This is a genomic window from Pseudomonas quebecensis, from assembly GCF_026410085.1.
Classification (GTDB): domain Bacteria; phylum Pseudomonadota; class Gammaproteobacteria; order Pseudomonadales; family Pseudomonadaceae; genus Aquipseudomonas; species Aquipseudomonas quebecensis.
The window spans coordinates 3,180,006-3,236,694 of sequence record NZ_CP112866.1; the positions used below are offsets into that span (position 1 = coordinate 3,180,006).

The following is a 56,689-nucleotide window of genomic DNA, read 5'->3' on the forward strand; positions in this document are numbered from 1 at the left end:
GGCAGCCCGTTGAAGCTGCCGCAGAATGCCGTGCTGCTCGGCGCTCAAGGCGGCCTGTTCAAGATTGGCGACTACTGCTTCCACGATGGCGACCCGGACGCGAATCGGCGTCTGGTGCCGGGCACGCTCAAGCCGGTGAGCTGGGAATCGCAGCCCCTGGGCCAGATGCTGATCACCTCCGACGGCACCGAAGCCCCTATCGAATTCGAACCCCGCGAAGTGCTGGCCAAGGTGCTGCAGCGCCTGCACCACAAGGGCATCCATCCGGTGGTGGCGTTCGAACTGGAGTTTTATCTGTTCGACAAAACCCTCGATCATGGCCTGCCGCAATTTGCCCGTGACCCGCTGAGCGACGACGCCGACGACCAGCCCACCCTGCACATTGATCGACTGTCGCGCTTCTCAGGCGTCCTGGACGACATGGCGCAGACGGCCAAGGACCAGGGCATCGACATCACGGTGATTACCGCCGAGCTCGGCCCCGGCCAGTTCGAAATCAATTTCGGCCACCTCGACGACGGCTTGCGCGCCGCCGACTGGGCCGCGCTGTTCTGCCGCAGCACGCGCGGCGTGGCCCTCAAGCACGGTTACCGCGCCAGTTTCATGGCCAAGCCGTACTTGCAATACCCTGGCAGCGGCATGCACGTGCACGTCAGCCTGTATGACGGCGCGGGCAACAACCTGCTGGCGGCGCATCAGCAGCAACCGCTGCGCCACGCGGTGGCCGGGTGCCTGGAATTGCTGCCCCATTGCATGCCGATCTTCTCGCCCAACCACAATGCCTTCCGCCGCCTGGGCGGCACCGTCAACGCCGCCACCCGCGCCTGCTGGGGTTTCGAGGACCGCGATGCGTGCGTTCGCATCCCCGACTCCGACCCGCGCAACCTGCGGATCGAACACCGTCTGGCCAGCGCCGATGCGAACCCGTATCTGGTGCTGGCGGCGATCCTCGCCGGCCTGGAACATGGCCTCGACGCCCAGCGCGAGCCCATCGCCCCGCTGAACGAAGACCGCAACAGCGGCGCCGACTTCCCACTGGACATGCTCGACGCCGTACGCACCATGCAGCAGCAAGCCAGCGTGCGCGATAAGTTGGGCGCCGAATTTGTCGACGTGTATTGCGAGAACAAGCGCCAGGATCATCTGGCCTTTCAACAAGAAATCAACGCGCGGGAATACCGCTGGTTTCTTTAACCTCGGCTCACCACAGGGGGAACGGCGCACACAGTGGTTGTGGTGAGGGGGCTTGTCGAATCGTCGCACCGCCCGCGCTGGGCCGCGAAGCGGCCCCAATACAGGCGCTGAGATTTTGTGTTGGGTCAGCGTTCAGTTTCAGGGCCGCTTCGCGGTCCGGCGCTCAATTGGACTCACCGAGCAACAGCTTTTGCTCCCGCGCGCACAGCTCCACCACGTAATCCCACAACACCCGCAGCCGCACCGACTTGTGCAACTCGCGACGCGAGCTGATCCAGTAGCTGCGCTGAATCCGCTCCCCCGGCAGCAACGGCACCAATTGCGGGTCGGACGCCGCCATAAAGCACGGCAACACTGCAATCCCCAGCCCCGAGCGCGCGGCGTGGTGTTGGGCAATGACACTGGTGCTGTGGAACACCACTTTGGGGTTGCGGCAAAAGCTGCTGAGCAGTTTGAGTTCCTGGCTGAACAGCAGGTCATCGACGTAATCGATCCAGGCATGGGTGGCGAGGTCTTCGCGTTTTTCGATGGGCGGGTGGCGGTCCAGATAGGCGCGACTGGCGTAGAGGGCCAGGCGGTAGTCGGTGAGTTTGCGGGTAACGAGTTGGTCGACGCTGGGGCGTTCGAGGTGGATGCTGATCTCCGCTTCGCGGTTGAGGATGCTGACGAAGCGCGGCACAGCCACCAGTTCCACTTCCAGCCCCGGATAACGTTCGAACAGGCCGCCCATGCGTCCGGCGAGGAACATCACACCCAGGCCTTCAGCCACACCGAGGCGGATCTTGCCCAGGGGCGCGGCGGTGTGGGTGAGTTCGTCTTCGGCCAGCAGCGCGACGTTTTCCATGGCTTCGGCGTGCTTGAGCAGGGCTTCGCCGGAAGGGGTCAACTCGTAACCGTGGGCGTGCTGCACGAACAGTGCGGTGCCCAGGCTCTTCTCGATGGCCTCGATATGCCGCGCCACCGTGGCGTGGGTGGTCTTCAGGCGCTGGGCGGCGGTGAGCAGACGACCGCTGCGTTGCAATTCGAGAAAAAACCGCAAGTCATTCCAGTCGAACATGTCGCCTCCTGTGCGTGGGCCGTCGCAGCGCTGTTTATAAACGCACAGCAGCTGGGTAAAAACTAACATTTTTAAGACGAAAACTAACAACTAGGATGGGGGCAATAAGAAAAACAAGCGAGACTTCAGATGCCCACTGCAGCTGCTGAATATGATTACGTCGTAGTAGGCGCCGGCCCCGCCGGTTGCCTGCTGGCCAATCGACTGTCCGCCAACCCCGCCCACCGCGTACTGCTGTTGGAAGCCGGCGGCCGCGACAACTATCCCTGGATCCACATCCCCGTCGGCTATCTGTTCTGCATCGGAAACCCGCGCACCGACTGGTGCTTCAAAACCGAAGCCCAGCCGGGCCTGCAGGGGCGCGCGTTGAGCTATCCGCGAGGCAAAGTGCTGGGCGGTTGCTCCTCCATCAACGGCATGATCTACATGCGCGGCCAGGCCCGTGACTACGATGGCTGGGCCGCCGAAGGCAACGCCGGCTGGGCGTGGGAGGACGTACTGCCGCTGTTCAAGCACAGCGAAAACCACTTTGCCGGTGGCTCGGAATTTCACAGTAATGGCGGCGAATGGCGCGTCGAACAGCAACGACTGTCGTGGCCGATCCTGGATGCTTTTCGCGAAGCGGCAGCGCAAAGCGGCATCGCTAATGTCAGCGATTTCAACCAGGGCGATAACGAAGGCTGCGGCTACTTCCAGGTCAATCAGAAGGCCGGGGTGCGCTGGAATGCGGCCAAGGCGTTCCTCAAACCCGTCCGCCAACGCCCCAATCTCACCGTGATCACCGAAGTGGAAGTCGACCGTGTGCTGCTGGAAAACGGGCGTGCCTCTCAAGTGGTCGGGCGCCGGCTCGGCCAGCCCGTGAGTTGGAAAGCCCGCCGGGAGATCATCCTGTGCGCCGGTTCGGTGGGCTCGCCGGGCATCCTGCAACGTTCAGGAATCGGGCCGTCCAAAGTGCTCAAACCCTTGGGCATCAATGTGCTGCACGAATTGCCCGGCGTGGGCGGCAACCTGCAGGATCACTTGCAGCTGCGGCTGATCTACAAACTGGAAAACGCGCGCACTCTCAACCAGATCGCCGGCACCGTGTGGGGCAAGATGGGCATGGGCCTGCGTTACCTGTACGACCGCAGCGGCCCGTTGTCGATGGCGCCCAGTCAGCTCGGCGCGTTTGCGCGCTCGGGGCCGGAGCAGGCCTCGGCCAACCTCGAATATCATGTGCAGCCGTTGTCCCTGGAGCGCTTCGGCGAACCGTTGCACGGCTTTCCCGCGTTCACCGCCTCGGTGTGCGATCTGCGCCCGCACAGCCGTGGCCGGGTCGATATCCGCTCGGCCAACCCGGCGGACGCGCCACTGATCCAGCCCAACTACCTCAGCCACCCCGAAGACCTGCGCGTGGCCGCCGATGCCATCCGCCTGACGCGGCGCATCGTCGCGGCGCCGGCCTTGAGCCAGTTCAAACCGGTGGAATACTTGCCGGGCGAGTCGCTGCAAACCCAAGAGCAACTGCACGAAGCCGCCGCGCGCATCGGCACGACGATTTTCCACCCGGTGGGCACTTGCCGCATGGGCAGCGATAAAGACGCGGTGGTCGACGCCCAATTGCGCGTGCATGGCATCCCCGGCCTGCGTGTCGCCGATGCCTCGATCATGCCGCGCATCACTTCCGGCAATACCTGCTCACCCACGCTGATGATCGCGGAAAAAGCCGCGCAGCTGATCCTTTCGCCGAACACAAGGAGCTTCGCACCGGAGAAAGAACCGGTTCACGCAATCTGAATAGCGGCGCCACACCCGGCGCCGACAGTGGAACAACAATAAATAATCACTGTGAGGGCTACCCGATGTCAGACCACGCTCAACCCCTGGGCTCGGCAATAAACGCGAGCACCGGCAACGATTCCAAAAAAGTCATCTTCGCCTCGTCCCTGGGGACGGTGTTCGAGTGGTATGACTTTTTCCTCTACGGCGCCCTCGCGGCGGTGATCAGCAAACAGTTCTTTGCCGGGGTCAACGACACCACGGCGTTTATCTTTGCCTTGATGGCCTTCGCGGCCGGCTTTGTGGTGAGGCCGTTCGGCGCACTGGTGTTCGGCCGCCTGGGCGACATGATCGGGCGCAAATACACGTTCCTGGTGACCATCATCCTGATGGGCGTGGCGACCTTCTGCGTCGGGCTGTTGCCCAACTACGCCAGCATCGGCATTGCCGCGCCGATCATCCTGATCGTGCTGCGCATGCTGCAGGGCCTGGCGCTGGGCGGTGAATACGGCGGTGCCGCCACGTATGTCGCCGAGCACGCACCGGTCGGCAAGCGCGGGTTCCACACCAGCTGGATCCAGTCCACCGCCACCATCGGCCTGCTGCTTTCACTGTTGGTGGTACTGGCATGCCGCTATTTCACCGGCGACCAGTTCGAAGTCTGGGGCTGGCGGATTCCGTTCCTGTTTTCCATCGTGCTGCTGGGCATCTCCACCTGGATCCGCATGAGCCTGCATGAGTCGCCGGCCTTTCTGAAAATGAAAGAGGAAGGCAAGGCCAGCAAGGCGCCGATCCGCGAGTCGTTCGGTAAATGGGAAAACCTCAAAGTGGTGCTGATCGCGCTGTTCAGCATCAACGGCGGGCAGGCCGTGACCTTCTACGCGGCGCAGTTCTACGTGCTGTTCTTCCTCACCCAGTTCCTGCGGATGGACCCGGCCCTGGCCAACATGCTGCTGATTATCAGCGTGGTAATTGGCGCGCCGTTCTTCATCCTGTTCGGCTGGCTGTCGGACAAAATCGGGCGCAAACCGGTGCTGATGCTCGGCCTGCTGCTTGCCACTGCGCTGTATTTCCCGATCTTCAAGGGCCTGGCGCACTACACCAACCCGGCGATGGACCAGGCCAGCCGCCAGGCGCCGATCATCGTGCTGGCCGACCCGGCCACCTGTACCTTCCAATTCGACCCGGTGGGAAAGGCGCGGTTTGATAGCCCATGCGACAAGGTCAAGACCTTTCTGGTCAAACAAGGCCTGCCTTACACCAGCGCCGCCGCGCCGGCCGGCAGCCCGGTACAGGTGAGCGTGGGCGATGTGCGCATCGACGGTTTTGACGAAGCGGCCCTGCGTGGCGCCGTGACCCTGGCCGGTTACCCGTCTTCGGCGGATGCGGCGCAGGTCAACAAAGTCATGGTGGTGGCGCTGATCGTGCTGCTGATCCTGATCGCGGCCATGTGCTACGGCCCGCTGGCGGCGTTGATGGTGGAGCTTTTCCCGACACGCATCCGCTACACCTCGATGTCCCTGCCCTACCACATCGGTAACGGTTGGTTCGGCGGGTTCCTGCCGACGGTATCGTTTGCGCTGGTGGTATACACCGGCGATATCTTCTACGGCCTGTGGTACCCGGTGGTGGTGACGGGGGTGAGCCTGATTATCGGGTTGTTCTGCCTTAAGGAAACGCGGCACGTGGATATCGATAGCAACTGAATAAGCGGCAAGCGGCAAGCTTCAAGCTGCAAGTAAAAGCCAATCGGCTCTTTCTTGCCGCTTGCAGCTTGCCGCTTGAAACTCCAAGCTGTACATCCATACAGATAATGGTTGCTCAAATCCATCCGACTGAGCATCCTGCAAAGCATCAACCCGATCTGATGTGATGACCATGCGACTGTACCTTTGTGAAAAACCCTCCCAGGCCAAGGACATTGCGGCGGTGCTCGGTGCCGGTCGTCGTGGCGATGGGTGTTGGCTGGGCAATGGGGTCACGGTCACCTGGTGCATTGGGCACCTGCTGGAAACCGCCCCGCCCGATGCCTACGACGCCAAGTACAAACGCTGGGTGCTGGCCGACCTGCCGATCGTGCCGGACAAATGGAAGATGCTGGTCAAACCCAAGACCGCCAGCCAGTTCAAGGCGGTCAAGCGCTTGCTGGGGGAAGCCCAGGAACTGGTGATCGCCACCGACGCCGACCGTGAGGGCGAGATGATCGCCCGCGAGTTGGTGGAGCATTGCCGCTATCGGGGGCCGATCCAGCGGCTGTGGTTGTCGGCGCTGGACGACGCTTCGATTCGCAAGGCGCTGGCCGCCCTCAAGCCCGGCGCCGACACCTTCAGTCTGTACCACTCGGCCCTGGGCCGCTCCCGCGCCGACTGGCTGATCGGCATGAACATGAGTCGTCTGTTCACGCTGCTGGGGCGTCAGTCCGGTTATCAAGGCGTGTTGCCGGTGGGCCGGGTGCAAACGCCCACCTTGCGCCTGGTGGTGGACCGCGACCGCAGCATCGCCGATTTCGTCCCGGTGGCTTACTGGGCCATCGATGTGGACCTGCGCCACGCACACATGACCTTCACGGCCCAATGGCGCGCCGCCGAGGATGCCTGCGACGACCAGGGCCGCTGTCTCAACTCGCAACTGGCGCAGGCCGCCGCCGATGCCATGGGCAACGCCACCAGCGCGCGCCTGGTAAAGCTGCGCACCGAACGCATGCGCGAGGTGGCGCCCTTGCCTTTCGACCTGGGCACTCTGCAGGAAATCTGCTCGAAGAAACTCGGCCTCGGCGCACAGGAAACGCTGGACATTGCCCAATCCCTCTACGAAACCCACAAGGTCATCACCTACCCGCGCAGCGATTGCGGCTACTTGCCGCTGAGCCAGCACGGCGAGGCACCGAAGATTCTCGCCGCGCTGGGACGTGCCGATCCGGCGGTCGGCGACCTGATGCCGCATATCGATCCCCAGCGACGCTCGCGGGCATGGAACGATGCCAAAGTCAGCGCCCACCACGGCATCATTCCCACCGGGGCCGGCAAGGATGTGGGCCAGCTCAGCAGCAAGCACCGCGCGGTGTACACCTTGATTCGCGCACGCTATCTGGCGCAGTTCCTGCCCAACCACGAATACGATCGCACTCAGGCGGATTTCGACTGCGCCGGTTTTGCCCTGCGCGCGGTGGGCAAAGTGGTGATCGAGCCAGGCTGGAAACGCGCCCTGCCCGAAGCACTCGCACCCACCAAGGGCCGCGAAGCGCCAGCGCCCCAGGCCCTACCGGCGCTGGTGCAGGGCCAGGATTACGCAGTAGCCAAGGTCACGCTCAAGGACCTGTGGACCCAGCCACCCAAACCCTTTACCGAAGGCGACCTGATCAAGGCGATGAAAAACGTGGCCAAACTGGTGGAGGACCCGCTGCTCAAGCAAAAGCTCAAGGACACCACCGGCATCGGCACCGAAGCCACTCGCGCCGGTATTATCCAGGGGCTGCTCGACCGCGGTTACCTGGTCAAGAACGGCAAGGCGCTGGCCGCCACGCCAGCGGCATTCAGCCTGATCGACGCGGTGCCCCGCGCCATCGCCGACCCCGGCACCACCGCCATCTGGGAACAAGCGTTGGACATGGTGCAAAGCGGTGAAATGAGTCTGGAGGAGTTCGTCGCCAAACAGGCGGCCTGGATGAGCAAGCAGGTGGCGCGTTGCAATGGCCTGCGCATGACCATCACCGGCCCGGCCAGCCCGGCAGGCCGAGGAGCGACGCCGTGGAAAAACAAACGCAAGGCAGCCGCTCGCAAGACATCGACCAGCCCAAAACGGGCAAAAAAACCGGTAAATAGCGGATAAACACCAAAAAAAGCGGGCCAGTGACGTTTTTCGACAGGTTTAACGCCGCATTGGTCCTTGCTAGCACGCAGGCCGTCTAGGATTCTGTAGGGGTTGCACTGAATTCCTGATAACAACAACACCGGAGTGGCCGCCATGAAAACCGTTGCACAGCTGCTGAAAGCCAAAGACCAGAAAAACCAGGACGTCCACACCATCCAATGGGATCACACTGTGTTTGAAGCCCTGATGCGGATGTCGGAAAAAAACGTGGGGGCATTACCGGTCGTCCGAGATAACGAAGTGGTGGGCATCATCAGCGAGCGTGACTACGCGCGCAAAATCATGCTTAAGGGCCTGTCGTCGCTGACCACCAAGGTGCACGAGGTGATGAGCGCGCCGGTGATCACGGTGGATACCCATAAACGCGTCGAAGAATGCATGAACATCATGACCGACAGTCACCTGCGTCACCTGCCCGTGGTCGAAGACGGCAAATTGCTGGGCCTGCTCTCTATCGGTGATCTGGTCAAGGAGGCCATCGCCGAGCAGGCTGACCTGATCAGGCAACTGGAGCAGTACATCCGCGGCGAATAGGAGAAACCATGCTCGAATCCCTGGCGCATCAGCAGGACCACCTCGACACCCTGTACCGGGCCATGGCCGATCGGCGCTTTCTGGTGTTGACCGGTGCAGGCATCAGCACGCCCTCAGGCATCCCGGACTACCGCGACCGCGAAGGCGTGCGCCGAGGCAAGGCGCCGATGATGTACCAGGAATTCCTGGCCACCCCGCAGGCGCGGCGGCGTTACTGGGCGCGCGCCATGCTGGGCTGGCCGCGCGTACGCGTCGCACAACCGAATGCAGCGCATCGGGCGCTGGCGACGCTACAACAACGCCGGCGCATCAGCGGGTTGATTACGCAAAATGTCGACGCCCTGCACGATCAGGCCGGCAGCCAGGAAGTGATCGAACTGCACGGCAGCCTGCACCGCGTGCTGTGCCTGGACTGCCAGCAGCGCAGCCAGCGCGATGCGATCCAGCATCTGATGGAAACCCAGAATCCCTACCTGGCGGGCGTCGATGCCGTACAGGCGCCCGATGGCGACACGCTGCTCGACCCGGCCTTCGAAGCGCGTTTTGAGGTGCCCCACTGCCCGCATTGCAACGGCGAACGGTTGAAACCGGACGTGGTGTTTTTCGGTGAGAACGTCGCCCCGCCTACTGCCGCCAAGGCAATGGCGGCGGTGGAACAGGCTGAAGGATTGCTGGTGGTGGGCTCCTCGCTGATGGCCTATTCGGCGTTTCGCTTATGCAAGGCCATGGTCGAGCTAGGCAAACCGGTCATCGCCATCAACCTGGGTAAGACCCGAGGCGATGAGTTGTTGCAGGTAAAGATCGAAGGCTCGTGCGAGCAGCTTCTCCCCTTGCTGGCGGACCGTTTGCAGTAGCTCCCCTTCTCCACCGCAGCGACCGACCAGCGCAAAAAATGACGCTTGAGTCACGCCCCTGCCGTATCTCCCCGTCCCCACGACGAATTATGTAGTGAGCAAAAATAATCACTACATAACCGTTGACGTAACCTTTTTGTCCTTGCATGATCAAGGCGTCTCCCGGATCGGGAGCGTTGGTAATAAGCGTTTTGAAAGAGCTCGTCTGACCGCCGAGCTGTTTTTTCCGGATGTGCACTGCCCACAAGGCAGATTGATGAAGCTGACCGACCTCGAAAGAGCACGGTACAAGAAGCTCGAATGCTCCTTGTCTTCGTTATGAAAGCATTGCGTAGCAGTTCATCAGCAAGACTACATGCATCAGGTTCAAGACCCTGCCCGTATTCGGCAGACAGTTACTGACGCCCGGTTATTGAAGCCGGAGACAACTAAGCAGTTTTAACGGAACCAACTGATAGATCGCCAACTGGTCAAGGGGCTTACACATGAATCTGAACAACCAACCAACTATCGATGAATTGGCTGAGATGTTCGCAGCGCAGAAAGACACACTCGACGACCATATCCTGTGGATTGGCAAATCGGGCGAAGTCAAGATCGACTGCCTGGCGCCCCACACCGAAGAAGCCGAGTTCGACCGTAACAACCGTGAACTGGCGGCGCGCTTGAAGATGTATCGCCGCGGCCAGGGTTATGTCGGCAAGAAGGCCGCTGCCGATCGCAACTTTATCGAACAAGTATTCGACACACTTAACAATGCCTGGGAGTCTTTCAAAGACAGCTCTCAAGTAAAAGTGATTGATCGCTACTACTAGAAACACCTCGTTCAATGTGGGAGCTGGTTTGCCTGCGATAGCCATTAACGTTCAACGACAGTGTTGAAGTTAAGGCGTTATAACAGGCAAGCCATCTCCCACACTTGTTTGCGCCGCGGGTCAAAACGTTGGAAATCGGCCCTTGCCCGCCTCATCGCGAAAAATATCGAACAACACTTGTGCCGCCGCCGACAATTCATGCCCTGGCTTGGTCAGCACACCAATCGGTCGTTCGATCACCGGATCACGCAAGGTAATGCAATGCGCGCCGGCCTCCTCCATCTGCCTGGCGCACAACGCCGGCACGGCACTGACGCCCAAGCCGCTGGCTACCATTTTGCCCACAGTCGCCAATTGATGGCTTTCCAGTGCGACCGGCAGTTTCATCCGTAGCGCACCCAAATGCTCCTCCAGCATCACCCGGACCGTGGACGGCCGTTGCAAGGTGATGAAGGGGTGTTCCAGCAAGGTTTCCCAACCGATCTCGTCGCACTGCGCCAGCGGCGAATCCCCCGGCACGACCGCAATGAAACGATCCAGATACAACGGAGTAAAAGCCAGCGACGATCCTTCAGACGGCTCGAACGCCACGCCCAGCTCAACCTGGCGATCGCGCACCATCTCCAATACCTGCTCGTTGATCAAGTCGTGCACCGTCACGTTCACCTGTGGGTAACGCGCGCGGAATATCTTCAGGATCGGTGGCAACAGGTTGCCAGCAAACGACGGCATCGCCGCCACTGTGACGCGCCCGCGCTGCAACGTGAAGCGTTGGCGCAACTCATCCTCGGCGTTATCCCAATCGGCCATCAGTCGGCGCGCCAGGGGCAGCAGCGATTCACCCTCCGGGGTCAACGCCACGTTGCGTGTATTGCGGCTGAACAATCGCCCGCCCAAACCCTCTTCCAGGCCTTTGATGGTCAGGCTCAGCGCCGACTGGGAGAGGTGCAGACGCTCGCAGGCGGCAGCGAAACTCAGGCTCTGTGCCACGGCGAGGAAGGCACGCAGCTGTTTCACGGTCATGACGGTTCTCCGAGCGACGCTTCGACTATGCTGTTTTCTAAATCAATCAACCTTAAAAAACAACTTAACAAATCAATTCATCAGCGCAACACTCGGGCCATTGGCTGGCCCACAAACAATAAAAGAGGTGCATATGGCAGGTTTCGATAAACGCGTGGCGTCCTATGAAGAGGCGCTGGCAGGCCTGGAAGATGGCATGACGGTACTCGCCGGCGGCTTCGGCTTGTGCGGCATCCCGGAAAATCTCATCGCCGAAATCAAGCGCAAAGGCACCCGTGAGCTGACCGTGGTCTCCAACAACTGCGGCGTCGACGGTTTTGGCCTGGGCGTGCTGCTGGAAGAAAAACAGATTCGCAAAGTGATCGCGTCCTACGTCGGTGAAAACGCGCTGTTCGAGAAGCAGTTGCTCAGCGGCGAAATCGAAGTGGTGTTGACGCCCCAAGGCACTCTCGCCGAAAAAATGCGCGCAGGCGGTGCCGGTATCCCGGCGTTCTTTACCGCCACCGGCGTCGGCACCCCAGTGGCCGAAGGCAAGGAAACCCGCGAGTTCAACGGTCGTCCTTACCTGATGGAAGAATCCATCACCGGCGACTTCGCCATCGTCAAAGGCTGGAAAGCCGACCACTTCGGTAACGTGATCTACCGCCACACCGCTCAGAACTTCAACCCGCTGGCCGCTACCGCCGGCAAGATCACCGTGGTCGAAGTCGAGGAAATCGTCGAACCGGGCGAGCTGGACCCGGCGCAGATCCATACTCCTGGCATCTACGTCGATCGGATCATCTGCGGCACCTTCGAGAAGCGCATCGAACAGCGCACCGTGCGCAAATAATCCGCCTCCAGCCCGAACAATAAGGACACACAAAATGGCTCTTACCCGCGAACAAATGGCCCAGCGCGTCGCCCGCGAGATGCAGGACGGCTTTTACGTCAACCTCGGTATCGGCATTCCGACCCTGGTAGCCAACTACATCCCAGACGGCATGGAAGTCATGCTGCAATCGGAAAACGGCCTGCTCGGCATGGGTCCGTTTCCGACCGAAGACACCATCGACGCCGACATGATCAACGCCGGCAAACAGACCGTCACCGCGCGCATCGGTGCGTCTATTTTCTCTTCCGCCGAATCCTTCGCGATGATTCGCGGCGGCCATGTCGACCTCACCGTGCTCGGCGCGTTTGAAGTGGACGTGCAGGGAAACATCGCGTCGTGGATGATCCCCGGCAAACTGGTCAAGGGCATGGGCGGCGCCATGGACCTGGTGGCCGGCGCGGAAAACATCATTGTGATCATGACCCACGCGTCCAAGGACGGTGAATCCAAGTTGCTCGATCGTTGCAGCCTGCCGCTGACCGGTGCCCACTGCATCAAGCGCGTGCTAACGGACCTGGCGTACCTGGAAATCGAAAATGGCGCTTTTGTCCTCAAGGAACGCGCACCTGGCGTCAGCGTTGAAGAGATTGTGAGCAAGACCGCCGGTAAACTGATCGTCCCGGACCACGTTCCAGAAATGCACTTCCAGTGAGGACAGATTCCATGCAAGACGTCGTGATTGTTGCTGCCACCCGCACCGCCGTGGGCAGCTTTCAAGGTTCGCTGGCCAGCATCCCGGCTCCGGAACTGGGCGCTGCCGTGATCCGTCGCCTGTTGGAGCAGACCGGCCTGGACCCGGCCGAGGTCGATGAAGTGATCCTCGGCCAAGTGCTCACCGCAGGTTCGGGCCAGAACCCGGCACGCCAGGCCTCGATACTCGCCGGCCTGCCCCACGCGGTGCCGAGCCTGACCTTGAACAAGGTCTGCGGCTCGGGCCTCAAGGCGCTGCATCTCGGTGCCCAGGCCATCCGCTGCGGCGACGCCGAGGTCATCATCGCCGGCGGCATGGAGAACATGAGCCTGGCCCCCTACGTACTGCCTGCCGCGCGCACGGGCTTGCGCATGGGCCACGCCAAGATGATCGACAGCATGATCACCGACGGCCTGTGGGACGCGTTCAACGATTATCACATGGGCATTACCGCCGAGAATCTGGTGGACAAATACGGTATCAGCCGCGAAGCCCAGGACGCCTTTGCCGCCGCCTCGCAGCAAAAGGCCACTGCCGCCATCGAGGCCGGGCGGTTTGTCGATGAGATCACTCCGATCCTGATCCCTCAGCGCAAGGGCGACCCGATTACCTTCGCCGTGGATGAGCAACCGCGCGCCGGCACCACGGCCGAGTCCCTGGCCAAGCTCAAGCCGGCCTTCAAGAAAGACGGCAGCGTTACGGCGGGCAACGCCTCCAGTCTCAACGACGGCGCCGCTGCGGTGCTGTTGATGAGTGCCGACAAAGCCAAGGCCCTGGGGTTGCCGGTATTGGCCCGAATCGCCAGCTACGCCAATGCGGGCGTGGACCCGGCGATCATGGGCATCGGCCCGGTCTCGGCCACCCGCCGTTGCCTGGACAAGGCCGGTTGGCAGCTCAGCGACCTGGATCTGATCGAAGCCAACGAAGCCTTCGCCGCGCAATCCCTGGCGGTGGGCAAGGAGCTGGAGTGGGATGCGGACAAGGTCAACGTCAACGGCGGCGCTATCGCCATCGGCCACCCGATTGGCGCCTCGGGTTGCCGTGTGCTGGTGACCCTGCTGCACGAAATGATCAAGCGCGATGCCAGGAAAGGCCTGGCGACCCTGTGCATCGGTGGCGGCCAAGGCGTAGCCCTGGCGCTCGAACGCAGCTGATAAAAGCGCAGCGCAGCTCACGTGTGGGAGGGGCTGCCCCTCCCACATTAGATCGTCATGGCTGGTCATGGGTGAGGCACTGCGAACTTCGTATTCCTAGCCATCACCGTCAGCCCTCTTACACAAGGCTTTGCGTTAATACGCCGGACCCGCTTTAATCGCCGCCAACGTCTCCGCCCCAAGGAACCGCAATGCGCCATCTGGACGGCAACCCTCGCCCGCTTCGCGTCCCGTTATTGATTCTGCTGGCTGGCCTGGTACTGGTCGGCTGCTCGCCCAAGGAGCATTCCCGCGCCGCCGCCATCAATGGCGAACAAGGCCGGGCCGGGGCACAACTGGCCTACGAACATGAATTGACCCTGGCCTTGCCCGGCGCCCTGCTCGCGCCGCGCATGCAGGCCACCCGTGAGGCTTGTGAATCGGCACGGTTCGGCGCCTGCAATATCCTCGGCATTACCGAAGACGGCAATGGCGGGGCAATCATCCTGCGGATCGCGCCGACCGGTGTGGAACCGATGGTCAGGCTGGCCGCCGAAGGTGGAACGCTCGGACAGCGCGTCACCACGGCCGAAGATCTGGCCGACGCGGTGGCTGATGTAGGTCGCCGCCGGGATCGCCTGCAAGCCCAGCAACAGCGCCTCGATGAACTGGCCAAGCGCAAGGACATCAGCGTCAGCGACCTGATCGCCTTGAGCAAGGAACAGGCGAGCATTGAAAATGAACTGCAGGCACTCGCCCAGGTTGCCGCCGGCCAGCAGCGCCGCCTGGACACCAACCGCGTCACTCTCAACTTCCGCTCTTACGACGGCGCGAACCAGTCGTCACGCTTGAGTCGAATGTTCAGCAACCTGGGCACTAACCTGGTGGACGGCACCGCAGACGCCCTGGAGCGCGCCAGCTATGTGCTGCCGTTCTTGATCCTGGCATTCCCGGTGGTGTGGCTGTGGGTGTGGCTGTGGCGCCGGGTTGTGGTGAAGCGCAAAAACACCTGACGGGATTGAAATGACCAGCCCTCAGCGCTTCATGCAGCGCTGATAACGCTCATCCACGCGCTTGGCAAACCACGCCGTGGTCAGGTTGCGAGTGATCTTCGGGCTTTTGAGCACAATCCCCGGCAGAATCGCGCGCGGCATGGGTTTGCCGGCGGCCTTGTCGGCAAGCGCAAACACACGTTGGTACAGGGTGGTTTCCTCGAAATCCAACTGTTCACCTTGCTCCAGTTGGCTGCGGATGCTGGGGTTGCGCATGTCCAGCTTCGCGCCCAACGAACGCACCGCCAGCTCAGTGGTGCCGGGCAGCAATGAGCCGTAGCGTATCAAATCCCCATCCAGTGCCAGTTCGAGCCCCGAAGCCCGACTGACCGCCGCCTGGAACGCCGCATTGCGGCTGGCGTACCACCCGGCGTTAAAGTCGGCGAAGCGGTACAGCGGCTGATCATAGTTCACCGGGTAGCCCAGCAAATGGGCAATGCCAAAGTACATGCCGCCGCGACGGGTGAACACTTCACGTCGGATCGAACCGTCCACGGTGTAGGGATAATTCCGCGCCTGTTTCTGCGCAAAGTCGATGCTCACCTGCATCGGTCCGGCCGTGTGAACCGGGTTGAAACCGCCGAACAGCGTCTTGCCCAACGGCACCATGCTGATGAAGTCATCGAAAATACCGCTCAGGTCTTTCTCCGTGCGCGCGGCGCTCAGGCGCTCGGCGTAGCTCTTGCCGGTGGGCGAATTCAGTTGCAATGCGCTGCGCACCACAAAGGCCGGCACATGCACCTTGCCGGCACGGCGCAAGATTTCATCCTGGGCGATTTTGCCCATATTGGGCACCGGCGGGTCGACCTGGAAGGTGGACTCCTGCTCGGTCACCGCCAGCACCGCGCAGATATTTTCGGTGCTCGGGTAAATTTTCTGGGTATCAAAGGCCGTGTAGATATCCTGGGCCCAGCCATTGCGGTCCGTAACCTTGGCCGGCAGCAACCGCACGATCTGCGCCTTGACCTCGGCTTCGCTGCGTTCCGGTTGCTGCGGACCTCGGGCGGTGGAGCAACCCGCCAGTACCAGCAAGGGCAAAAGGCAGAGGATCAGGCGGCTTGAATACATGAAGATTCCTTGAGTGACGGCGGGCCGTGAGTTGCACGTTTCGACAGGTAAGTCTAACCAGGGTTCGTGGGTTCGGTAGGCTCGTCCGTTACGACCGGATGTGACAGCTGCCGAAACATCCCACGCAAGCGCCGGATAAGCTCTACTCCCCTGCCCCATAAACCTCTGCAAAGTCCCTCGCCTGATCACACAGTGCGAAGGATTGCAGATGGTTTTTTTCGTTATGGCCCTGATTGATAGGGCCGCCTCATGATAGGCGCGACCAGCGAAGCCATTGGCTTTCTGGTACTCGCCGCCCTGGATGCAAAGACCCGCGACGTCGAGTCCGTGCTCAGGGATTTTCGCGGATGCCTCAATAGTTACGACGCCTGGGCCGAGAGTGTCCTCAGCTTTTCGGCGCTGAATATCGAGCAGGTGTTCAAGGCCGGAGATGAAGCGGAGCGGGTCGCGCCGATCAACCGCTCGCTGTTCCCCAGCAGCACCGTTGCAGCATGCCGGGCCGACGGCACCTTGACCTTGGTGCATCGGTTCCAGAGTTCACGGTTCGTACCCATCGGCAATACACCGGTAATCCTCCAGCGCGTCGATGCAGACGGCACGCTGCTGGGCGAGCCGATTCATAAAACCATCGGGGCCAGCGGCATTCTTGAAGTCAAGGAATGCGAGCGTAACCAGCGCTACCGCATCCACTTCTACCCGAATGTATCCGCCGCGCATTTCAAGGCGCTGTACGCCTCTTATCAGGCGGTCATCACGCCGCTGGAGGCGTGGCTGCGCAGCGAATGGTCCGCCACCTTCGAACCGCTGTGGCAGGGCTACTCCGAGGCGAACTTCCTTAAGCGCTACCTCTCGCTCCACGCCGCCTACGCGCGCGGATTTGGCGAAGCGCTGTACTCGCTGTGGGACAGCCTCAAGCAACTGTTCCAGTGGCTGTCGGACCCGGTGGCCCATGCCGAGCAATGGCTGCGGTATCTGTCCCAGGCCGAGTTTGACCAGTTGCTGGCGCTCGGTGCCGACGCTATTGCGACGGGCTTGCTGATGCTCAGCGATGAGCCGTTGTTGTTCATTTACCTGGCGGCGATGGTCAGTTGGATGCGCCTGCTGCCACCGCCGTATATGAACGAGCTGCTCGGTGAAATCACCGGCGAGGTGCTGATCAACCTGTTGCTGATCTGGACCACGGCGGGTATGGGCGTGGTGGTTCGCCTGGGCGCGCAGGTGCTGGGCGGGATCAAGTCGCGGCGCGCGCGCGAGTGGTTGGAACATTTGGCCGAGCAGTTTGGCAAGGTGCGCGTCGAGGGGCACGCCGAGGTGGCCAGGCCGGTGTTGCTCGGCAGTCAGGCCACAGCGATCAACACGCCACCGGTGGGGCCGCTGAAGGTTGGGGACCAATGGGTTTCCAACCCGGTGATAGCGGCGCGCGACAAGACGCAGAGGACGGTGTTGGTGCGGCAGGAGCCTGTAGACGACACGCCGCTCGTGGCGACCAATCCTAAGGGCGATGCGGCGGCTTCTGCGGGTAAAACCGTCACCAACGGCTGCCCGGTGTCGATGGTCACCGGGGAGGAACTGCTGACCCTGACCGATGGCACGTTGGACGGGATTTTGCCGTTTGAATGGACGCGGCTGTATCGCACCAGCGCGGTGGAAGTGGATGTCGGGTTGGGGGTTGGGTGGAGTCATTCGCTGGCGCAGCGGCTGGTGGTCGACGGCGACTCAGTGGTGTGGACGGATCATGAGAACCGGTCGATCACCCTGCCCTTGCCCACGGTTGCTCGACCTGCAATCACCAATAGCTTGGCCGAAGCGGCGATCTATTTAGGCTCATCACCGGATGAATTGGTGCTGGCGCAGGCGTCACGGTTTTATCACTTTCGCGATGGCGCATTGGTCTCGATCAGTGATGCGTACGACAACCGGCTGCGGATTGCCCGGGATTTTTCCGGGCGTATCGAGCGGGTGGATAACGGCGTCGGGCGTTCGCTGTTCCTGCGCTATGGGGCTGGGCGCATTGTCGCGGTGGACTACCAGGTCCAGCGCGCCAAGGAGCATGAGCCTTACGAATGGATCACCGAGCAGAACGTTGTTTCCTACGCCTATGACGACCTGGGACGGTTGGTTTCGGCGACCAATGCCGTCGGTGAAAGCGAGGTGTACCGCTACGACGATCAGCACGTCATTGTTGAGCGCGGCCTGGCCGGTGGGGCGAGTTTCTTCTGGGCGTGGGAACGGGCCGGCAAGGCGGCGAGATGCATCCGGCATTGGGCCAGCTTCTCGCAGATGGACACGCGGTATGTGTGGGGCGATGACGGCCAGGTCACGGTGCACAACGCCGATGGCAGCCAGGAAGTGTATGTCCACGATGACCGCGCACGCCTGGTGCAACGTATCGATCCCGATGGCGCGCAGCACTTCAAATCCTACGACGAAAAAGGCCGGCTGACAGTCGAGCAGGACCCGCTGGGGGCGGTGACGGCGTATCAGTACGACGAAGCCGGACGCTTGGTGGCGTTGTTTCCTGGGGATGATGAGCCAACAACCTACGAGCATGACAACGGTTTCGTACGCGTGGTGCGCCGGGGTGAGGCGGTTTGGAAGTACGAGCGCAATGACCAGGGCGATGTCGTTCGTAAGATCAATCCCGATGGGCATGTCACGGATTACAGCTACAACAAATACGGACAACTGACCGGGGTTTGGTACCCGGATCACAGCTGCCATCGGCTGGTGTGGAATGAACGCGCTCAGCTCATTGAGGAGCAACTGCCCAATGGCGGGATCAAGCGCTATCGCTATGACGACCTGGGCCGCGAGGTGGCGCGCGAGGATGAGTTCGGCGCGCTGACCCAATATCAGTGGGACGGTGTCGGTCGGTTAGTCCGCATCGTTTTACCGGGCGGTGCCACCCGCGAATACAGCTACAACCCCTACGGAAAAATCACCGCCGAACGCGACGAACTCGGCCACGTCACCCGCTACGACTACGCCGACGGCCTGCACCTGATCAGCCGTCGTCTGAATGCCGATGGCACTCAGGTCAACTACCGCTACGACAACGTGCGGTTATTGCTGACCGAGATCGAAAACGAAGTCGGCGAAACCTACCAACTCGACTACCACCCCAACGGCCTGATCCGGCAGGAAACCGGGTTCGACGGCCAACGCACCGCGTACACCTACGACCTCAACGGCAACCTGCAGGAAAAGACCGAACACGGCGACGACGGCAGTCAGCGCATTACCCGTTATGCGCGCGACCACGCCGGTCGCCTCGTACGAAAAACCCTGCCCGATGGCAGCGTCGTTGAATATGCCTACGACCGCCAGGGCAATCTCCTCAGCGTCAACGACGGTCACTGGGCGTTGGCCTACGAGTACGACCGCCAAAACCGCCTCACCGCCGAACACCAGGGCTGGGGCACCCTGCGCTACGGCTACGACGCTTGCGGCCAGCTCAAACATTTGCGCCTGCCGGACAACAACCGCGTGGCGTTCAACCACGACAAGGGCGGGCATCTCGCCACCGTCGAACTCAACGGCAAACCGCTGACCTCACACCTGTTCAGCAAAGGCCGCGAATATCAGCGCCAACAAGGCCAACTGCTCAGCCATTACCACTACGACGACCAGCAGCGCCTGCACGCCCACGCCGTCACCCACCAGACCCATCCGCTCTACCAGCGCCAATACGACTACGACCAAGCCGGCAACCTCACCCGCCTGCTCGACACCCGCAAAGGCGAACACCACTACCGCTACGACCCGCTCCAGCGCCTGACCCGCGCCGACCATTCCCACGACGTACAGGAACGTTTCGCCCACAACCCGGCCGGCAACCTGCTGATGCAAAACCGCCCCGGCCCCGACATCGTCGCCGGCAACCGCCTGATGATCCAGGGCGACCACCACTACACCTACGACGCCTTCGGCAACCTGATCCAGGAACGGCGTGGCAAGGGCCATCAACTCGTCACGGAATACCGCTACGACTGCCAGCATCGGCTGATCGGCATCACCCAACCCAACGGCCAAACCGCCAGCTACCGCTACGACCCGTTTGGGCGGCGCATCAGCAAAACCGTCGATGGCACCACCACCGAATTTTTCTGGCAAGGCGACACACTGATTGCCGAACACCAGGCCGACCGCCACCGCAGTTACCTCTACGAACCCGACAGCTTTCGGCCGTTGGCACTTTTAGAAGGCTTCGGCCCCAAAGAGACAAAACCCTACCACTACCAACTCGACCACCTCGGTACACCCCAGGAACTCACCACCCCCGAGGGCGATATCGTCTGGTCCGCCCACTACCGCGCCTACGGCGAAATCGCCCGCCTCGACGTAGGCAAACTCGACAACCCACTGCGCTTCCAGGGCCAATACTTCGACAAAGAAAGCGGTCTGCATTACAACCGCCATCGCTACTACAATCCGGATATTGGTCGCTACCTGACGCCGGACCCGGTGAAGTTAGCGGGTGGGATCAATGCGTATCGGTATGTGCCTAACCCTACCGGGTGGGTAGACCCCTTGGGGTTGAGTAGGTGTCCGGGCGCTGATGGATGCAAACCGAAAAGCCGCGCAGCAGATCCGGCGGAAAACGTCAGGATCAGTGAGAAAGATGCAGAGCCTCCCAAAGGTTCAGATACCAATCTGTCGAGAAACGGAGCTTTTAGAAGGGCAAAAGAGATAGGAGGCATACCTCGAAATACACAGCCGATAGATACATATCGGGAGCTCATCCGTGATCAGGATCGTCATATCATGGGGCGTGTGTATGTCTTCAGCTTGAAGAAAAACCACCTCACTAGAATCCATGAGCACTCTCTAGGACATACCGAAGGTAATCACGGACCACATTTCAATACCAAAAATACCGTGCACGATATAAAAGTACCGTTAAAAATCGGCGAAAATTCACACACTTACTTCAAGAGATAAAAATGACGACCGCATATATAAATGAGCACGGAGTAAGACCATGGGAAAGTGCACACCCAACAAATGACGCCAAATTCACCACTACGACACTATTAAGCCATAACTTCGACAGCGTCTGGAGATCATGGTGTTCGGTGATAGAGCAGCTGTCAGAAAACTGGTCAATTAAAAGAGAATGGCATTCAGCGCTTACGGCTGAATTTAATTCAAAAACAGAAGAGTATCTATTTAAAAAAGATGCTATCAAAAAACTTAAAAATCGAGATATTTTTAAAAAAAATGAAAATAGTAATATTTACTCAACCATCAAAAACCTCCCTAGCGACCCCGAAAAAATAGACAACCAAATATTTGAAGGCTCGCACAACGTCATTTTAATCATCCAAAAGACAGAAATTGCTATTGAAGACCTCTGGTCAAAAATGACAATATTTGAAAAGCATATTAATGCCGAAAAAATCAGCACATTCTTGGAATCTCAATCCGACGTACTGTTATGCAGGTTTTACGAAGCTGAAACACATGCCGCAGCTCAACTTATTTACCATACAAACATCGAAAATCAAAAAATTATAGAGGCCTCTAAAATGCGATTTAGAAAAATAGGCATTGAAGATGTCCACTTTTACATAAACAACGAATAAGACCATCACTTCGCTTTATACGCATGCCAATACGAATGTAACTGACATGCAAAAAAGCGCACCCGCTCAAGTTGACCTTATAAACCAACACCGCCCTTGCTGATAAGCCGCATTCACCGGTAGCGAGCTGCTCGCTACGCAGGGCAAGCCTGTTCCACAGCGCCTACGGCGAAATCGCCCGCCTCGACGTAGGAAAACTCGACACCCCACTGCGTTTCCAGGGCCAATACTTCGACGAAGAAAGCGGCCTGCACTACAACCGCCATCGCTACTACAATCCCGATATTGGTCGTTACCTCACACCGGACCCGGTGAAGTTGGCGGGTGGGATTAATGGGTATCGGTATGTGCCTAACCCTACCGGGTGGGTGGATCCGCTTGGGCTGAGCTGTAAAAAAACGAACTGCCCTGAGGGGCCGTATAGCGTAATAGTGCCAGGAGGAGGTTTAGCCGCACATGAGGCCGCAGGAGGACATCTGATGGAAAAGCATATTGGTAGAACTCACGAACAGTTGCTTGACCGTTTGAGGCAGGAACCAAACATCCCTGCGGCCTCTACTTTTCACGATAGGGCCACAGCGGAACTCGCCATATCAAATGTTATTAACGAGAATAAAAATAAAATTAAAAACTTTCTCAAAGAAAGCAACAACCAACTGCTCATCATTCAGAACTCCAAAGAACCGATAGGTACCAGTTTTAAAAAGAACACTACAACACCTGTTCCAGGAAAAGAGATTTACTTAATTATTCGAAGAGACGAAACCATGCCCAATGGCTACCGTATTCACACAGGCTATCCGAATCCATGAACCAAGACTATCCTGAGCTACAGCAATTTCTCGCTGGATACTTCAATCAAGATTGGGTTGATGATCACAAAAGCGCGGATGAAGTAATTAATTACTTTATCTCTGATTCTTCTGAAGAGACAAAAACGATAGTGCAACGAGAACTGGAAAGGCTGATTTCCACCGAGAAAACCGAGCAAGAACTTGAAGATTTTTTATTCTCAGAGATGGGTTGCTACTACTATTACCTCAACGAATGGAGCGATGGCAAAACATGGTTAAAACATGTTGCGTTAGTATTGAGTAATGACGAAACTTAAAAATAGCGCACCCAATATAAATATTATTTAACGTTGCCAATATTATTTACCGTTAAATAAATCAGTCTTCTATTTCCAAGTCATGGGCTGCTACGCAGCCCAGCGCAGGGCAAGCCTGCTCACCACAAAGGTTTCGCGTTGCCTTCAGATCCCCGCCAACGCCAAATCCATCGCAAAGTACGTAAAAATCAAATCCGCCCCCGCACGTTTGATCGACCCTAACGTTTCGCGCACGACCCGATCCTCATCAATCGCCCCCGCCTGAGCCCCAAACTTGATCATCGCGTATTCACCGCTCACCTGATACGCCGCCACCGGCAGGCGCGAGGCTTCACGGATGTCGCGGATGATGTCGAGGTAGGCACCCGCCGGTTTGACCATCAGCGCGTCGGCGCCTTCCTGTTCGTCGAGCAGCGATTCGCGCACCGCTTCGCGGCGGTTCATGGGGTTCATCTGGTAGCTTTTGCGGTCGCCCTTGAGTGCGCTGCCACCGGCTTCGCGGAATGGGCCGTAGAGGGCCGAGGCGAATTTGGTGGAGTACGCCATGATCGGGATGTGGGTGAAGCCGGCGTCGTCGAGGGCGCGGCGGATGGCCTGGACCTGACCGTCCATGGCGGCCGAGGGTGCAATCACGTCGGCACCGGCACGGGCGGCGGCCACGGCTTGTTTGCCCAGGTTGACCAGGGTCGCGTCGTTGTCGACGTGGGCACCGTGCATCACGCCGCAGTGGCCGTGGTCGGTGTATTCGCAGAAGCAGGTGTCGGACATCACCACCATTTCCGGCACAGCGTCCTTGATGATCGAGGACATGCGCGAGACCAGGCCACGCTCTTTCCAGGTGTCGCTGCCGCTGGCGTCCAGGTGGTGGGACACGCCGAAGGTCATCACCGACTTGATCCCGGCACGGGCAAATCGCTCGATCTCGCCGGCCAGTTTCTTCTCAGGGATGCGCTGCACACCCGGCATGCTGGTGATCGGCACGAAGTCGTCGATTTCTTCCTCGACGAAAATCGGCAGCACCAGATCGTTGAGGGTGAATTCGGTTTCCTGGAACAGACCACGCAGCTCCGGGGAGCGGCGCAGGCGGCGTGGGCGGGCTTGGGGGAACTGGCTGGTCATGGCTTTCCTGAAAAAATGGCAGAAATCTTTGGGGCGAAAGCTTATGCCCCTTGGCCCCGGCAGCACAAACGCCAAGGGGCGAACAGTGTATTGCGAGGCACGCAATAATGTATTGATCTAGAGCTGTAGACGCCCTTCGATGCACACGGCGACGGCGCCGCCGACCCAGATTTCATCGCCTTGACGCTCAACCCGGATGCGCCCCGCGCGCCCCATGGCAGTGCCTTGACTGACGATGTAGCACGGCGGCGCAAGCCCTTCGCCGAGCAGCCATTGTGCAACGCCGGCATTCAGGCTGCCGGTGGCCGGATCTTCCTGGGCGCCATCGCCTGCGACAAAGGCACGCACCTCGAACTGCGCGTCCACATCGTCGCGCGCCGGGTCGCAGGGGGCGATCACGCCGACGGCCAACCCCAATAGCTGTGAATAGTCCGGCTGCAACGCCAGGACCTGGTCACGATCAGCCAGCATGACCGCAAGCCACCCTGCGCCATTGTCGACCCACTGGCTGCGCACGATGCTGTCCGGCGGCAGCCCCAACCCCAGGCGTACCCGCTCAAGCAGCGTCGCGTCCACGGTGCCTGACCGTAACAATGGCGGCGCAATAAATGCCAGCTCGGCGCCTTGGCGACGGATACGCACCAGGCCGATTTCACACTCCTGGATAATCTCCTCGCCCCTGGGCCTGCCTCCGGCCTGGAGCCACGCCTGGCAACTGCCCAGGGTCGGATGACCGGCGAAGGGCAACTCCTGCAACGTCGTAAAAATCCTCACCCGGTAGTCAGCACGAGGATCGCGCGGAGTCAGCAAAAACGTGGTTTCACTGAGGTTCGTCCACTTGGCGAAGTCGGCCATCTGTGGGTCGCTGAGGCTGTCGGCACCGAGGACGACGGCCAGCGGGTTGCCCTTGAGCGATACGCTGCTGAATACATCCAGTTGTTTGAAATCGAAAGTCGGCATGGATCAGCTCGGAATATTCAGGCCACGGATCACGGCCGGGCGGGCGACAAAACCGTCGAGCGCACGCAGGACGTTGGGGAAGTCCGCAATTGCGACCAGATCGCCGGATTCATAAAAGCCGATCAGGTTACGAATCCAGGGGAAGGTGGCGATATCGGCGATGCTGTAGTCGTCGCCCATGATCCAGGTGCGGCCCAGCAGGCGTTTCTCCAGCACCTGCAGCAGGCGCCGCGACTCGGCGGCGTAGCGGTCCCGAGGGCGTTTGTCTTCGTAGTCCTTACCGGCGAATTTGTTGAAGAACCCCAATTGACCGAACATCGGCCCGATGCCGCCCATCTGGAACATCAGCCATTGAATCGTTTCATAACGGGTGGCCGGGTCTTCGGCGAGCAACTGGCTGGTTTTTTCCGCCAGGTAAATCAGGATCGCCCCCGACTCGAACAACGCCAGCGGCTGACCGCCGGGGCCGTTGGGGTCGATGATCGCGGGGATCTTGTTGTTGGGGTTCAGGGACAGGAATTCGGGAGACAGTTGGTCCTGAGTCTCGAAACTGACCTTGTGCGCTTCATACGGCAGGCCCAGCTCTTCGAGCATGATCGAGACTTTGACGCCATTGGGCGTAGGCAACGAATACAGTTGCAGACGTTCAGGGTGCCGGGCAGGCCATTTGCTGTTGATCGGGAAAGCGGCAAGTGCATTCATCGGGACGGCCCCAGGGACGGAAAGCCCCCATGATAGTCATCCCCGCGCAGTCGTGCATGGGTCATCAATGCGCAACATCGTCTGGCTATTATCCCGCCGAGGAGAACCAATGCGCCCCGCTGCACTCTTAAAAGCGCTCACACGGTGAATGGAGGCACCTGGCTATATCGACAGGGAACACCGCAGGACGCAAACGGCGTCACTGGGGCCAGGCTTGTCCGCCTTAACGCGACGCATGAAGACTCGAACCTACTGATGACGATCAAGCCTTTACGCCTTGTGCAACGACTCAAACGCTATTCCTACATGATGTTGCCGCTGCTGCTGGTCAGCGGCGCAACGTTAGCCATCCTCGATGCGCCGCAAAGTCGCGCCCAGCCGGTGGACGGCGTACAGACCCTGGTGTTCCTGCGCCATGGCGAAAAACCTGCCGGCGGCCTGGGCCAACTCAACTGCCAGGGTTTGAACCGCGCGATGAACCTGGCTACCGTGTTGCCGGAAAAATTCGGCCCGGCCAATTTTGTGTTCGCTCCCAACCCAACGCGCAATGTCGAGGAAGGCGAGCGGGACAATTCCTACAGCTACATTCGTCCCCTGATGACCATCAGCCCCAGCGCCATCAAGCTCGGCCTGCCGGTCAACATCAACTTCTCGGCCAATGACACCAGCGACCTGGCCGATGAGTTGGTCGAAGACAAATACCACAACGCCACCATCTACACCGCCTGGTCCCATGGCTATCTGCCGGAGTTGATCAACAAGGTGGCGAGTGAGGCGTCGGGCGAGAAACACACCATCACCGACGATTGGTCCGGCAGCGACTACGACACTCTCTACGTGCTGACGCTGACCTGGCACAACGGCAAGGCTTCGCTGTTGAGCCGCAACTACCAGCAGGGCCTGAACGACGGCGATCAGACTTGCCCGGAACCGACACAGGTGAGCGCCGACAGCTGACAGCGTATGATGCGCGGCTATCGTCTCATCTGCGGATCATCCCCATGTCCAACCTTCTCTCCACCCAGCCCGTCCGGGGCTGGTCGTTCTGGTGGAAACCGGCGCTGTTCCTGCTGGTGGCCTGTGTCGGCCTCTACTACGTAAAGTGGTCGCCCTACTATGTGAAGGCGTTTGTGGCCGCCGACAACCACAGCATCGGCGCCTCGATTCTCAATGATCAGCAAAGCTCGCCCCTGGCGGCGGCGCTGGCCTACGCCCAGGTGTATTTCCTGGCGATCTGGAAAGCCGCCGTGCTGGCGGTGATTCTCGGCTCGCTGCTGCAGGTGCTGATCCCGCGTGACTGGTTGCTGCGCCTGTTCGGTCGGGCCGGGTTGGGCTCAACCGTACGCGGCGGTCTGTTTGCCTTGCCGGGGATGATGTGCAGCTGCTGCGCGGCGCCGGTGGCGGCGAGCATGCGCCGGCAACAAGTGTCGGTGGGCGCGGCGCTGGCGTTCTGGATTGCCAACCCGGTGCTGAACCCGGCGACCCTGGTGTTCATGGGCTTTGTGCTGGGCTGGGGGTTTACCGCGCTGCGCCTGGTGGCGGGTATTGTGCTGGTGGTGGGCGTGTCGCTGGTAGCCCAGCGCATCGCCCGCCCCGATCAGGTGCCGGACGCCGCGCTGGAAGCGGTGGCCGATGTGAGCCAGGTCGAAGCCCAACCCTTTTTCAGCCGCTGGATGCGGACGTTGTGGCAGTTGTTCTGGAGCACCATTCCGGTGTACATCCTGGCTGTGCTGATCCTCGGTGCCGCGCGGGTATGGCTGTTCCCTCATGTGGACGGGGCCATGGCCAACAGCCTGGTGTGGCTGGTGCCGCTGGCGATCGTCGGCACATTGTTCGTGATTCCTACGGCGGCCGAGATCCCTATCGTACAAACCATGATGACCCTGGGCATGGGCACCGGCCTGGCCGTGGCCTTGTTGATGACGTTGCCGAGCGTGAGCCTGCCGTCGCTGCTGATGCTACGCAAGGATTTCGACGCGCGGGTGCTGGTGACGGTAGCCGGGCTGACCATGCTGATGGGCGTGGTGTGCGGGTTGATTGCGGTGGTGGTGCTTTAAACACGCGGTGGGGGGCTGAGGGCGCTATCGGGGGCAAGCCCCCTGCCACAGGCAACGCAGCGCGATAGGCCCCGGTATCGCCCTCACTCGCGCCGCGTACTCCGCTCGCGCAAATACTCCACCACGGCGCCCTGCTCGCCCGCGAACTCGATGCGGGCGCCTTTGCTTTCGCGCTGGAAAGCGTACATCGGGTCGTAGTACTCACGCAGCAGGCCTTCGATCCAGCCCCGGTGCAGGTCCACGGCGCCGCTGCGCGCCTGTTCGGCCAGGGCGTCCTGCAGGATCACCTGCAAGCGTTGGAACCGTTCGCCGCCCAGGCGCTTGTGGATATTGGCCAGGCTCTGGGTCAGCCGCTCGCCGAACAACGCCTGGCCCTGTTCGCCAAACGTGGCGATGAACTCGGCACACAGGTCGACCACGTAATCGCGCAGGATGCGTTCGACGCGCCCTTCAAGGCTGTCTTCCAGCCACACCATCGGAAACGTCTGCATGCCTTTGTGCAATGGCAATGGCAGCGCGCAGCTGCCGATCATGCGGCTTTCGTCCTCGACCACAAACTGCTCGATGCCGGCCGCGCGTTTTTTCAGCAGGTCCACGGCCAGGCGGTTTTCGAAGTCGATATTGGACGGTTGCGCCGTGGCGCGCTTGCCGAAGCTGGAACCGCGATGGTTGGCGTGGCCTTCCAGGTCCAGGGCATTGCGCAAGTGGCCGAGGACTTCGGTCTTGCCGGTGCCGGTCATGCCGCCAAGCAGCACGAAATCACACTGTTGGGTGGCGTGTTCCAGGGTATCGAGCAAAAACGTGCGCATGGCCTTGTAGCCGCCGCCGACGCGGGGGTAGTCGATACCGGCCTCCGTCTTGAGCCACTGTTGCACGATCTGCGAGCGCAGCCCGCCACGAAAGCAATACAGATAGCCATCAGGGTGAGCCTGGGCGAACTGTGCCCAGCGTTCGATGCGCTCGGCCTTGATCGCCCCGGACACCAGTTCATGCCCCAGGACAATGGCGGCCTGCTGGCCTTGCTGCTTGTAGCAGGTGCCGACACGCTGGCGTTCGTCATCGGTCATCAGCGGCAGGTTGACCACGCCGGGGAAGGCGCCTTTGACGAACTCGACCGGCGCACGGGTATCCATCATCGGCCGGTCGTTGAGGAAAATGCTGCGATAGTCGGTGACGTCAGTTGCCATCAAGCCACCTCTACCGCGTGGGTCTGTCGCTCGACCAGTTCACCGATGGGCGCCAGGCTCAGGCCCAGTTCAGCGGCCACGGCGTGGAATTGGGCGTCGCCTTCAGGGGTGACCGCGATCAGCAGGCCGCCGCTGGTCTGCGGGTCGCACAGCACGCGCTTGTGCAATTCCTGCAGACGTCCGAGCTTGCTGGCATAGCTGTCGAAATTGCGCAAAGTGCCGCCGGGCATACAGCCCTGCTCAAGGTAGTCCTCAATCCCCGGCAGGCGTGGGACCTTGGCGTATTCGATGCGTGCCGTCAGGCCGCTGCCGTCCGCCATTTCCACCAGATGCCCCAGCAGACCGAAACCGGTGACATCGGTCATGGCCGTGACGCCGGCCAATTTACCGAAGCGACTGCCGGGCTTGTTGAGGGTACACATCCAGTCGCGAGCCAGGCCGATATCGGCCTCGCGCAACTTGCCCTTCTTCTCGGCCGTGGTAAGGATGCCGATGCCCAAGGGCTTGGTCAGGTAGAGCTTGCAGCCGGCGGTGGCGGTATCGTTGCGCTTCATATGGCGCTTTTGCACGATACCGGTCACGGCCAGGCCGAAAATAGGCTCCGGCGCGTCAATCGAATGCCCGCCCGCCAGGGGGATGCCCGCAGCATCGCACACCGAGCGGCCGCCGCGGATGACTTCACGGGCCACTTCCGGTGCCAGCACATTTACCGGCCAGCCCAGGATCGCAATGGCCATCAATGGATCGCCGCCCATGGCGTAGATGTCGCTGATGGCGTTTGTGGCGGCAATCCGGCCGAAATCGAAGGGATCGTCGACGATCGGCATGAAAAAGTCGGTAGTGGAGACCACGCCGCGCTCGTCGTCGATGGCATACACCGCCGCGTCGTCCCGCGAGGCATTGCCCACCCACAGGTTGGGGTCGAGGTTCTGTGCGCCGCTGCCGGCGAGGATCACTTCCAAAACCTGGGGCGAAATCTTGCAGCCACAACCCGCGCCGTGGCTGTACTGGGTAAGGCGAATCGGCTCGTTCATGCTGGACCTCAAGCTATCAAGTGCGCCGATTCTAGCAGACAGCAAAAGGCCGGCTGGGCTCTTATGAGCGCAGCCGGCCGGTTTGTTTCAGGGTTTACCGGCGCGCGGCGAGCAAACGCTTGTGGCGGTTGCGCCGGGCGATGTTCAGGCACTCAATGGCCGCCGAGAATGCCATGGCCGCGTACACGTAGCCTTTGGGCACATGGGCGCCAAAGCCTTCGGCGATCAGGGTCATGCCGATCATGATCAGGAAGCCCAGGGCCAGCATCACCACGGTCGGGTTGTCGTTGATGAACTTGGCCAGCGGTTCGGCCGCGACCAGCATCACAATCACCGAGGTCACCACGGCAATGATCATGATCGGCAAGTGCTCGGTCATGCCCACGGCCGTGATGATGCTGTCGATGGAAAACACCAGGTCCAGCAACAGGATCTGCCCGATGGCCGCAGCAAAGCCGATGCTCACGGCGTTACCGGTGCTCTCTTTCTCTTCGGGCTCAGGGTCCATGCTGTGATGGATCTCGGTGGTGGCCTTCCACACGAGGAACAGGCCACCGGCGATCAGGATCATGTCCTTCCAGGAGAACGCCTGGCCGAATACTTCGAACACCGGCGCGGTGAGCTGCACGATGAAGGCGATGGTGCTCAATAGGCCCAGGCGCAGGACCAGCGCCATGCTGATGCCGATGCGCCGCGCCTTGGCCCGGTGTTTTTCCGGCAATTTATTGGTGAGGATCGAAATAAAGATCAGGTTATCGATGCCCAGCACGATTTCCATCACGATCAGAGTCGCCAGGGCAATCCACGCGGTGGGGCTGGCGGCCAGTTGTACAAGGTAATCCATAGGTCAGTCCTGGTGGTGTGCTGGAGAATTAAGTTTCTTGATTGTTCGATTCAGCCTCTTTATCGGCCTGATCGTCCTTCTGGCGAGGGGTGATCAGGCCTTGGGTGGCTTCACTCAGCGCCTGCTCAGCGGCTTTCTGGGTGTCATCAATTGCCTGCTTGGCCGATTCCGAGGCCTTGCCGATCACTTGCTGCGCGCTTTTTTCGACCTGATCACAACCGCTGACCACCACCAATGAAAGCGCAAGCAACGAGGCCGCGCCGAAAGATTTGAGTGTCATGCTGTATCCCTCGTTAGAACATTGAGGCTCTACTAGTGGCCCCGCGATAGCGACGCATTCTATGCAGACGAACAGTTCAGGAAAATTCGTATTTTTCTGGCATATACTTCGACTTTTACGAAGTGACGGCTGACCATGCTCAATTACCGACAACTGCACTACTTCTGGGTTGTGGCCAAGACCGGCAGCATCGTGCGCGCCTGCGAGCAGCTGAACCTGACGCCGCAGACCATCAGCGGCCAGCTCAGCCTGCTCGAGCAAACCTTCGGTATCGCGCTGTTTCAGCGGGTCGGCCGTCAGCTCGAACTGACCGAGGCCGGCCGCCAGGCGTTGCCCTACGCCGAGCAGATGTTTCAGACCGGCAATGAACTGGAGGCCATGCTGCGCGCGCAGCCCAAGGAGCAGCAGATTGTGTTCCGCGTCGGGGTGGCGGATGTGGTGCCCAAGTCCATCGTCTACCGGCTGATCGCACCCACCATGGAATTGAGCGAGCCGCTGCGCATTACTTGCCGCGAGGACAAGCTCGAACGGCTGCTGGCGGACCTGGCGATCCAGCGCCTGGACCTGGTGATTTCCGACAGCCCCATGCCCACGCATCTGGATATCAAAGGCTACAGCCAGAAACTGGGAGAATGCGGCATCAGTTTTTTCGCCACCCAGGAATTGGCCGATCGGCACGCCGGAACATTCCCACACTGCCTGCACGGCGCACCGCTGCTCATCCCCGGCGCGGAAACCGTGGTCCGCAGCCGCTTGCAGCGCTGGTTCGCCGAGCAGCAGATCCAGCCGAAGATCATCGGCGAGTTCGACGACAGCGCCTTGATGCAGGCGTTTGGTCAGTCCGGCAGCGGGATTTTCATCGCCCCCAGCGTGATTGCCGACGAGGTGGTGCGCCAGTACGGCGTAGCGCTGATTGGCCAGACCGACGCAGTCACCGAGTCGTTCTACGCCATCTCGGTGGAGCGCAAGGTCAAGCACCCCGGCATCGTGGCGATTACCGAAGGCGCACGGCGCGAATTGTTTACCGCCCTGCTCTGACGGCCCAGGCGAACCCCGGCGACCCGATGCCACAGCCGCCGGAGCGCGGGCCACGGCATGCTAGACTCCGCGACCTGCTTCCTACAGCCCTTTCTGATTGCTGGGCTGCGCACTTAAAAAAACCAGAGACAACCTGCTTATGACTGCTGCCCCTTCCCTTCTTCAACGCCTGACCCGCGTCAGCCTGGTCACGCAAATCGTCATCGGTTTGATCGCCGGCATTCTCCTGGCTTTGCTGCTGCCGGAGGCGGCCAAAGCCACCGGGTTTATCGGCAAAGTGTTTGTGACTGCGCTCAAGGCCGTGGCGCCGATCCTGGTGTTTGTGCTGGTGATGGCCTCGATTGCCAACCACAAGCACGGCCAGGAAACCCATATCAAGCCGATCCTGTTCCTGTATTTGCTGGGCACGTTTGCTGCTGCCGTGGTCGCGGTGATTGCCAGCATGTGGTTCCCGTCATCGTTGGTGCTCGCCACCCATGACGCCACCGTGAGCGCACCCGGCGGCATCGGCGAAGTGCTGCAAAGCCTGCTGTTGAGCGTGGTGGACAACCCGGTGAGTGCGCTGATGAACGCCAACTTCATCGGCATCCTGGCCTGGGCCATCGGCATGGGCGTGGCCATCCGGCATGCCGGCGAAACCACCCGCACCGTGCTCGATGACCTCTCCAACGGCGTGACGTTGATCGTGCGCGTGGTGATTCGCTTCGCCCCGCTGGGTATCTTCGGCCTGGTGGCCTCGACCCTGGCCACCTCCGGTTTCGGTGCCCTGCTCGGCTACGCGCACCTGCTGATGGTGCTGATCGGCTGCATGCTGTTTGTGGCGCTGGTGGTCAACCCGGCCATCGTGTTCTGGAAGCTGCGGCGCAATCCGTATCCGCTGGTGCTGCTGTGCCTGCGCGAAAGCGGCATCACCGCATTCTTCACCCGCAGCTCGGCGGCGAACATCCCGGTCAACCTCGCGTTGAGCGAGCGGCTGGGCCTGCATGAAGACACCTACTCGGTGTCGATCCCGCTGGGCGCTACCATCAACATGGCCGGCGCCGCGATTACCATCACCGTGCTGACCCTGGCCGCCGTGCACACCCTGGGCATCAGTGTCGACCTGCCGACCGCCGTGTTGCTCAGTGTGGTCGCGGCTATTTGCGCCTGCGGCGCCTCGGGCGTGGCCGGCGGTTCTTTGTTGCTGATTCCCCTGGCGTGCAGCCTGTTCGGCATTCCGAGTGAGATCGCCATGCAGGTGGTGGCCGTAGGTTTCATCATCGGTGTGCTGCAGGATTCGGCTGAGACCGCGCTGAATTCGTCCACCGATGTGCTGTTCACCGCGGCTGCGTGTCTGGACAAACAAAGATAACCGACCTGCCGTCCATCAACTATCCCCGGGGCGGTCTGTTCAAGGTCCGTCCCAGGGCGGCAGTCCGGCGTCGGCCTGGAAAGAATCAGGCACTGGCGCTATCAGGACTGAAGCCTACAAGCGGTACCCCAAACCGCGTACGAGTTGTTCGATCATAGCCGTACCATTTCCCGGTAACGTCATCCAGTTGAGCCGTGATCCGCGCTGAGTTACCACCGGGAATGGTGTACGTGCCGGTGCTGAGCCCCTCCGTTGTATCCCGGTGGGCCCGGTCCACGCCACGATTCGCCGAAACGGCGCGCCAGGCGGAGGTGCCTTTACCCCATGCCGATTGCCACCAAGGCAGGCTTCTGGAAACGATGGCTTTTCCTCCGGCAAACGGGTTGGCAGCGCTGATCACCGCCCGTGTCACGATGCCGCCCGCCCTGCCCGCCAGCCCAGGGCCCAGCTTCGCGATTTTAACGCCCGCGAACACGCCTCCCGCCACAAAACCCAACACATCAAGCGCCAGGAACCCAAGCCCCTCGCCCACCTTGCCCTTTTGAAACCTATCAATGGCTGATGCAAAAGGTACCAACGTCCGGGTCACCGCCTGTATTTCTTCAAACACAGTGACTTCGGTATCGAAGGTGGTGATGCCCCTGGCGTGCTTGGCGAACGCCTCGCGCTCCCCCGGTTTGAAAATATTGTTCAACACCGTATCGGCAATGTACTGGGTCCTTGCAGACGTGAAGGTTTGCAGCGCCCCAGGAGCCTTAACCCTTGCACTTCGCTTCTGCTGTTCCTCGGTGCTGTCCGCCACCACTTCACGAATCGAAGGGCGGGTGTGCGTTGTCTTGACGGAAAGCCCGACACGCGAACTCGAGGGGCTCGACCATTCACCTCGCAGGCCAGGTTTCAGGTCATCCGACAAATCGGGCCGTTTACGGATAGAACCCTGCTGAGGGTTAATCTCATAGACCGTCGTGGCTGCCCCGTACTTCGTCTTGAACAATAACGAACGGCTATCGGCGGGTTGCGCCGCGACCGTCGTAACGGGGCCTCGGTGCCTTCCCGAGTGCTGACTGCTGCGAGTGGTGGTTTCTTCTGCATAGACGCTCAGCTCGCCATACTCCAAGGCCTCTCTATCTTGCGCAGGCAACAGCGACATTAAGTGCTGGACGGTGACGCCCAGGGCGTTCGTAAGGGCGTCCTGATAATCGGTGATGTTTTTTTCAAAATCCTGGTTAATCGGGGGAATGCGCCGGAATGTTTCGAACATATCGTCAAAGGGCACGGCCGGGTCGGTGGAATACCAGCGGACGTGCTTTTGGGGGCTCATGTAAATGTCCAGAATTGAATAAGGGCCTCGCAAGTCCTGATGATTCTGGGTGGGCATCAGTACCTTGGCTTCAAAATCGACATGACCGAATGTCCCCGAAAAACGCTCTTTGAGGATCTCGAGCGCCTTTTCCTTGAGGGGCACAAAGGGAGCGCGCTGCGCGTCCGAGGCTTTTTTCAGGGTGTCGAAGCGTTCGCTGGAGCGCGCGCGGGCCTTTTCGAGCTCTTCGTCCGTATAATTGTTGTCATCGCGTTTTTCGATGGCACCGTCCGCCACGGCCCAATGGATCAACCCCTCCCGCCCCGCCAACGCTTCAACGTCTTTTTCGGCGCTGGAAACAGGTTCGAGGTCGTTCTCGACCAACAGCTTGTAAGTCTGGCCTGCTGCCGCCCCCGGCGTATGGAAATTGGCCTTGGCTACGATAGTCTTGAGGCCGACCCATGCCGGCGAACCATACGTCACCGTATCCGGCACGTCCTTGACCAGCAATTCCGGGGCGTGGTGCGACAACAACAAGTGTGCAACCACCGGGGCGTTTCGGCCGTAGGTCAGCGCCAGATGGTCAGTGAGGCCCTTCACCACCGACGACAGGGGTTTGCCCCAGTTGTCGCGCTGCGACAGATCGTAGCCGGCCAGCTTATTTTTTTCGTTTGGGCGCATCACCGAATGGCCATTGGCGCCCACCTGAAGCAATGTGAGCAGCCAGTCCTCAGCACTGCCTGCCCCGTCGAACCGGGCGCGCATCTGCTCGCCTGCAGCTTGCGCGGCCGGTGTGTTTATCATTTTCAACAGCGCGGCACGCGGGTCTTTCAGATCGGCATCCGACCAGTGATAGCGTTGAAGCAGCTGCACAGCGGCGTTATTCGACGATGGCAGCCCACCGGTTTTATACAGACCCTCGGCTTCTGAGCAAGAAGCCTTGTAAATGGCCTGCTGAGTGGTTTGATCGAGAGGAATCGGCCAGGACAACCCACCCCCCAGGTCACCGAATGGCGGCGGGGGCGATGCCCGAAGCAGGCGAAACACGGCCATGGCCATATTCTGTACCTCGAACATCGTGGTAGGTCGTTCCCAGCCAAGGCCGTCGATGAAGTCTAAAAGCTTTACCCTCTGCCCGGCCTTTGGCTCACCATCGAGTTGAAAGTCCGAATCAGGGTCCAGCTGGATCCATTGCCGGTCCAGATAGTTAATAAACCCTTCGGCACGGTCGTAAGATCGCCACCCCGGGTAGCGGTGGGCATGCCTGGCCGCCTCTCCATCCAAGACCTTAGGCGCCCTTATGTACAATAGTTGCAACGAATTCAATAGCTTATCGAGATCACGTCGATTGCCCGCGGCAGTTTTTTCGGCGCTCTTCGCTTGTTCAGCGCGTGCTTCGTCGGCTCCAGGGGATAGGGTTTGACCCACCGCTGTCGTGGCGTCGGACGCCTCTCGCCGGGGTCGGGTGATCGGGGCGGGTAAAGCTGAAGAGGCGTCCTGACTGTCCAGCACGGGCGAGGACATGCCCGACGGAAAAAAACGCGATTCAACAGTCGACGGGTTGGGCGTTGTGATCATCTAGGCCTCTCATGCACTCAAGGGAACAGGGGGACGGGGCATATGCCTCATCGCCTCGTGAGTGCCGCTGCAGCAAGCTCTGGTTCACACGCCTGTGTGACTTTTAGCGACAAGACGCAGGAATTCACAACGGCCGCCCATTAAAAAGCCCGGTGCCGTTCAACGAGGAACGGCACCGGGCTGCTTTTTTTGACCCTTGGGCTTAGAAGGCGCCCATGTAATCGCGCTTGCCCACTTCCACACCGTTGTGACGCAGCAACGCGTACGCGGTGGTGACGTGGAAGAAGAACTGCGGCAGGCCGTAGGTCAGCAGGTAGGACTGGCCGCTGAAGCGCTTCTCTTTAGGTGTACCTGGGCGGGTGACGATTTCGATGCCTTCCTTGCCGTCGATCTGCTCGGGCTTGAGGGTGTCGATAAAGGCCAGCACCTTGGCGATCAGCGCCTGCAGGTCGGCGAAGGTCACTTCGCTGTCGTCATATTTAGGCACTTCGATCTCGGCCAGGCGCGCGGAAACGCCCTTGGCGAAGTCAACGGCGATCTGCACCTGGCGCACCAGTGGGAACATATCGGGAAACAGACGCGCCTGCAGCAAGGCATTGGGCTCGATGTTCTTGGCAGCAGCGTGGGCTTCGGCCTTGTTCAGCACATCGCTCAGGGCGTTGAGCATTTGCTTGAACACAGGGACGGAGGCGGCGTACAGGGAAATAGTCATGGCAGTCTCATCGGTAATGGCAGGGTTGCAACCAGCGGCGATTATAGCCATGCCCGCTGCTTGTCTTTTATTTTTTCAGGGATAGGCTAATGGCCTTCACTGCATAGGGAACGCGCGATGACCGCCGAGCACGACACCGATACCCCCGAGCCGCGCCTGAACAGCACGGAAATACGCGTCCTGGGCTGCCTGATCGAGAAACAGGCGACCAACCCGGAAACCTACCCGCTGACCCTTAACGCCCTGGTACTGGCCTGCAACCAGAAAACCAGCCGCGAACCGGTGATGAACCTCAGCCAGGGTCAGGTGGGCCAGAGCCTGCGTGCGCTGGAAGGCCAGGGTTTTACCCGCCTGGTGATGGGCAGCCGTGCCGACCGCTGGGAGCACCGGGTGGACAAGGCGCTGGAACTGGTGCCGGCCCAGGTGATTCTGATCGGGCTGCTGTTCCTGCGCGGCCCGCAGACGGTGAGTGAGTTGCTGACCCGCAGCGGGCGCATGCACGATTTCGAGGACGCCGAACAGGTCGTGCACCAGCTCGAACGTCTCATAGCGCGCGGGCTGGCGGTACTGGTGCCGCGCCAGGCGGGGCAGCGGGAAGACCGTTACACCCATGCGCTGGGTGACGCGGCGGATATCGAAGCGATTATCTCCGCGCGCGGCACCCCGGTGGAGCGTGGCGCCGCCGGGGTGTCAGCCGAACGTATCGAAGAGCTGGAAGCGCGAATCGCCGCGCTGGAAGAACGCTTGACGCAGTTGGAACAGGCTTGACCCCGTAAAAGTTGAGTCGGGGGGTGGTTCCTGATGGCGGTGAGTCGGTCAATACCCTCATCGCCTGATCGAGCTTTAGAGACGGGCAAACGCCACGGCTTTTTCGAACTGTTCCTGGGTAGGCCGCACACCGGTATAGAGCACGAACTGTTCCAGCGCCTGAATGGCGATCACCTCCAACCCGGTAATCACCTGTTTGCCTTGGCTTCGTGCATGCACGATCAAGGGTGTTTCGGCTGGAATCGCCACCACATCGAAGACAGTCCGCGCAGTCTCGACAATGTCTGCGTCAAACGCCAACGCATCCGCCTCAGCGCCGCCAGTCATGCCGATGGGGGTAACGTTGATCAGCATGTCCGGGCGAAGGTCGGCCATATCTGCCTGCCAGGCATACCCCAGGTGATGGGCCAGTGCTCGCCCCGCCCTCTCATTACGTGCCACGATCACACCGTTGGCATAGCCACCGTCACGCAAAGCACTCGCCACGGCCTTGGCCATGCCGCCGCTGCCGCGCAGGGCGAAGGTCGAATCCTGTGGAACCGCGTGCTTTTTCAGCAGTTGTTCGACGGCGATATAGTCGGTGTTGTAAGCCTTGAGATGGCCGTTGGTGTTGACGATGGTGTTCAACGAATCAATGGCTTGAACCGAATCGTCGAGTTCGTCCACCAAGGCAATGGCCGCCTCCTTGAATGGCATGGACACACCGCATCCGCGGATGCCCAGCGCCCGAATGCCGCTGATCGCGCCGGGCAAATCCTGGCTGCTGAAGGCCTTATAGTAGAAATTCAGACCCAACTGTTCGTACAGATGGTTATGAAATCGCAAGCCGAAATTACCGGGGCGCGCCGACAGTGACATGCACAGCTGGGTGTCCTTGTTGGGGTGCATCTGCATGGAAAACTCCTTTGAGTAAGCAAATCGGTACAGACCTTACACAACCTTTACCTAGCGGCCGTGCTGTTTTTTAGAAATACGTTGTCTTAAAAGTATCCCCGCGACATGACTTGAGTCCATCGAAGGCAGGACACGAGCGCTGGGGCTAACCGAGGAATGACCATGATTCGTACAATCCCCAAGATCGCCCTGCTGGTGGGTGCACTCGCTATGGCAGGCCAAGCTTCCGCCCACGGTGGTGGATGGGCTGGTCCGGCCGCCTTGGGTGCGTTGGTCGGCGCCGCCGTGGTGGGCTCCGTGGTTGCCAGCCAACCCCGTGAAGTCTATGTGCAGCAACCGGTGTATGTGCAGCCCCAGCCTGTCTACGCCGCACCGCCGCCGGTTTACTACGCGCCGCCGCCACCGGTTTATGTACAACAGCAGGTGTATTACCGCCCGGCACCGGTTTATTACGGCCCACCGCGTGGCTACTACTATGGCCCGCCCCATGGCTACTACCGTCACGGCTGGTAATAATGCATCGTCCAGCCTGAATCAGGCCTCGCGGTTACGCGGGGCCTTTTTTTTGCGACGACGTCCGGTTTCATCGCTTCAAGGTCGCTATGGGGACAATGCCGGGCGCGTATTCACACATGATTGACACCAATGTCTACTTGCCCGAACGGGGCTCGCCCTGTCATGTTTGCGTCACACAACCCTCTCACTATCGAGCCTGTCCACCCAATAACAATAAGGACGATTGACCATGCCCACGCAAAACCCGCACCGCACCGCCGGCCTCTGCACCTCCAGCAAGGTGTACAGCGCCCTGACCGAACTCAAGCACCTCGAAGGCCACCGCAGCGCGAAGTTCCTTGCCCTGCTCGCGGAAAACCTGGTGCGCAAGGGTCTGCTCAACGAGCAGGAAGTGGTGAGCATGCTCGATCAAGTGGTGGACTGACGCCTGGCATCGATGTTGACTATCGAGCCAGTTGATTTTTCCTCAGCCGCCATGGCCCGTAAGGTGACCCCTACCACGATTGGAGGTCCTTATGCCCAGTGTTCAGATCATGTCCGTCATCGGCAGTGCCGTCCCCGCCCCTCTGCGCGCCTCGGGTGTGCTGGCTTGCTGGTACCTGGTACGCGAAGGCGAGCCCATTACCGGCCCGCTCACCTCGTTGAAAGCCGCCGAACACCAGTTGCAAGCCACCACCTACCAATTGCAAGCGTGAAGCGGCCGGTTTACGGCAACGGCAACTTGACCCGCGGCTTGCTCTCGACAAACAGCGCCCAACTGGACATGAACAGCGCCGCCACCAGCGGCCCGATCACAAACCCGTTCAGGCCGAACACCGACAAGCCGCCCAGGGTCGAGATCAGGATCAGGTAGTCGGGCATCTTGGTGTCCTTGCCCACCAGGATCGGGCGCAGCACGTTGTCTACCAGGCCGATCACGAATACGCCGAACAGGCCCAGCACTACGCCCTGCCAGATCGCCCCGCTCAGCAGGAAATACGCCGCCACCGGCCCCCACACGATGCCCGCGCCCACCGCCGGCAACAGAGACAGGAACGCCATCAGCACCGCCCAGAGCAACGCGCTGGGGATATCCAGAAACCAGAAAATCAACCCGCCCAACGCGCCCTGGGTCACCGCCACCAGCACGTTGCCCTTGACCGTGGCGCGCACCACGCGGTTGAACTTGAGCTGCAGGCGACGCTTTTGCGGTTCGGCCAACGGCACCGCCGTGCGCACCTTGCGCACCAGCTCCGGGCCATCGCGCAAAAAGAAAAACAGCAGATACAGCATGATGAAAAAGCTCACCAGGAAATCAAACGTGCCCTGGCCGAAACTGAACGCCTGGGTGGCAAAGAACTGACTGCCCTGCATCGCGCTCTTGACGATTTTCTCGCGCAGCCCTTCCAGGTTGCCCATGCCAAAGCGATCCAGCAGGTGCTGGAAATACGGCGGCAGGAAGTTCTTGAACTGTTCGATGTAGCCGGCCACATCCAGCTTGCCGCTTTCGATGTTCTTGTACAGGGTGGCGCCCTCCTGTACCAGCAACGCACTGGTGATAATCACCGGCAAAATCGCGATGACCAGGCATGCGGCCAAGGTGGTCAGGGACGTGAGATTGCGGTTCCAGCCAAACTTGAGCTGCACGCGGCGCTGCATGGGCGCAAAGATGATGCCGAGGATCACCGCCCAGAACACCGCGCCGTAAAACGGCAGCAATATCCAGATAAAGGCGACGGTCACCAGGACCAGCAGTAACAACAGGGTTTTGAATTGCAGGGTGGTTTGGTTCATGTCCGGTCCATGTCAGAAAAGCAACGGGCCTGTGTAGGCCCTGTTGCTTAGTCCGCTGCGAAACCTGGGAGTGCCCTTATTTATCGCACACCGGTAAACCGCCCTGTTCACGGGTGCGAATCGTCTGCCTTGGCCTCGTCCAACAGTGCCCGGATCATCCGCTCCTGGTCCTCGTAGCGACCTTCGCCGAAGTGGCTGCCGCGTATGCGCCCCTTGGCATCGATCAGGTAATGGGCAGGCCAATACTGATTGTCGAAATTGCGCCAGATCGCGTAGTTATTGTCGATGGCCACCGGGTAGGTGATGCCCAATCTGTGCACCTGGGCCTTGACGTTGTCGATGATGCGCTCGTACCCGTATTCCGGGGTGTGCACGCCGATCACCACCAATCCATCCTTGGCGTACTTCTCAGCCCATGCTTTGACATACGGCAGGGTGTGCTGGCAGTTGATGCAGTCATACGTCCAGAAATCCACCAGCACCACTTTGCCTTTGAGCGCCTGCGGGGTCAGCGGCGGCGAGTTGAGCCATTCAACGGCACCGGACAGCGACGGCATCGCACCCTGGTCGTTCGCGGCCAGCGGCGCTGCCTTGACCTTGCTGACCAGGTAATCCGCCACCTTGGGCACGTTTTCCAGCACCCCGCTCTCCAGGCGGCTGACGACCTCGGACGAGGTACCAGCCAGCAGGGTTCGGTCGGCACCAGTGGAAATCACCGCCGCCGCCGCCAATACCGCCACCCCGGCGCCCCGACGCAGCCAACCGGTCAGCGGAATCGACGCCTTGAGCCGGTTCACCAGGCCGCGCCCGGCGAAGATCAATGTGCCCAGGGACAGAGCGCTGCCCATGCCATAGGCCAGCAGCAACAGGCTGGTCTGCGCATTGGCGCCCTGCAGCATCGCACCGGTGAGGATCACCCCGAGGATCGGCCCGGCGCACGGCGCCCACAACAGGCCCGTGGCGATGCCGATCAGCAGTGACTTGAGCGGCCCCGACAGCGCGCGGCCGTCGGGAGCGATGCGGTTACCCAGCAGCACGAACGGGCGCGCCAGCCAGCCACCGATCCGCGCGCTGATCAACGACAGCGCAAACAGCACCATCACGATCAACGCCACCTGCCGTCCGGTGGCGTTGGCGCGTACCACCCACTCGCTGCTGACCGCCGCCAGGCTGGCGATCAGCGCAAAGGTCAGCGCCATGCCGCCGAGGGTCAGCAGGATTGAGCGGCGGGTGCGGTCGACACCGGCGAACAGAAACGGCACCACCGGCAGGATACAAGGACTGAGGACGGTCAGGACGCCGCCCAGGAATGCGATCAGTAGCATGATGTTCACCTCGGGTCGCGCGTGGCGAACTCAGTTGTCGCCGATGCAGGTGTCGGACACTTTCTGGTAGTTCAGAACCTGTTCGGTGCCGTGTGAGTCGAGGTAGGTCATCCGCGCGCCCACCACGCCGCAGGACGGCCCGGCGTCTTCGGTGATCGATAGCACTTTGCGGATGTCCAGATGCGTGCCGTAGGTGTAGGTCTGCTCGTTGGCACTGGCTTGCGCGCGCGCCGACAGCGTGCAGAGGTTGAGGGCGGCGAACAGGCAAGCGGCGTAGAGGGCTTTGCTGTGGTTCATGGCGATAGGCTCCAGTTCGGGTCGAAGCGAGGCGGTGTGCCTCGTTGGAACCGATTAAAAGCGCCGCAGGTATCGCGCCTGTGTCGAAAATCGCCGCGCGCCCCTCGGTACGTATCCACAGCGCCTGGAGATACACAGCGATACAAAAATGACCTGGGTCAATAAGCCCTCATCCGCCCTGCACTACCCTCGCGCCTTTTTGCGACCCTACCCATGCCCACTGTTATCGCCCCCGAACTGCTCGCCCCCGCCGGCACCCTGAAAAACATGCGCTACGCCTTTGCCTACGGCGCCGATGCGGTGTACGCCGGGCAACCGCGCTACAGCCTGCGGGTGCGCAATAACGAGTTCGACCACGCCAACCTGGCCCTGGGCATCCAGGAAGCGCACGCCCAGGGCAAGCGCTTTTATGTGGTGGTGAACATTGCGCCGCACAACGCCAAGCTCAAGACCTTCCTCAAGGACCTGGCGCCGGTGATCGCCATGGGCCCGGATGCGCTGATCATGTCCGATCCGGGACTGATCATGCTGGTGCGCCGGCATTTCCCGCAGATGCCGATTCATCTGTCGGTGCAGGCCAATACGGTGAACTGGGCCAGTGTCGAGTTCTGGCAGCAGCAAGGGATCTGCCGGGTGATCCTGTCGCGGGAATTGTCACTGGAAGAGATCGGCGAAATCCGCGAGCACGTGCCGGCCATGGAGCTGGAAGTGTTTGTACACGGCGCCTTGTGCATGGCGTATTCCGGGCGCTGTCTGCTCTCGGGCTATATGAACAAGCGCGACGCCAACCAGGGCACCTGCACCAACGCCTGCCGCTGGAAATACCAGGCCACCCCGGCGGTGGAAAACGCCACCGGCGAGATCGTCCAGCAATACGCGCCGGAACCGACCCTGGGTATCGGCGCGCCCACCGATCAGGTGTTCCTGTTGCAGGAAGCCAACCGCCCCGACGAACAGATGCCCGCCTTCGAGGACGAGCACGGCACCTACATCATGAACGCCAAGGACCTGCGCGCCGTGCAGCACGTGGAGCGCCTGGCCCATATGGGCGTGCACTCGCTGAAGATCGAAGGCCGCACCAAGTCGCACTTCTACTGCGCGCGCACCACCCAGGTGTATCGCCGCGCCATCGACGATGCGGTGGCCGGTCGCGCGTTCGACCGCAACCTGATGACGGACCTCGAGTCCCTGGCCCAGCGCGGCTACACCGAAGGTTTCCTGCGCCGCCACGTCCACGACGAATACCAGAACTACCAGAACGGCAGCTCGGTCTCCGAGCGCCAGCAGTTTGTCGGTGAGCTGAGCGGCGAGCGCCGGGGCGAATTGGCCGAGGTCAAGGTGAAGAACCGCTTCGCCGTGGGCAATCACCTGGAATTGATGACGCCCACCGGCAATTTTCACTTCGATCTGGCCGGCCTGCGCAACGCCAAGGACGAAGCCATCGACGTGGCGCCGGGGGACGGGCATACGGTGTATCTACCGCTGCCCGTTGAGATGGACCTGCGCTTTGGCTTGTTGATGCGCGACGTCTGATCAGATCCTGAACTGGCCGACCAGTTGCCCCAGGCGTTGGCCCAGCTCCGCCAGACTGCGCGAAGTCTGGGCGCCCCGTTGGGTTTCATCGGCCACGCTGTCCACCGCCGAGGCAATCTGATGCACGCTGCGGTTGATCTCTTCGGCCACGGCGGTCTGTTCTTCGGCGGCGCTGGCGATCTGGGCGTTCATTGAATTGATGGTGGCGATCAACTGGGCCATGGTATCCAGCGATGCGCCGGCCTGGTTGGCCTGGGCCGAGGTGCCGTCGCCGGCGTCGCTGGAGCGGCGCATGGCTTGCACGGCCGCCTCGGTGCCGGTTTGCAGGCGGTCGATCATGCCCTGGATTTCCTGGGTGCTGGTCTGGGTGCGGCTGGCCAGGGCGCGCACTTCGTCGGCTACCACCGCGAAACCACGGCCGGCCTCCCCGGCCCGCGCGGCTTCGATGGCAGCGTTGAGGGCCAGCAGGTTGGTCTGCTCGGCGATCGAGCGGATGACGCTCAACACGCTGACAATCGACGTCACGTCCTGTTGCAGGCTGTCGAGGGACACGCCGCTGCTGCGGATATCGTTCACCAACGCGTGGATCTGCACGATGCTGCCGTCTACCACGCGTTTGGCCGCCTGACCTTCGGCGTCGGTCTGCTGCGCGGCCACCGAGGCGCCCTGAGCACTGCGCGCCACTTCCTGGGCGGCGGACGACATTTGATTGATGGCGGTGGCAACCTGATCTGTCTCGTGACGCTGACGCTCCATGGCCTGCTCCGAACGCTGGGCCTGGTCGGACACCTGACTGACCAGACCGGTGAGCTGCGCGGTCATTTCAGTGATCTGGCGCACCAGGCCGTGGATCTTGTCGACAAACCGATTGAACGCGCCGGCCAACTCGCCCAGTTCGTCCTGGCTGGTGATGGCCAGGCGTCGGGTCAGGTCGCCCTCGCCTGCGGCGATATCGTCGAGGTTGGCTTTCATCAAATGCAGCGGGCGCAGAATCGTATTGGCCAGCACCATGCCCACGGCGGCAATCACCAGCAACACCACCACCGCCACGCCGAGGATGCTCAGCAGCACGCCTTCCATGCGCTTCTCGACCTTGGCCTCGACCACCGCCACCTGGGCTTCGATGCCGTCGAGGTTGACCGAGGTGCCGATGACCATGTCCCACTTGGGCAGGTACTCGGTGTAGCCGAGCTTGGGCACCAGTTCGGTCTGCCCCGGCTGGGTCGAGCTGTATTGCAGGTAATGGCTGCCGTCCTTGCCGACCTTGACCAGGTCGCGATTGACATAGACGCCGTTGGGGTCGCGGTTGTCCTTGAAGCTCTTGCCCACGCCGTCGGGGCTGTTGCCTTTGAACAGGCGGATGGTTTCGGAGTCGTAGCCGAAGAAATAACCGTCCTTGCCATAGCTGGTGTTGGACAGCAGCTTGACCACCTCGGCCCGCGCCGCCGTATCGCCGGGCGCGGCGGCATCGTAGAGCGGCTTGATGGTACTCATGGCCACTTCCACATAACTTTGCAGAGTGGCTTTGGCGTTATTGAGCAGGCGCTGGCGGGTTTCATCCACCTCACTGCGCGCCTGGCCCTGGAGGATCCACACCGTGGTGAGGCTGATGACCACCGCGAACAGCAACACCGGCACGACGGCAAGGGACAGGACTTTGGCCTTCAGGCTCAGACGCATGGCTTTTCTCTCTTATTGGGCGACTTGAGAGCGTATCGGCCGATGGAAAACTATCTGTAGGAGCGAGCGCGCCCGTTCCTACAGTGACAGGGTCAAAGAGTCATCGCCGCCAGCCAGCCAAACGCCAGCAACGGGATGTTGTAGTGCAGGAACGTGGGAACCACGGTGTCCCAGATGTGGTGGTGCTGGCCGTCGATATTCAGGCCGGAGGTCGGGCCGAGGGTGGAATCCGACGCGGGCGAACCGGCATCCCCCAACGCCCCCGCCGTGCCGACGATGCACACGATGGCCATTGGGCTGAAGCCCAGTTGCACGCACAGCGGCACGAAGATGGCGGCCAGGATCGGCACCGTGGAAAACGACGAGCCGATGCCCATGGTCACCAGCAGCCCCACCAGCAACATCAACAGCGCACCGACCCCACGGCTGTGGCCGATGAACGCAGCCGACGTTTCCACCAGCGAACGCACATCGCCGGTGGCCTTGAGCACTTCGGCGAACCCTGAGGCGGCGATCATGATGAAGCCGATCATGGCCATCATCTTCATGCCTTCGGTGAACAGGTCGTCGGTCTCGCGCCAGCGCACGATGCCCGAAGCCGAGAAAATCAGGAACCCGGCCAGTGCGCCGATGATCATCGAGTCCAGCCACAACTGAATGATAAACGCCGAGGCAATCGCCACACCGGCCACCAGCAGGGTCAGCGGGTTGTACTGCACCGCCACCTGCTCGACCCGCTCGATTTTTTCCAGGTCGTACACGCGTTTTTTGCGGTAGCTGATAAATACCGCGACCAGCAGGCCGACCACCATGCCCAGCGCCGGCAGGCTCATGGCGTGGGTCACGTTGACCTGGCTGATATCCACCCCGCTCTTGGCTACGTTGGCCAGCAGGATCTGGTTGAGGAAGATATTGCCGAAGCCCACCGGCAGGAACATGTACGGCGTGATCAGACCGAAGGTCATCACACAGGCGATCAAGCGGCGGTCCAGCTGCAGCTTGGTCAATACGTACAACAGTGGCGGCACCAGCAGCGGGATAAACGCAATGTGGATCGGCAGGATGTTCTGCGACGCAATCGCCACCACCCACAGCAGGCCGATCAGCAACCATTTGACGTGACTGCCGCCAGTGGCCTCCTGACGGTCCACCAGCAGCAGCGCCTTGTCCGCCAGAGCATGGGCCAGGCCGGACTTGGCGATTGCCACCGCGAACGCACCGAGCAGGGCGTAGGACAACGCCACCGTCGCGCCGCCGCCCAAGCCGCCGTTGAAAGCGCTGAGGGTGGCCTCGATGCCCAGGCCGCCGGTGAGACCGCCCACCACCGCGCCGACGATGATGGCGATGACCACATGCACGCGGGACAGGCTGAGCACCAGCATGGTGCCGACCGCGGCGATGACTGCGTTAATCATGGTTACCTCAAGCAGAAACAGAAAAACAGGCATGCCCGCGCCCCGGCGGCCCATTGGAAGGGCGGCCGGCATGCAGGCTTCAAGGAGGTCTTATTAGAGGGCGGGCACTTTGCAGCAGGCGGGGCCGCATGTCAAAAACCGATGCGAAGGCACGGGCGCTTCCGGCAGATTTAAATTGATCGTTTGAATAAAGAAACCGTCAGAGCCGCCGATAAACAGGCTCTTCGTGTTTTCAGGTAAGGATGTCCGATGTCGCTTAGACAACTCTCCATTCAATGGAAAATCACCCTGCTCGCCGGCCTCTGCCTGCTGGGAATCGTGAGCCTGCTGGTGGGGTTGTCGCTGTACCGCATGGCGCAGAATTCCGAGCAGGTCAAAGCGTCCAGCATGCAAATGCTCGACGAAGCCGCCCAGGCGCGTATCGAAGCCCAGGGTGAGGTGCAGGCGCTGGGGATTCGCCGGCAGTTCATGGACGCCTACCAATATGGTCATGGCTTTGCCCGCCAGGTACTGTTCTTGCGCGAACAGGCCGAAAAACGCTTTCTGGACGCCTTCGACACCCGCGAAGACCTGACCCGCCAGGTCAAGGCCGCGTTGCAGGCCAACCCGGACCTGCTGGGCCTTTCGCTGGTATTCGAAGCCAATGCGCTGGACGGCAAGGATGAACTGTTCGCGAGCCAAGCCGAGCTGGGCAGCAACGACAAGGGCCGCTTTGCCCTGTACTGGTCGCAGCCGACGCCCGGCCAGTTGACCTCGATGGCGCTGCCGGAAAGCGACATGACCGACACCGCCGTCGGCCCCAGCGGTGAAAAGGCCAACGCCTGGTTCACCTGCCCGCGCACCACCCTCAAGCCGTGCGTGATCGAACCCTATTTTTATGTGATCAACGGGCAGAACGTGCTGATGACCAGCATCGTGTTCCCGCTGATGGTCAACGGTAAGGTCATCGCGTCGCTGTCGGTGGACATCAACCTCAACAGTCTGCAGGCCGTGAGCCAGCAGGCCAGCCACAAGCTGTACGACGGCCAGACCCAGGTCAGCATCCTCAGCCCCACCGGCTTGCTCGCCGGCCACAGCGCGGACGCCGGCAAACTCAGCCAGCGCCTGGACCAGGTCGACCGCAATAGCGGCGCGCAGCTGATCGGTGCGCTGGCCGGCAGCACGGGCATCAGCAGCCTGCGCACCGAGCATCAGCTGAAGGTACTGGCGCCGTTCGCGCCGATCCCCGGCGGCAAACCGTGGGGGGTGTTGCTTGAAGTACCGGAAAAAGTCCTGGTAGGCCCCGCCGAAATCCTCAAGGCGCAGATGGACGCGCACAACACCCGTGGCACCCTGCTGGAACTGAGCCTGGGCCTGCTCGCGGCGGTGATCGGCCTGATCCTGGTGTGGTTGATGGCCCGCAGCGTGACCCGGCCGATCCTGGACGTTGCGCGCATGCTCGAAGACATCGCCAGCGGCGAAGGCGACCTGACGCGGCGCCTGGCCTATGACAAACGCGATGAACTGGGCCAACTGGCCGGCTGGTTCAACCGCTTCCTCGACAAACTGCAGCCGATCATCGCCGAGGTCAAACGCTCGGTGCAGGACGCCCGTGGCACCGCCGACCAATCCGCCGCGATCGCCACCCAGACCAGCGCCGGCATGGAGCAGCAGTATCGCCAGGTCGACCAGGTGGCCACCGCCTCCCATGAAATGAGCGCCACCGCCCAGGACGTGGCCCGCAGCGCGGCACAGGCGGCCCAGGCCGCGCGCGATGCCGACCGGGCCACCCGCGCCGGCCTCACCGTGATCGACCGCACCACCGCCAATATCGACCAATTGGCGGCGGACATGAGCACGGCCATGACGCGGGTCGAAGGCCTTTCAGCCAACAGCGAAAAAATCGGTTCGGTGCTGGAGGTGATCCGCGGCATCGCCGAGCAGACCAACCTGCTGGCGCTTAACGCTGCGATTGAAGCCGCCCGTGCCGGTGAGGCCGGCCGTGGCTTTGCCGTGGTAGCCGACGAAGTGCGCAACCTGGCGCAACGCACCCAGGAATCGGTGGAAGAAACCCGCCTGGTGATCGAACACCTGCAGAGCGGCACCACCGACGTAGTGGGCGCCATGGGCAACAGCTATCGCCAGGCCCAGGGCAGTGTCGAACAGGTCGGCCAGGCCGTTACCGCGCTGCGCCAGATCGGCGACGCGGTCACCGTGATCAGCGACATGAACCTGCAGATCGCCAGTGCCGCCGAAGAGCAAAGCGCGGTGGCCGAGGAGATCAACAACAACGTGGCGACCATTCGCGATGTGACCGAGTCGCTGTCGGAGCAGGCCAATGAATCGGCGCGGGTGAGCCAGGCGTTGAATAGTCTGGCCAATCAGCAGCAGGGGTTGATGGATCAGTTCCGGGTGTGAAGGTTGAAGACCTTTCAACGAGGCGTACTCCCGATCGCCATGCGTCACGCATGGCGTTTGGGTAATTCGATCAGCGCCTTCAAACCGCCCCACTCGCTCTGCTGCAGCTGCAACACGCCGCCCCACACCTCGACGATATCGCGCACGATACCCAATCCCAGGCCGTGACCGTCGACCTGTTCATCCAGACGCGCGCCACGGCTCAATACCTGGTTGCGCTGGGCTTCGGGAATGCCGGGGCCGTCGTCCTCCACCGCCAGCAGGTAGTGTGTATGCGTTTCGCTGATGGTCAGGCGCACCTCGGCATCCGCCCATTTGCAGGCGTTGTCCAGCAGGTTGCCGAGCAATTCCAGCAGGTCTTCGCGATCCCATGGCAAATGCAGACCGGGAGGTGTGCGGTAGCTGAGGTCCAGGTGCTCGCCATGGATCATATTGAGGGTGGCGAGCAGACCCGGCAGTTCCTGTTCACAATCGAACAAGGCGCCCGGCAGGGTTTCACCGGCCAGGCGCGCGCGGTTGAGTTCACGGTTGAGGCGTTGTTGCACGTGCTCCAACTGGTCGCGCAGCAGTTGGCTCAGCTCGGGGCGGTCCTTGAGCGCCTCGCTGGACGCCGCGCTCAGCAACACCGCCAACGGGGTTTTCAAGGCGTGGCCGAGATTGCCCAGGGCATTGCGCGAGCGTTTGAGGCTGTCTTCGGTGTGGGCCAGCAGGTGGTTGATCTGCGCCACCAGCGGTTCCAGTTCGAGCGGCACCTGGGTGTCGAGCTGCGAGCGTTGGCCCTGCTGCAATTGGGCGATCTGGTTGCGCGCGGTTTCCAGCGGGCGCAGGGCGCGGCGCACGGTGATGCGCTGCAGCGCCAGCACCAGCAGTAACGCCGCCAGCCCCAGCACCAGACCGATCCGACGCATCATGCGAAAGCTTTCGCGCACGGGTGTGTAGTCCTGCGCCACACTGATAGAGATCGAATGACCGAAGCGCTTGTAGTCCGAGCGCAGGACCAGCAATTGCTGGCCTTCAGGCCCCAGTTGCAGATTGCCTTTCAGACCGGCCTCGGACAGGCGCGGCAGTTCCTGATCCCACAAGGAGCGGGAGCGCCAATGGGTGTCGGCGAAATCGATACGGAAATAATGCCCGGAAAATGGCCGCTGATAGGCCGGCGACAGACGGTGTTCGTCCAGTTGTACGCCATTGGGCCCACGCACCAACGCCACCAGCAGGTTCTCAGCGTCATTGCGCAAGCCCGCCTCCAGGTAACGTTGCAGCCCGGCTTCGAACAACCACAGGCTGGTTTGCGCCAGCACTACCCCGACGATCACCATTACGCTGACCAGCCCCAGGCTCAGGCGTCGTTGAATCGACTTCATGCCGCGCCGGCGCCAAACCGATAGCCCTGGCCCCGTCGGGTTTCGATCACGCTGCGGCCCAACTTGCGACGCAGGTGATTGACGTGCACTTCCAGTACGTTGGAGTCGCGCTCGGTTTCGCCGTCATACAGATGCTCGGCCAGATGGCTTTTGGACAGGATTTGCTCAGGGTGCAACATGAAATAACGCAGCAGGCGGAACTCGGCGGCAGTCAGCTGGATTTCGTCGCCGTCGCGCAGTACGCACTGGCGCCCTTCGTCCAGGTGCAGGCCGGCGGCGTGCAGGGTGGGTTGGTTGGCCTGGCCGTGGGAACGGCGCAGCAACGCCTGAATGCGCAGGTGCAACTCTTCGGGGTGAAAGGGTTTGCTCAGGTAATCGTCGGCACCGGCCTTGAGCCCTTCGATACGCTCGGCCCAGGAATCACGGGCGGTCAGCACCAGCACCGGGGTGGCCAGTGCCGCCGCGCGCCATTGCGCCAGCACCTCGAGCCCCGGCAGGCCCGGCAGGCCAAGGTCGAGAATGATCAGGTCGTAAGGTTCGCTGCGGCCCTGATACACGGCGTCGCGCCCGTCGGCCAGCCAATCGACGGCATAGCCCTGCCGCTGCAGGCCGGCCAGCAGTTCGTCGGCCAGGGGTACGTTGTCTTCCACCAGGAGCAGGCGCATCAGTCTTCCTCGTCTTTGATCAGCACGCCGCTGGTAGCGTCCAGCTTGATTTCGCGCACGACGCCATCGGTGGTTACCAGCTCCACTTCATAAGCATATTGCCCGTGTTTCTTTTCAAGCTCGGCTTCCAGCAGACGCGAGCCGGGATGTCGCGCCATGGCCTGCTGCAGCAATTGCTCCAGCGGCAGGATCACCCCCTGCTGGCGCAGCGCCAGGGCTTCATCCTGGTTGAGGTCGCGCGCCGCCAGGCCTGAGCAGAACACCATGAGCACCAGCGCCCATCGGCCGCCGGCGCGTAAATTTACCTTCATTACGTATCCTGATGATTCTTGAGAACCTGCCCGGTGAGCGCGTCCAATTCAATGTCCCATTCAACGCCGTGGGCATCTTCCAGTTCGACTTGATACAGGTATTTGCCGTATTCCTCGTCCAGGTCGGTGTCCAGCAACGTCGAACCGGGGTGCAGGGCCAGCGCCGCGGCTTCCAGTTGATCAAAAGCGACGATTGTAACAGTGGCGGGCACAGTCAGTGGTTTGTCGGGATCCACGGCGCCGGCCTGGTTCGCCATGCAGGCGATCATACCGACGGCGAATAAAGCTGTGAGGCTCTTCATGATGAGTCTCCGTAACACGATGTTTTCCTACGTCGGTCACGGTAGCCGTCGCAACTTAATTGAAACTGAATTGCCACCATGGCAATTCCGAGCCGGCGCCACAAACAACGGTGTTTATTCAGGATTCACGCGGTATGGTTAACACTTTTCGCGAGCGCATGTGCGCCTACACCTTGCTTGACCAGAGATCGGTATGACAGCCATCCATATCAAATTCCCCGCGCTGACCCTCAAGGCCGGCAAACGCGCCCTGTCGCGCATTCGTGAGCGGGGCCTTGCACCTGCGGATGTCGGCATACTCCCAGGCGCGGCCGGCGGGCCCAAGGCCTTGGGCATCCAGGGCCTTGACCTGGCGCTGTTCGGCGACTGGCTGCCCCGCGCACCACGGCAACGCGCGCTGATCGGTGCGTCGATTGGTTCCTGGCGCTTCGCCAGCGCCTGCCTGCCGGACCCGGTGCAAGGTCTGCTGGACCTCGGCCGCCTGTACAACGAGCAACGTTTCGCCAAGGGCGTGACCATGGCCCAGGTGAGCCAGAGCTGCGTGCGCATGCTCGACGATCTACTGGCCGGGCGCGATGCGCGGGTGCTGGACAACCCCGATTACCGGCTCAACATCATGGTGGTCAAGACCCATGGGCTGCTCGCCGATGACCATCGCGGGCGCCTGGGATTGGGCCTTTCGTCGGTGATTGCCGACAACCTGCGCGGCCGCGCGCGGCTGGCGCGGCACTTCGAACGCCTGATCGTCCACGACCCGCGCCAGCCGCCGCCGGTGCATCCGCTCAAGGACTTTACGTCGCGCTTTCTCGACCTGGACGTGGGCAACCTGCGCCAGGCATTGCTGGCATCCGGCTCGATCCCGATGGTGATGCAAGGCGTGCGCGACCTGCCCGGCGCCGGCCAGGGTACCTACCGCGACGGCGGCCTGCTGGACTACCACCTCGACCTGCCCTACCACGGCGACGACATCGTGCTGTACCCGCACTTCACCGATCGGGTCATCCCCGGCTGGTTCGACAAAGGTCTGCCCTGGCGGCGCAGCAATCCGCAAGGCTTGCAGGATGTGTTGCTGCTCGCGCCCTCCAGGGAGTATCTGGCGCGCCTGCCCCACGGCAAACTGCCGGATCGCAGCGACTTCAAGCGTTTCATGGGCGACGATCCGAGTCGCAACAAGTACTGGCAGGCCGCAATGAGCGAGAGCCGGCGGCTGGGGGATGAGTTTCTGCAATTGGCCGATAACGGTGGGCTAGGCGAGCGCCTGCAGGCGCTTTGACCGAGCGGTATGCGCGGCGAGGGAGCAAGCTGTTAAACTCGCCGGCTGCCAGATACCTGACCGAGCTGAAAATACCGTGGAAATCTTTAAGGAATTTACATTCGAATCCGCCCACCGCCTGCCGCACGTACCGGACGGCCATAAATGCGGGCGCCTGCACGGGCATTCATTCAAGGTGGCGATCCACCTGAGCGGCGACCTGGATCCCCACACCGGCTGGATTCGCGATTTCTCGGAGATCAAGGCGATTTTCAAGCCGCTCTACGAACGCCTCGACCACAATTACCTCAACGACATTCCCGGCCTGGAAAACCCCACCAGCGAAGTGCTGGCCAAATGGATCTGGACTGAACTCAAACCGCTGCTGCCGGAGCTGAGCGCGATTCGTATCCACGAAACCTGCACCAGCGGCTGCATCTATCGCGGTGAATAACCGCCAGTAAACACACACTGTGGCGAGGACACCCGCTCCCTCGTCACAGGGCCGTCCGGCTGATCTATTTTGTGTCACTGCTGCACCGCTTTCGTCCCTCAAGGGCATCGCGAACCGCCTGTTTTGCTCCGTTCCTGCCTCGATTTACGCACTGCTGCCCGTTTGGCACGCGTGGTGCAGCAGGCCTGCGTCACTCATTCAGGGAGCAAGTCACATGACGCAGCACGAACCGGGCAACGATTACCCCTTGAGCGAAGTCCCGATGCATGCACGTAAAGGCTTGGCGTCCACCGCCATGGTGCTGCTGGGCTTTACCTTTTTTACCGCGACCATGTTTGCCGGCGGCAAACTGGGGGTGGCGTTCAGCTTCACCGGGATGCTCGGCGTCGTGGCCTTGGGTAACCTGCTGTTGGGTATTTACGCCGCAGGCCTGGGCTATATCGCCTTTAAAAGCGGCTTGAACTCGGTGTTGATGGGACGCTTCTGCTTTGGCGAGGTGGGCAGCAAGCTCAGCGACCTGATCCTCGGGTTTACCCAGATCGGCTGGTACGCCTGGGGCACCGCCACCGCCGCCGTGGTGCTCGGTAAATATTTCGAACTGAGCCAGGGCAGCGTGCTGGGGTTGATGGTGCTGTTCGGGCTGGTGTTCTGCGCCACGGCCTACGTGGGCTATCGCGGGCTGGAGATTCTGTCCTACATCGCGGTGCCGGCCATGGGCATCCTGCTGGTGCTGTCGATGTGGGTGGCTACGGTGAAAATCGGTGGGTTGGATGGCCTGCTGGCCGTGAAGCCGACCGGCCAACTGGACCTTTCCACGGCGATTACCCTGGTGTTCGGCACCTTTGTCAGCGGCGCGACCCAGGCCACCAATTGGACGCGGTTTTCCCGCTCGGCCAAGGTCGCGGTGCTGGCCAGCCTGATCGGCTTCTTTATCGGCAATGGGCTGATGGTGCTGATCGGGGCGTATGGCGCGATCGTCTATCAACAGCCCGATGTTGTGGAAGTGTTGCTGCTGCAGGGCTTTGCCATGGCCGCAATGGCTATGCTGCTGCTCAATATCTGGAGCACTCAGGACAATACCATCTACAACTTCGCCGTGGCCGGCTGCAACCTCCTGCGCACCAGACGCCGCAAGACCGTGACCCTGGCCGGCGCGGTGATCGGCACCCTGCTGGCATTGCTGGGCATGTACGACATGCTGGTGCCGTACCTGATTCTTCTGGGCACGGTAATCCCACCGATAGGCGGCGTGATCATGGCGGACTTCTTCTACCGCTACCGCGGTCATTACCCGCGCCTGGCGGATGCATGCCTGCCCGCGTTCAACTGGCCGGGGCTGCTGGCCTATGGGGTGGGCACCGTGCTGGCGTTCAATTCGCCGTGGGTCGCGCCGCTGGTGGGAATTGGTGCGGCATCGCTGACCTACATCCTATTGATCGCCCTCCTGCGTGTGCGTGCGCCGCTGGCTGACGCCCAGGCATGAACCTGCTTTCACAGGAATGCTAACCTCACCGGCAGAACCCGCTGCGACACCGCGCCAGAGCCTCGCGGCCTGACGCGGACCAATCGCCATGACCGCCTGAACGCCGACCCGAGAGTCCGGCGGCAATCTGCCCGATATTTTTTGCCAAGAGGAACTAGCCCATGCACATCATCAACGCTCGCCTGCGCCACCGTGAAGGCCTGCATGATCTGCACCTGGAAAACGGCCGGATCGCCAGCATCACCGCACAAACCAGCGTGCCGGCCCTGGGGCCCGACGACCTGGACGCCGCCGGCAACCTGGTGATCCCACCCTTCGTCGAACCGCACATCCACCTCGATGCCACCCTGACCGCCGGCGAGCCACGCTGGAACATGAGCGGCACGCTGTTCGAGGGCATTGAGTGCTGGGGCGAACGCAAAGCCACGATCACCCAGGAAGACACCCGCACACGCGCGCAAAAGACCATCCAGGCCCTGGCCGCCCACGGCATTCAGCACGTACGCACCCACGTCGACGTTACCGACCCGCAGCTCACCGCGCTCAAGGCCATGCTGCAGGTGCGCGAAGAAAGCGCGCACCTTATCGATCTGCAGATCGTGGCCTTTCCCCAGGAAGGCATCGAGTCTTACCGCAATGGCCGCGAACTGATGGAGGAAGCCATCCGCATGGGCGCCGATGTCGTCGGCGGCATTCCGCATTTTGAATACACCCGCGATCAGGGCGTGAGTTCGGTGAAATTCCTGATGGACCTGGCCGAACGCAGCGGCTGCCTGGTGGATGTGCATTGCGACGAAACCGATGACCCCCACTCGCGCTTCCTTGAAGTGCTCGCCGAAGAAGCCCGCAGCCGCGACATGGGCGCACGCGTCACCGCCAGCCATACCACCGCGATGGGCTCCTATGACAATGCCTACTGCGCCAAACTGTTCCGCCTGCTGGGGCATTCCGGTATCAGTTTTGTCTCATGCCCTACCGAGAGCATTCACCTGCAAGGACGCTTCGACAGCTTCCCGAAGCGTCGTGGCGTGACGCGAGTCAACGAGTTGCTGGAAGCCGGCATGAACGTGTGCTTCGGCCAGGACTCCATCGTCGACCCGTGGTACCCCCTGGGCAACGGCAACATCCTGCGCGTGCTGGAAGCCGGTCTGCATATCTGCCATATGCTCGGTTATCGCAACCTGCAAAGCGCCCTCGACCTGGTCACCGACAATAGCGCCAAGGCGATGGGCTTGGGCGAGCGCTATGGCTTGGAGCCGGGGCGCCCGGCCAACCTGTTGATCCTCTCGGCAGACAGCGACTACGAGGTGATCCGCAGCCAGGGCCTGCCGCTCTATTCGATCCGCAACGGCAAGGTGTTGATGAAACGCCAGCCCGCGCAGGTGGCGTTCATGTAAGCGGGCGGTTCAGACAATCGAGTCGATATCCAGTGGCTGCGCCTTCCCACGCTCACTGGACGTGGCGGGTGGAATGCTCGCC

Annotated in this window: 52 protein-coding genes and 3 pseudogenes (2 of these 55 only partly in view); 31 read left to right on the forward strand and 24 right to left on the reverse strand. The window is 61.2% G+C overall.

Annotated elements, in window-relative coordinates:
• On the forward strand, positions 1–1,194 hold the 3' portion of the coding sequence (locus OSC50_RS14740) for a glutamine synthetase family protein (protein ID WP_266248805.1). 153 nt of this gene lie to the left of the window's left edge; 1,194 of the gene's 1,347 nt are visible here — the last part of the coding sequence; its start codon lies off the left edge, out of view; it ends in the stop codon at positions 1,192–1,194.
• A 163-nt stretch (positions 1,195–1,357) separates the two neighbouring features.
• On the opposite strand, the gene OSC50_RS14745 is transcribed toward OSC50_RS14740, so the two are convergent.
• A complete protein-coding gene (locus OSC50_RS14745) occupies positions 1,358–2,251 on the reverse strand; it encodes a LysR family transcriptional regulator (protein ID WP_181080745.1) in 894 nt (297 codons plus the stop codon).
• Positions 2,252–2,380: 129 nt separating this feature from the next.
• Between OSC50_RS14745 and OSC50_RS14750 the strand changes: the two genes are divergently transcribed.
• The 6 genes from OSC50_RS14750 to OSC50_RS14775 all read left to right on the forward strand — a co-directional run bounded on the left by OSC50_RS14750 (position 2,381) and on the right by OSC50_RS14775 (position 10,082).
• A complete protein-coding gene (locus tag OSC50_RS14750) occupies positions 2,381–4,027 on the forward strand; it encodes a GMC family oxidoreductase (RefSeq protein ID WP_253506480.1) in 1,647 nt (548 codons plus the stop codon).
• A 65-nt stretch (positions 4,028–4,092) separates the two neighbouring features.
• Positions 4,093–5,715 carry an MFS transporter gene (locus OSC50_RS14755; RefSeq protein ID WP_266248802.1) on the forward strand — a complete coding sequence of 541 codons (1,623 nt, stop codon included), beginning with the start codon at positions 4,093–4,095 and terminating at the stop codon, positions 5,713–5,715.
• Positions 5,716–5,887: 172 nt separating this feature from the next.
• On the forward strand, positions 5,888–7,837 hold the full coding sequence (locus OSC50_RS14760) for a DNA topoisomerase III (RefSeq protein WP_266248800.1): 1,950 nt from the start codon (positions 5,888–5,890) through the stop codon (positions 7,835–7,837).
• Between the two features lie 135 nt (positions 7,838–7,972).
• Positions 7,973–8,413 carry a CBS domain-containing protein gene (locus tag OSC50_RS14765; RefSeq protein ID WP_181080740.1) on the forward strand — a complete coding sequence of 147 codons (441 nt, stop codon included), beginning with the start codon at positions 7,973–7,975 and terminating at the stop codon, positions 8,411–8,413.
• 8 nt (positions 8,414–8,421) lie between these two features.
• On the forward strand, positions 8,422–9,267 hold the full coding sequence (locus OSC50_RS14770) for an NAD-dependent protein deacetylase (RefSeq protein WP_253506467.1): 846 nt from the start codon (positions 8,422–8,424) through the stop codon (positions 9,265–9,267).
• 485 nt (positions 9,268–9,752) lie between these two features.
• Positions 9,753–10,082 (forward strand): hypothetical protein, encoded by a 330-nt coding sequence (locus OSC50_RS14775; protein ID WP_034097212.1) that lies wholly within the window; start codon positions 9,753–9,755, stop codon positions 10,080–10,082.
• 120 nt (positions 10,083–10,202) lie between these two features.
• Here OSC50_RS14775 and OSC50_RS14780 read toward each other — a convergent pair whose 3' ends face one another.
• On the reverse strand, positions 10,203–11,105 hold the full coding sequence (locus OSC50_RS14780) for a LysR family transcriptional regulator (protein WP_266248796.1): 903 nt from the start codon (positions 11,103–11,105) through the stop codon (positions 10,203–10,205).
• Between the two features lie 133 nt (positions 11,106–11,238).
• Between OSC50_RS14780 and OSC50_RS14785 the strand changes: the two genes are divergently transcribed.
• From OSC50_RS14785 to OSC50_RS14800, 4 genes are all read left to right on the forward strand, one after another.
• Complete coding sequence (locus OSC50_RS14785; protein ID WP_034097208.1) at positions 11,239–11,937, forward strand: CoA transferase subunit A; 699 nt, start codon at positions 11,239–11,241, stop codon at positions 11,935–11,937.
• A gap of 34 nt (positions 11,938–11,971) precedes the next feature.
• Positions 11,972–12,631 (forward strand): CoA transferase subunit B, encoded by a 660-nt coding sequence (locus OSC50_RS14790; protein WP_034097206.1) that lies wholly within the window; start codon positions 11,972–11,974, stop codon positions 12,629–12,631.
• An 11-nt stretch (positions 12,632–12,642) separates the two neighbouring features.
• Complete coding sequence (locus OSC50_RS14795; RefSeq protein ID WP_253506453.1) at positions 12,643–13,824, forward strand: acetyl-CoA C-acetyltransferase; 1,182 nt, start codon at positions 12,643–12,645, stop codon at positions 13,822–13,824.
• Positions 13,825–14,015: 191 nt separating this feature from the next.
• Entirely contained in the window at positions 14,016–14,816 is an 801-nt protein-coding gene (locus OSC50_RS14800; RefSeq protein ID WP_266248793.1) for a DUF4349 domain-containing protein, read from the forward strand.
• A 21-nt stretch (positions 14,817–14,837) separates the two neighbouring features.
• Here the strand turns inward: OSC50_RS14800 and OSC50_RS14805 are convergent, their stop codons facing one another.
• Positions 14,838–15,923, reverse strand: coding sequence for a DUF1615 domain-containing protein (locus OSC50_RS14805; protein WP_266248792.1), 1,086 nt, complete (start codon positions 15,921–15,923; stop codon positions 14,838–14,840).
• Positions 15,924–16,172: 249 nt separating this feature from the next.
• Here OSC50_RS14805 and OSC50_RS14810 point away from each other — a divergent pair, with 249 nt between their 5' ends.
• Both OSC50_RS14810 and OSC50_RS14815 read left to right on the forward strand, forming a co-directional pair.
• Positions 16,173–20,864, forward strand: coding sequence for an RHS repeat-associated core domain-containing protein (locus OSC50_RS14810; protein WP_266248791.1), 4,692 nt, complete (start codon positions 16,173–16,175; stop codon positions 20,862–20,864).
• A 2-nt stretch (positions 20,865–20,866) separates the two neighbouring features.
• On the forward strand, positions 20,867–21,508 hold the full coding sequence (locus OSC50_RS14815; RefSeq protein ID WP_266248790.1) for a hypothetical protein: 642 nt from the start codon (positions 20,867–20,869) through the stop codon (positions 21,506–21,508).
• Between the two features lie 134 nt (positions 21,509–21,642).
• Here OSC50_RS14815 and OSC50_RS14820 read toward each other — a convergent pair whose 3' ends face one another.
• The gene (locus OSC50_RS14820; protein ID WP_266248789.1) at positions 21,643–21,774 is read right to left on the reverse strand and encodes a hypothetical protein; all 132 of its coding nucleotides are present in this window, start codon (positions 21,772–21,774) and stop codon (positions 21,643–21,645) included.
• Here OSC50_RS14820 and OSC50_RS26025 point away from each other — a divergent pair.
• The 3 genes and pseudogenes from OSC50_RS26025 to OSC50_RS14830 all read left to right on the forward strand — a co-directional run.
• Positions 21,718–21,834: pseudogene (locus tag OSC50_RS26025) on the forward strand (RHS repeat-associated core domain-containing protein); the annotation flags it as partial. The gene OSC50_RS14820 and the pseudogene OSC50_RS26025 sit on opposite strands and share 57 nt — an antisense overlap.
• 153 nt (positions 21,835–21,987) lie before the next feature.
• Positions 21,988–22,320: an RNase A-like domain-containing protein gene (locus OSC50_RS26030; RefSeq protein WP_253506442.1), complete on the forward strand. Its 333-nt coding sequence runs from the start codon at positions 21,988–21,990 to the stop codon at positions 22,318–22,320.
• Positions 22,317–22,619 (forward strand): contact-dependent growth inhibition system immunity protein, encoded by a 303-nt coding sequence (locus OSC50_RS14830; RefSeq protein WP_266248788.1) that lies wholly within the window; start codon positions 22,317–22,319, stop codon positions 22,617–22,619. The genes OSC50_RS26030 and OSC50_RS14830 overlap by 4 nt, the downstream gene beginning before the upstream one ends.
• A gap of 144 nt (positions 22,620–22,763) precedes the next feature.
• Here OSC50_RS14830 and hemB read toward each other — a convergent pair whose 3' ends face one another.
• The 3 genes from hemB to OSC50_RS14845 form a co-directional block, all read right to left on the reverse strand.
• Positions 22,764–23,738, reverse strand: a complete 975-nt coding sequence (gene hemB, locus OSC50_RS14835; protein WP_181081405.1) for a porphobilinogen synthase — start codon at positions 23,736–23,738, stop codon at positions 22,764–22,766.
• Between the two features lie 117 nt (positions 23,739–23,855).
• Positions 23,856–24,698: a PhzF family phenazine biosynthesis protein gene (locus OSC50_RS14840; RefSeq protein WP_266248786.1), complete on the reverse strand. Its 843-nt coding sequence runs from the start codon at positions 24,696–24,698 to the stop codon at positions 23,856–23,858.
• A gap of 3 nt (positions 24,699–24,701) precedes the next feature.
• Positions 24,702–25,400, reverse strand: coding sequence for a glutathione S-transferase N-terminal domain-containing protein (locus tag OSC50_RS14845; RefSeq protein ID WP_181081403.1), 699 nt, complete (start codon positions 25,398–25,400; stop codon positions 24,702–24,704).
• Between the two features lie 255 nt (positions 25,401–25,655).
• On the opposite strand from OSC50_RS14845, the gene OSC50_RS14850 reads away from it, so the two are divergent.
• Positions 25,656–26,357 carry a histidine phosphatase family protein gene (locus tag OSC50_RS14850; protein WP_253506436.1) on the forward strand — a complete coding sequence of 234 codons (702 nt, stop codon included), beginning with the start codon at positions 25,656–25,658 and terminating at the stop codon, positions 26,355–26,357.
• Between the two features lie 44 nt (positions 26,358–26,401).
• On the forward strand, positions 26,402–27,457 hold the full coding sequence (locus OSC50_RS14855; protein ID WP_266248784.1) for a permease: 1,056 nt from the start codon (positions 26,402–26,404) through the stop codon (positions 27,455–27,457).
• Positions 27,458–27,540: 83 nt separating this feature from the next.
• Here the strand turns inward: OSC50_RS14855 and mnmH are convergent, their stop codons facing one another.
• From mnmH to OSC50_RS14875, 4 genes are all read right to left on the reverse strand, one after another.
• The gene (gene mnmH / locus OSC50_RS14860; protein ID WP_253506430.1) at positions 27,541–28,644 is read right to left on the reverse strand and encodes a tRNA 2-selenouridine(34) synthase MnmH; all 1,104 of its coding nucleotides are present in this window, start codon (positions 28,642–28,644) and stop codon (positions 27,541–27,543) included.
• A complete protein-coding gene (gene selD / locus OSC50_RS14865; RefSeq protein ID WP_181081399.1) occupies positions 28,644–29,678 on the reverse strand; it encodes a selenide, water dikinase SelD in 1,035 nt (344 codons plus the stop codon). Before selD ends, mnmH begins: the two co-directional genes overlap by 1 nt.
• Before the next feature lie 94 nt (positions 29,679–29,772).
• Entirely contained in the window at positions 29,773–30,522 is a 750-nt protein-coding gene (locus OSC50_RS14870; protein ID WP_266248780.1) for a TerC family protein, read from the reverse strand.
• Positions 30,523–30,550: 28 nt separating this feature from the next.
• Positions 30,551–30,802: a hypothetical protein gene (locus tag OSC50_RS14875; protein WP_181081397.1), complete on the reverse strand. Its 252-nt coding sequence runs from the start codon at positions 30,800–30,802 to the stop codon at positions 30,551–30,553.
• Positions 30,803–30,937: 135 nt separating this feature from the next.
• Between OSC50_RS14875 and nhaR the strand changes: the two genes are divergently transcribed.
• Entirely contained in the window at positions 30,938–31,840 is a 903-nt protein-coding gene (nhaR, locus tag OSC50_RS14880) for a transcriptional activator NhaR (RefSeq protein WP_266248778.1), read from the forward strand.
• 139 nt (positions 31,841–31,979) lie between these two features.
• Positions 31,980–33,191 carry a serine/threonine transporter SstT gene (gene sstT, locus OSC50_RS14885; RefSeq protein ID WP_266248776.1) on the forward strand — a complete coding sequence of 404 codons (1,212 nt, stop codon included), beginning with the start codon at positions 31,980–31,982 and terminating at the stop codon, positions 33,189–33,191.
• Positions 33,192–33,276: 85 nt separating this feature from the next.
• On the opposite strand, the gene OSC50_RS14890 is transcribed toward sstT, so the two are convergent.
• Complete coding sequence (locus tag OSC50_RS14890; protein WP_266248775.1) at positions 33,277–36,069, reverse strand: hypothetical protein; 2,793 nt, start codon at positions 36,067–36,069, stop codon at positions 33,277–33,279.
• A gap of 202 nt (positions 36,070–36,271) precedes the next feature.
• Positions 36,272–36,781, reverse strand: a complete 510-nt coding sequence (locus OSC50_RS14895; RefSeq protein WP_181081393.1) for a DUF1993 domain-containing protein — start codon at positions 36,779–36,781, stop codon at positions 36,272–36,274.
• A gap of 117 nt (positions 36,782–36,898) precedes the next feature.
• On the opposite strand from OSC50_RS14895, the gene OSC50_RS14900 reads away from it, so the two are divergent.
• On the forward strand, positions 36,899–37,549 hold the full coding sequence (locus tag OSC50_RS14900) for a YceH family protein (RefSeq protein ID WP_181081392.1): 651 nt from the start codon (positions 36,899–36,901) through the stop codon (positions 37,547–37,549).
• Positions 37,550–37,624: 75 nt separating this feature from the next.
• Here OSC50_RS14900 and OSC50_RS14905 read toward each other — a convergent pair whose 3' ends face one another.
• On the reverse strand, positions 37,625–38,443 hold the full coding sequence (locus OSC50_RS14905) for a shikimate 5-dehydrogenase (protein WP_181081391.1): 819 nt from the start codon (positions 38,441–38,443) through the stop codon (positions 37,625–37,627).
• A 156-nt stretch (positions 38,444–38,599) separates the two neighbouring features.
• Here OSC50_RS14905 and OSC50_RS14910 point away from each other — a divergent pair, with 156 nt between their 5' ends.
• The 3 genes from OSC50_RS14910 (at position 38,600) to OSC50_RS14920 (ending at position 39,654) form a co-directional block, all read left to right on the forward strand.
• A complete protein-coding gene (locus tag OSC50_RS14910; RefSeq protein WP_181081390.1) occupies positions 38,600–38,956 on the forward strand; it encodes a hypothetical protein in 357 nt (118 codons plus the stop codon).
• A gap of 232 nt (positions 38,957–39,188) precedes the next feature.
• Positions 39,189–39,383 (forward strand): hypothetical protein, encoded by a 195-nt coding sequence (locus OSC50_RS14915; protein ID WP_003173044.1) that lies wholly within the window; start codon positions 39,189–39,191, stop codon positions 39,381–39,383.
• A gap of 91 nt (positions 39,384–39,474) precedes the next feature.
• Positions 39,475–39,654 carry a hypothetical protein gene (locus OSC50_RS14920; RefSeq protein ID WP_181081389.1) on the forward strand — a complete coding sequence of 60 codons (180 nt, stop codon included), beginning with the start codon at positions 39,475–39,477 and terminating at the stop codon, positions 39,652–39,654.
• Positions 39,655–39,664: 10 nt separating this feature from the next.
• On the opposite strand, the gene OSC50_RS14925 is transcribed toward OSC50_RS14920, so the two are convergent.
• The 3 genes from OSC50_RS14925 to OSC50_RS14935 form a co-directional block, all read right to left on the reverse strand.
• Entirely contained in the window at positions 39,665–40,732 is a 1,068-nt protein-coding gene (locus tag OSC50_RS14925; RefSeq protein ID WP_181081388.1) for an AI-2E family transporter, read from the reverse strand.
• Positions 40,733–40,839: 107 nt separating this feature from the next.
• On the reverse strand, positions 40,840–42,057 hold the full coding sequence (locus OSC50_RS14930) for a cytochrome c biogenesis protein DipZ (RefSeq protein ID WP_266248770.1): 1,218 nt from the start codon (positions 42,055–42,057) through the stop codon (positions 40,840–40,842).
• Positions 42,058–42,087: 30 nt separating this feature from the next.
• Complete coding sequence (locus tag OSC50_RS14935) at positions 42,088–42,354, reverse strand: DUF2790 domain-containing protein (RefSeq protein WP_266248768.1); 267 nt, start codon at positions 42,352–42,354, stop codon at positions 42,088–42,090.
• Positions 42,355–42,567: 213 nt separating this feature from the next.
• Here OSC50_RS14935 and trhP point away from each other — a divergent pair, with 213 nt between their 5' ends.
• Positions 42,568–43,887 (forward strand): prephenate-dependent tRNA uridine(34) hydroxylase TrhP, encoded by a 1,320-nt coding sequence (trhP, locus tag OSC50_RS14940; protein ID WP_266248766.1) that lies wholly within the window; start codon positions 42,568–42,570, stop codon positions 43,885–43,887.
• Here trhP and ctpM read toward each other — a convergent pair whose 3' ends face one another.
• Both ctpM and OSC50_RS14950 read right to left on the reverse strand, forming a co-directional pair.
• Positions 43,888–45,567, reverse strand: a complete 1,680-nt coding sequence (gene ctpM / locus OSC50_RS26350) for a methyl-accepting chemotaxis protein CtpM (RefSeq protein WP_181081384.1) — start codon at positions 45,565–45,567, stop codon at positions 43,888–43,890.
• Positions 45,568–45,659: 92 nt separating this feature from the next.
• Entirely contained in the window at positions 45,660–46,979 is a 1,320-nt protein-coding gene (locus tag OSC50_RS14950; RefSeq protein WP_181081413.1) for a Na+/H+ antiporter family protein, read from the reverse strand.
• Positions 46,980–47,450: 471 nt separating this feature from the next.
• Here OSC50_RS14950 and OSC50_RS26235 point away from each other — a divergent pair.
• Positions 47,451–48,521, forward strand: a pseudogene (locus tag OSC50_RS26235) (PDC sensor domain-containing protein); the annotation flags it as partial.
• A gap of 273 nt (positions 48,522–48,794) precedes the next feature.
• Positions 48,795–49,379 (forward strand): annotated as a pseudogene (locus OSC50_RS26240) (methyl-accepting chemotaxis protein); the annotation flags it as partial.
• Between the two features lie 44 nt (positions 49,380–49,423).
• Here OSC50_RS26240 and OSC50_RS14960 read toward each other — a convergent pair.
• Genes OSC50_RS14960 through OSC50_RS14975 form a run of 4 tightly spaced genes read right to left on the reverse strand, consistent with a single transcriptional unit; the run spans position 49,424 to position 52,021 of the window.
• Positions 49,424–50,743, reverse strand: coding sequence for a sensor histidine kinase (locus OSC50_RS14960; RefSeq protein ID WP_266248761.1), 1,320 nt, complete (start codon positions 50,741–50,743; stop codon positions 49,424–49,426).
• On the reverse strand, positions 50,740–51,408 hold the full coding sequence (locus OSC50_RS14965) for a response regulator transcription factor (protein WP_181081381.1): 669 nt from the start codon (positions 51,406–51,408) through the stop codon (positions 50,740–50,742). Before OSC50_RS14965 ends, OSC50_RS14960 begins: the two co-directional genes overlap by 4 nt.
• Complete coding sequence (locus tag OSC50_RS14970; protein WP_181081380.1) at positions 51,408–51,719, reverse strand: PepSY domain-containing protein; 312 nt, start codon at positions 51,717–51,719, stop codon at positions 51,408–51,410. Before OSC50_RS14970 ends, OSC50_RS14965 begins: the two co-directional genes overlap by 1 nt.
• On the reverse strand, positions 51,719–52,021 hold the full coding sequence (locus OSC50_RS14975; RefSeq protein WP_253506397.1) for a PepSY domain-containing protein: 303 nt from the start codon (positions 52,019–52,021) through the stop codon (positions 51,719–51,721). The genes OSC50_RS14970 and OSC50_RS14975 overlap by 1 nt, the downstream gene beginning before the upstream one ends.
• A gap of 193 nt (positions 52,022–52,214) precedes the next feature.
• Here OSC50_RS14975 and OSC50_RS14980 point away from each other — a divergent pair, with 193 nt between their 5' ends.
• From OSC50_RS14980 to codA, 4 genes are all read left to right on the forward strand, one after another.
• Positions 52,215–53,294, forward strand: coding sequence for a patatin-like phospholipase family protein (locus OSC50_RS14980; protein ID WP_266248759.1), 1,080 nt, complete (start codon positions 52,215–52,217; stop codon positions 53,292–53,294).
• Positions 53,295–53,370: 76 nt separating this feature from the next.
• Entirely contained in the window at positions 53,371–53,727 is a 357-nt protein-coding gene (gene queD / locus OSC50_RS14985) for a 6-carboxytetrahydropterin synthase QueD (RefSeq protein WP_017736453.1), read from the forward strand.
• Between the two features lie 214 nt (positions 53,728–53,941).
• Entirely contained in the window at positions 53,942–55,210 is a 1,269-nt protein-coding gene (codB, locus tag OSC50_RS14990; protein ID WP_253506390.1) for a cytosine permease, read from the forward strand.
• A 161-nt stretch (positions 55,211–55,371) separates the two neighbouring features.
• The gene (gene codA, locus OSC50_RS14995) at positions 55,372–56,607 is read left to right on the forward strand and encodes a cytosine deaminase (protein WP_253506388.1); all 1,236 of its coding nucleotides are present in this window, start codon (positions 55,372–55,374) and stop codon (positions 56,605–56,607) included.
• Positions 56,608–56,616: 9 nt separating this feature from the next.
• Here codA and OSC50_RS15000 read toward each other — a convergent pair whose 3' ends face one another.
• Positions 56,617–56,689 carry the final stretch of a lipase family protein gene (locus OSC50_RS15000; RefSeq protein WP_266248751.1) on the reverse strand. It continues 2,087 nt past the right edge of the window, so the window shows 73 of its 2,160 coding nt (coding positions 2,088–2,160); its start codon lies beyond the right edge, outside the window; its stop codon occupies positions 56,617–56,619.

Excerpts from the sequence above, each read along its gene's own strand:
- ctpM (WP_181081384.1), bottom strand. The coding sequence starts at position 45,567 with ATGCGTCTGAGCCTGAAGGCCAAAGTCCTGTCCCTTGCCGTCGTGCCG.
- OSC50_RS14770 (WP_253506467.1), top strand. The coding sequence starts at position 8,422 with ATGCTCGAATCCCTGGCGCATCAGCAGGACCACCTCGACACCCTGTAC.
- OSC50_RS14890 (WP_266248775.1), bottom strand. The coding sequence starts at position 36,069 with ATGATCACAACGCCCAACCCGTCGACTGTTGAATCGCGTTTTTTTCCG.
- OSC50_RS14785 (WP_034097208.1), top strand. The coding sequence starts at position 11,239 with ATGGCAGGTTTCGATAAACGCGTGGCGTCCTATGAAGAGGCGCTGGCA.
- OSC50_RS14960 (WP_266248761.1), bottom strand. The coding sequence starts at position 50,743 with ATGAAGTCGATTCAACGACGCCTGAGCCTGGGGCTGGTCAGCGTAATG.
- OSC50_RS14745 (WP_181080745.1), bottom strand. The coding sequence starts at position 2,251 with ATGTTCGACTGGAATGACTTGCGGTTTTTTCTCGAATTGCAACGCAGC.
- OSC50_RS14905 (WP_181081391.1), bottom strand. The coding sequence starts at position 38,443 with ATGCAGATGCACCCCAACAAGGACACCCAGCTGTGCATGTCACTGTCG.
- OSC50_RS14790 (WP_034097206.1), top strand. The coding sequence starts at position 11,972 with ATGGCTCTTACCCGCGAACAAATGGCCCAGCGCGTCGCCCGCGAGATG.
- OSC50_RS14910 (WP_181081390.1), top strand. The coding sequence starts at position 38,600 with ATGACCATGATTCGTACAATCCCCAAGATCGCCCTGCTGGTGGGTGCA.
- OSC50_RS14815 (WP_266248790.1), top strand. The coding sequence starts at position 20,867 with ATGACGACCGCATATATAAATGAGCACGGAGTAAGACCATGGGAAAGT.
- OSC50_RS14845 (WP_181081403.1), bottom strand. The coding sequence starts at position 25,400 with ATGAATGCACTTGCCGCTTTCCCGATCAACAGCAAATGGCCTGCCCGG.
- OSC50_RS14925 (WP_181081388.1), bottom strand. The coding sequence starts at position 40,732 with ATGAACCAAACCACCCTGCAATTCAAAACCCTGTTGTTACTGCTGGTC.
- OSC50_RS14870 (WP_266248780.1), bottom strand. The coding sequence starts at position 30,522 with ATGGATTACCTTGTACAACTGGCCGCCAGCCCCACCGCGTGGATTGCC.
- OSC50_RS14800 (WP_266248793.1), top strand. The coding sequence starts at position 14,016 with ATGCGCCATCTGGACGGCAACCCTCGCCCGCTTCGCGTCCCGTTATTG.
- OSC50_RS14830 (WP_266248788.1), top strand. The coding sequence starts at position 22,317 with ATGAACCAAGACTATCCTGAGCTACAGCAATTTCTCGCTGGATACTTC.
- OSC50_RS14840 (WP_266248786.1), bottom strand. The coding sequence starts at position 24,698 with ATGCCGACTTTCGATTTCAAACAACTGGATGTATTCAGCAGCGTATCG.
- OSC50_RS14875 (WP_181081397.1), bottom strand. The coding sequence starts at position 30,802 with ATGACACTCAAATCTTTCGGCGCGGCCTCGTTGCTTGCGCTTTCATTG.
- OSC50_RS14980 (WP_266248759.1), top strand. The coding sequence starts at position 52,215 with ATGACAGCCATCCATATCAAATTCCCCGCGCTGACCCTCAAGGCCGGC.
- OSC50_RS14795 (WP_253506453.1), top strand. The coding sequence starts at position 12,643 with ATGCAAGACGTCGTGATTGTTGCTGCCACCCGCACCGCCGTGGGCAGC.
- OSC50_RS14895 (WP_181081393.1), bottom strand. The coding sequence starts at position 36,781 with ATGACTATTTCCCTGTACGCCGCCTCCGTCCCTGTGTTCAAGCAAATG.
- OSC50_RS14920 (WP_181081389.1), top strand. The coding sequence starts at position 39,475 with ATGCCCAGTGTTCAGATCATGTCCGTCATCGGCAGTGCCGTCCCCGCC.
- trhP (WP_266248766.1), top strand. The coding sequence starts at position 42,568 with ATGCCCACTGTTATCGCCCCCGAACTGCTCGCCCCCGCCGGCACCCTG.
- OSC50_RS14970 (WP_181081380.1), bottom strand. The coding sequence starts at position 51,719 with ATGAAGGTAAATTTACGCGCCGGCGGCCGATGGGCGCTGGTGCTCATG.
- OSC50_RS14750 (WP_253506480.1), top strand. The coding sequence starts at position 2,381 with ATGCCCACTGCAGCTGCTGAATATGATTACGTCGTAGTAGGCGCCGGC.
- OSC50_RS14760 (WP_266248800.1), top strand. The coding sequence starts at position 5,888 with ATGCGACTGTACCTTTGTGAAAAACCCTCCCAGGCCAAGGACATTGCG.
- OSC50_RS26030 (WP_253506442.1), top strand. The coding sequence starts at position 21,988 with ATGGAAAAGCATATTGGTAGAACTCACGAACAGTTGCTTGACCGTTTG.
- OSC50_RS14915 (WP_003173044.1), top strand. The coding sequence starts at position 39,189 with ATGCCCACGCAAAACCCGCACCGCACCGCCGGCCTCTGCACCTCCAGC.
- codB (WP_253506390.1), top strand. The coding sequence starts at position 53,942 with ATGACGCAGCACGAACCGGGCAACGATTACCCCTTGAGCGAAGTCCCG.
- mnmH (WP_253506430.1), bottom strand. The coding sequence starts at position 28,644 with ATGGCAACTGACGTCACCGACTATCGCAGCATTTTCCTCAACGACCGG.
- selD (WP_181081399.1), bottom strand. The coding sequence starts at position 29,678 with ATGAACGAGCCGATTCGCCTTACCCAGTACAGCCACGGCGCGGGTTGT.
- OSC50_RS14930 (WP_266248770.1), bottom strand. The coding sequence starts at position 42,057 with ATGCTACTGATCGCATTCCTGGGCGGCGTCCTGACCGTCCTCAGTCCT.
- sstT (WP_266248776.1), top strand. The coding sequence starts at position 31,980 with ATGACTGCTGCCCCTTCCCTTCTTCAACGCCTGACCCGCGTCAGCCTG.
- OSC50_RS14820 (WP_266248789.1), bottom strand. The coding sequence starts at position 21,774 with ATGGCGGTTGTAGTGCAGGCCGCTTTCTTCGTCGAAGTATTGGCCCTG.
- codA (WP_253506388.1), top strand. The coding sequence starts at position 55,372 with ATGCACATCATCAACGCTCGCCTGCGCCACCGTGAAGGCCTGCATGAT.
- hemB (WP_181081405.1), bottom strand. The coding sequence starts at position 23,738 with ATGACCAGCCAGTTCCCCCAAGCCCGCCCACGCCGCCTGCGCCGCTCC.
- OSC50_RS14810 (WP_266248791.1), top strand. The coding sequence starts at position 16,173 with ATGATAGGCGCGACCAGCGAAGCCATTGGCTTTCTGGTACTCGCCGCC.
- OSC50_RS14855 (WP_266248784.1), top strand. The coding sequence starts at position 26,402 with ATGTCCAACCTTCTCTCCACCCAGCCCGTCCGGGGCTGGTCGTTCTGG.
- OSC50_RS14935 (WP_266248768.1), bottom strand. The coding sequence starts at position 42,354 with ATGAACCACAGCAAAGCCCTCTACGCCGCTTGCCTGTTCGCCGCCCTC.
- OSC50_RS14780 (WP_266248796.1), bottom strand. The coding sequence starts at position 11,105 with ATGACCGTGAAACAGCTGCGTGCCTTCCTCGCCGTGGCACAGAGCCTG.
- OSC50_RS14805 (WP_266248792.1), bottom strand. The coding sequence starts at position 15,923 with ATGTATTCAAGCCGCCTGATCCTCTGCCTTTTGCCCTTGCTGGTACTG.
- OSC50_RS14775 (WP_034097212.1), top strand. The coding sequence starts at position 9,753 with ATGAATCTGAACAACCAACCAACTATCGATGAATTGGCTGAGATGTTC.
- OSC50_RS14850 (WP_253506436.1), top strand. The coding sequence starts at position 25,656 with ATGACGATCAAGCCTTTACGCCTTGTGCAACGACTCAAACGCTATTCC.
- OSC50_RS14975 (WP_253506397.1), bottom strand. The coding sequence starts at position 52,021 with ATGAAGAGCCTCACAGCTTTATTCGCCGTCGGTATGATCGCCTGCATG.
- OSC50_RS14755 (WP_266248802.1), top strand. The coding sequence starts at position 4,093 with ATGTCAGACCACGCTCAACCCCTGGGCTCGGCAATAAACGCGAGCACC.
- OSC50_RS14965 (WP_181081381.1), bottom strand. The coding sequence starts at position 51,408 with ATGCGCCTGCTCCTGGTGGAAGACAACGTACCCCTGGCCGACGAACTG.
- nhaR (WP_266248778.1), top strand. The coding sequence starts at position 30,938 with ATGCTCAATTACCGACAACTGCACTACTTCTGGGTTGTGGCCAAGACC.
- OSC50_RS14900 (WP_181081392.1), top strand. The coding sequence starts at position 36,899 with ATGACCGCCGAGCACGACACCGATACCCCCGAGCCGCGCCTGAACAGC.
- OSC50_RS14765 (WP_181080740.1), top strand. The coding sequence starts at position 7,973 with ATGAAAACCGTTGCACAGCTGCTGAAAGCCAAAGACCAGAAAAACCAG.